At 45.2% G+C, this 48,447-nt stretch carries 43 protein-coding genes and 1 tRNA gene (1 of these 44 cut by a window edge); 22 read left to right on the top strand and 22 right to left on the bottom strand.

The features are described 5' to 3' along the window. Positions 1-187: 187 nt before the first annotated feature. On the bottom strand, positions 188-1,198 hold the full coding sequence (locus tag R7R78_RS19670; protein ID WP_115386467.1) for a putative 2-aminoethylphosphonate ABC transporter substrate-binding protein: 1,011 nt from the start codon (positions 1,196-1,198) through the stop codon (positions 188-190). Between the two features lie 266 nt (positions 1,199-1,464). Between R7R78_RS19670 and phnW the strand changes: the two genes are divergently transcribed. The 3 genes from phnW to phnX all read left to right on the top strand — a co-directional run bounded on the left by phnW (position 1,465) and on the right by phnX (position 4,865). Next, entirely contained in the window at positions 1,465-2,568 is a 1,104-nt protein-coding gene (gene phnW, locus R7R78_RS19665) for a 2-aminoethylphosphonate--pyruvate transaminase (protein WP_115386466.1), read from the top strand. A 26-nt stretch (positions 2,569-2,594) separates the two neighbouring features. Then, positions 2,595-3,974, top strand: a complete 1,380-nt coding sequence (locus R7R78_RS19660) for an aspartate aminotransferase family protein (RefSeq protein ID WP_225474154.1) — start codon at positions 2,595-2,597, stop codon at positions 3,972-3,974. 75 nt (positions 3,975-4,049) lie between these two features. Beyond that, entirely contained in the window at positions 4,050-4,865 is an 816-nt protein-coding gene (phnX, locus tag R7R78_RS19655) for a phosphonoacetaldehyde hydrolase (protein WP_213963617.1), read from the top strand. 84 nt (positions 4,866-4,949) lie between these two features. On the opposite strand, the gene R7R78_RS19650 is transcribed toward phnX, so the two are convergent. Together R7R78_RS19650 and R7R78_RS19645 are read right to left on the bottom strand one after the other, a co-directional pair. Further along, a complete protein-coding gene (locus tag R7R78_RS19650; protein ID WP_149192185.1) occupies positions 4,950-5,312 on the bottom strand; it encodes an ATPase in 363 nt (120 codons plus the stop codon). Positions 5,313-5,321: 9 nt separating this feature from the next. Beyond that, positions 5,322-7,352 carry a S8 family serine peptidase gene (locus R7R78_RS19645; protein WP_025768035.1) on the bottom strand — a complete coding sequence of 677 codons (2,031 nt, stop codon included), beginning with the start codon at positions 7,350-7,352 and terminating at the stop codon, positions 5,322-5,324. A 466-nt stretch (positions 7,353-7,818) separates the two neighbouring features. Between R7R78_RS19645 and R7R78_RS19640 the strand changes: the two genes are divergently transcribed. Continuing rightward, positions 7,819-9,075, top strand: coding sequence for an SGNH/GDSL hydrolase family protein (locus R7R78_RS19640; RefSeq protein ID WP_213893582.1), 1,257 nt, complete (start codon positions 7,819-7,821; stop codon positions 9,073-9,075). 151 nt (positions 9,076-9,226) lie between these two features. On the opposite strand, the gene R7R78_RS19635 is transcribed toward R7R78_RS19640, so the two are convergent. Continuing rightward, complete coding sequence (locus R7R78_RS19635; RefSeq protein ID WP_005384344.1) at positions 9,227-9,829, bottom strand: TetR/AcrR family transcriptional regulator; 603 nt, start codon at positions 9,827-9,829, stop codon at positions 9,227-9,229. 111 nt (positions 9,830-9,940) lie between these two features. Here R7R78_RS19635 and R7R78_RS19630 point away from each other — a divergent pair, with 111 nt between their 5' ends. Then, a complete protein-coding gene (locus tag R7R78_RS19630; RefSeq protein WP_005374097.1) occupies positions 9,941-10,483 on the top strand; it encodes a carboxymuconolactone decarboxylase family protein in 543 nt (180 codons plus the stop codon). Positions 10,484-10,579: 96 nt separating this feature from the next. On the opposite strand, the gene R7R78_RS19625 is transcribed toward R7R78_RS19630, so the two are convergent. From R7R78_RS19625 to R7R78_RS19615, 3 genes are read right to left on the bottom strand one after another with little or no spacing between them, the layout of a single operon-like run. Then, positions 10,580-11,956: an efflux transporter outer membrane subunit gene (locus R7R78_RS19625; protein ID WP_172563703.1), complete on the bottom strand. Its 1,377-nt coding sequence runs from the start codon at positions 11,954-11,956 to the stop codon at positions 10,580-10,582. Positions 11,957-11,970: 14 nt separating this feature from the next. Next, positions 11,971-13,935, bottom strand: a complete 1,965-nt coding sequence (locus R7R78_RS19620; protein WP_225474153.1) for a MacB family efflux pump subunit — start codon at positions 13,933-13,935, stop codon at positions 11,971-11,973. Between the two features lies 1 nt (position 13,936). Next, positions 13,937-15,112, bottom strand: a complete 1,176-nt coding sequence (locus R7R78_RS19615) for an efflux RND transporter periplasmic adaptor subunit (RefSeq protein WP_025627543.1) — start codon at positions 15,110-15,112, stop codon at positions 13,937-13,939. Positions 15,113-15,884: 772 nt separating this feature from the next. Here R7R78_RS19615 and R7R78_RS19610 point away from each other — a divergent pair. From R7R78_RS19610 to R7R78_RS19595, 4 genes are all read left to right on the top strand, one after another. After that, the gene (locus R7R78_RS19610; protein ID WP_005384340.1) at positions 15,885-17,234 is read left to right on the top strand and encodes an OmpP1/FadL family transporter; all 1,350 of its coding nucleotides are present in this window, start codon (positions 15,885-15,887) and stop codon (positions 17,232-17,234) included. A gap of 78 nt (positions 17,235-17,312) precedes the next feature. Continuing rightward, a complete protein-coding gene (locus tag R7R78_RS19605; RefSeq protein WP_005384338.1) occupies positions 17,313-18,032 on the top strand; it encodes a carbonic anhydrase in 720 nt (239 codons plus the stop codon). Positions 18,033-18,110: 78 nt separating this feature from the next. Continuing rightward, positions 18,111-18,662 carry a YtfJ family protein gene (locus R7R78_RS19600; RefSeq protein ID WP_225474152.1) on the top strand — a complete coding sequence of 184 codons (552 nt, stop codon included), beginning with the start codon at positions 18,111-18,113 and terminating at the stop codon, positions 18,660-18,662. 20 nt (positions 18,663-18,682) lie between these two features. Then, a complete protein-coding gene (locus R7R78_RS19595) occupies positions 18,683-19,117 on the top strand; it encodes a hypothetical protein (RefSeq protein WP_005384335.1) in 435 nt (144 codons plus the stop codon). A 79-nt stretch (positions 19,118-19,196) separates the two neighbouring features. On the opposite strand, the gene R7R78_RS19590 is transcribed toward R7R78_RS19595, so the two are convergent. Further along, positions 19,197-19,736, bottom strand: coding sequence for an NUDIX domain-containing protein (locus R7R78_RS19590; protein ID WP_017635078.1), 540 nt, complete (start codon positions 19,734-19,736; stop codon positions 19,197-19,199). A 51-nt stretch (positions 19,737-19,787) separates the two neighbouring features. Then, positions 19,788-20,462, bottom strand: a complete 675-nt coding sequence (yjjG, locus tag R7R78_RS19585; protein ID WP_005374109.1) for a pyrimidine 5'-nucleotidase — start codon at positions 20,460-20,462, stop codon at positions 19,788-19,790. Between the two features lie 138 nt (positions 20,463-20,600). On the opposite strand from yjjG, the gene R7R78_RS19580 reads away from it, so the two are divergent. The 4 genes from R7R78_RS19580 to R7R78_RS19565 all read left to right on the top strand — a co-directional run bounded on the left by R7R78_RS19580 (position 20,601) and on the right by R7R78_RS19565 (position 23,035). Continuing rightward, positions 20,601-21,524, top strand: coding sequence for a LysR family transcriptional regulator (locus R7R78_RS19580; protein ID WP_005384329.1), 924 nt, complete (start codon positions 20,601-20,603; stop codon positions 21,522-21,524). A 115-nt stretch (positions 21,525-21,639) separates the two neighbouring features. Then, on the top strand, positions 21,640-21,954 hold the full coding sequence (locus R7R78_RS19575; RefSeq protein ID WP_005374111.1) for a hypothetical protein: 315 nt from the start codon (positions 21,640-21,642) through the stop codon (positions 21,952-21,954). Between the two features lie 47 nt (positions 21,955-22,001). Next, positions 22,002-22,688, top strand: a complete 687-nt coding sequence (locus R7R78_RS19570; RefSeq protein WP_225474151.1) for a helix-turn-helix transcriptional regulator — start codon at positions 22,002-22,004, stop codon at positions 22,686-22,688. Positions 22,689-22,852: 164 nt separating this feature from the next. After that, entirely contained in the window at positions 22,853-23,035 is a 183-nt protein-coding gene (locus tag R7R78_RS19565; RefSeq protein WP_182015792.1) for a hypothetical protein, read from the top strand. A 70-nt stretch (positions 23,036-23,105) separates the two neighbouring features. Here R7R78_RS19565 and R7R78_RS19560 read toward each other — a convergent pair whose 3' ends face one another. The 5 genes from R7R78_RS19560 to R7R78_RS19540 form a co-directional block, all read right to left on the bottom strand. Beyond that, a complete protein-coding gene (locus tag R7R78_RS19560) occupies positions 23,106-27,224 on the bottom strand; it encodes a M66 family metalloprotease (protein WP_225474150.1) in 4,119 nt (1,372 codons plus the stop codon). Between the two features lie 31 nt (positions 27,225-27,255). Next, positions 27,256-28,125, bottom strand: coding sequence for a hypothetical protein (locus R7R78_RS19555; RefSeq protein ID WP_005479976.1), 870 nt, complete (start codon positions 28,123-28,125; stop codon positions 27,256-27,258). A gap of 1,035 nt (positions 28,126-29,160) precedes the next feature. Then, positions 29,161-29,391 carry a hypothetical protein gene (locus R7R78_RS19550; RefSeq protein ID WP_025535771.1) on the bottom strand — a complete coding sequence of 77 codons (231 nt, stop codon included), beginning with the start codon at positions 29,389-29,391 and terminating at the stop codon, positions 29,161-29,163. A gap of 87 nt (positions 29,392-29,478) precedes the next feature. Next, a complete protein-coding gene (locus R7R78_RS19545) occupies positions 29,479-30,033 on the bottom strand; it encodes a sugar O-acetyltransferase (protein WP_017819734.1) in 555 nt (184 codons plus the stop codon). A 129-nt stretch (positions 30,034-30,162) separates the two neighbouring features. Next, the gene (locus R7R78_RS19540) at positions 30,163-30,561 is read right to left on the bottom strand and encodes an OsmC family protein (protein WP_225474149.1); all 399 of its coding nucleotides are present in this window, start codon (positions 30,559-30,561) and stop codon (positions 30,163-30,165) included. Between the two features lie 202 nt (positions 30,562-30,763). Between R7R78_RS19540 and msrB the strand changes: the two genes are divergently transcribed. Together msrB and R7R78_RS19530 are read left to right on the top strand one after the other, a co-directional pair. Continuing rightward, positions 30,764-31,906, top strand: a complete 1,143-nt coding sequence (gene msrB, locus R7R78_RS19535) for a peptide-methionine (R)-S-oxide reductase MsrB (protein ID WP_005374134.1) — start codon at positions 30,764-30,766, stop codon at positions 31,904-31,906. A gap of 33 nt (positions 31,907-31,939) precedes the next feature. Further along, on the top strand, positions 31,940-32,086 hold the full coding sequence (locus tag R7R78_RS19530; protein ID WP_225474148.1) for a DUF2256 domain-containing protein: 147 nt from the start codon (positions 31,940-31,942) through the stop codon (positions 32,084-32,086). Between the two features lie 61 nt (positions 32,087-32,147). On the opposite strand, the gene R7R78_RS19525 is transcribed toward R7R78_RS19530, so the two are convergent. The 3 genes from R7R78_RS19525 to R7R78_RS19515 are packed head-to-tail and all read right to left on the bottom strand — an operon-like array spanning position 32,148 to position 35,751. After that, positions 32,148-32,855, bottom strand: coding sequence for an SDR family oxidoreductase (locus R7R78_RS19525; protein ID WP_225474156.1), 708 nt, complete (start codon positions 32,853-32,855; stop codon positions 32,148-32,150). Next, on the bottom strand, positions 32,855-34,399 hold the full coding sequence (locus tag R7R78_RS19520) for a cryptochrome/photolyase family protein (RefSeq protein ID WP_225474147.1): 1,545 nt from the start codon (positions 34,397-34,399) through the stop codon (positions 32,855-32,857). Before R7R78_RS19520 ends, R7R78_RS19525 begins: the two co-directional genes overlap by 1 nt. After that, on the bottom strand, positions 34,399-35,751 hold the full coding sequence (locus R7R78_RS19515; RefSeq protein ID WP_206958693.1) for a DASH family cryptochrome: 1,353 nt from the start codon (positions 35,749-35,751) through the stop codon (positions 34,399-34,401). The genes R7R78_RS19520 and R7R78_RS19515 overlap by 1 nt, the downstream gene beginning before the upstream one ends. A gap of 349 nt (positions 35,752-36,100) precedes the next feature. Between R7R78_RS19515 and R7R78_RS19510 the strand changes: the two genes are divergently transcribed. After that, a complete protein-coding gene (locus R7R78_RS19510; protein ID WP_225474146.1) occupies positions 36,101-37,114 on the top strand; it encodes a GGDEF domain-containing protein in 1,014 nt (337 codons plus the stop codon). A gap of 90 nt (positions 37,115-37,204) precedes the next feature. Here R7R78_RS19510 and R7R78_RS19505 read toward each other — a convergent pair whose 3' ends face one another. Further along, complete coding sequence (locus tag R7R78_RS19505) at positions 37,205-37,783, bottom strand: hypothetical protein (RefSeq protein WP_225474145.1); 579 nt, start codon at positions 37,781-37,783, stop codon at positions 37,205-37,207. 174 nt (positions 37,784-37,957) lie between these two features. On the opposite strand from R7R78_RS19505, the gene R7R78_RS19500 reads away from it, so the two are divergent. After that, positions 37,958-39,514, top strand: a complete 1,557-nt coding sequence (locus tag R7R78_RS19500; protein ID WP_080773721.1) for a DUF3612 domain-containing protein — start codon at positions 37,958-37,960, stop codon at positions 39,512-39,514. A gap of 387 nt (positions 39,515-39,901) precedes the next feature. Here R7R78_RS19500 and R7R78_RS19495 read toward each other — a convergent pair whose 3' ends face one another. Beyond that, the gene (locus R7R78_RS19495; protein ID WP_021035911.1) at positions 39,902-41,257 is read right to left on the bottom strand and encodes a diguanylate cyclase; all 1,356 of its coding nucleotides are present in this window, start codon (positions 41,255-41,257) and stop codon (positions 39,902-39,904) included. Between the two features lie 132 nt (positions 41,258-41,389). On the opposite strand from R7R78_RS19495, the gene R7R78_RS19490 reads away from it, so the two are divergent. Together R7R78_RS19490 and R7R78_RS19485 are read left to right on the top strand one after the other, a co-directional pair. Then, positions 41,390-41,995: an alpha-ketoglutarate-dependent dioxygenase AlkB family protein gene (locus tag R7R78_RS19490; protein WP_225474155.1), complete on the top strand. Its 606-nt coding sequence runs from the start codon at positions 41,390-41,392 to the stop codon at positions 41,993-41,995. A 69-nt stretch (positions 41,996-42,064) separates the two neighbouring features. Further along, positions 42,065-43,153: a DUF3541 domain-containing protein gene (locus tag R7R78_RS19485; protein WP_225474144.1), complete on the top strand. Its 1,089-nt coding sequence runs from the start codon at positions 42,065-42,067 to the stop codon at positions 43,151-43,153. Positions 43,154-43,207: 54 nt separating this feature from the next. On the opposite strand, the gene R7R78_RS19480 is transcribed toward R7R78_RS19485, so the two are convergent. Further along, a complete protein-coding gene (locus tag R7R78_RS19480; RefSeq protein ID WP_017635515.1) occupies positions 43,208-44,416 on the bottom strand; it encodes a NupC/NupG family nucleoside CNT transporter in 1,209 nt (402 codons plus the stop codon). 412 nt (positions 44,417-44,828) lie between these two features. Between R7R78_RS19480 and R7R78_RS19475 the strand changes: the two genes are divergently transcribed. The 3 genes from R7R78_RS19475 to R7R78_RS19465 all read left to right on the top strand — a co-directional run bounded on the left by R7R78_RS19475 (position 44,829) and on the right by R7R78_RS19465 (position 45,703). Continuing rightward, positions 44,829-45,011, top strand: coding sequence for a hypothetical protein (locus R7R78_RS19475; protein ID WP_021035910.1), 183 nt, complete (start codon positions 44,829-44,831; stop codon positions 45,009-45,011). Further along, positions 44,976-45,059, top strand: a tRNA-Leu gene (locus R7R78_RS19470). Before R7R78_RS19475 ends, R7R78_RS19470 begins: the two co-directional genes overlap by 36 nt. 32 nt (positions 45,060-45,091) lie before the next feature. Then, a complete protein-coding gene (locus R7R78_RS19465; protein ID WP_137282865.1) occupies positions 45,092-45,703 on the top strand; it encodes a DUF2913 family protein in 612 nt (203 codons plus the stop codon). Positions 45,704-45,781: 78 nt separating this feature from the next. Here R7R78_RS19465 and R7R78_RS19460 read toward each other — a convergent pair whose 3' ends face one another. Both R7R78_RS19460 and R7R78_RS19455 read right to left on the bottom strand, forming a co-directional pair. Further along, positions 45,782-47,182, bottom strand: coding sequence for a tryptophanase (locus tag R7R78_RS19460; protein ID WP_005374168.1), 1,401 nt, complete (start codon positions 47,180-47,182; stop codon positions 45,782-45,784). A 298-nt stretch (positions 47,183-47,480) separates the two neighbouring features. Continuing rightward, positions 47,481-48,447 carry the 3' portion of an NADH:ubiquinone reductase (Na(+)-transporting) subunit B gene (locus tag R7R78_RS19455; RefSeq protein WP_005374169.1) on the bottom strand. The gene runs 278 nt beyond the window's last position, so 967 of the gene's 1,245 nt are visible here — the last part of the coding sequence; its start codon lies beyond the right edge, outside the window — the gene reads right to left on this strand; it ends in the stop codon at positions 47,481-47,483.

Below are 48,447 nucleotides of genomic sequence, written 5' to 3'. Positions count from 1 at the left end.
GTATGGACTCCTTAGATTTAGGCTTTGACACCATAAATTCTAGCTCCCTCCAGAGGGAGGGAGTCCATACATCGCGAACCTAGGTGAGACTAGGAATCTACTTTCAGCAAACTTTGAAATAACAGAGAAAACAAAAAATCCACCTCAACCGAGGTGGATTTCAGTATTCAACTCAAAGCAAATTCAATTAAGACTTTGGCTCTGATTTCGCGTCAAACTTTTCAGACCAAGCCGCTAGAATCTCTGCACGCTTGCTACCCATTTGCGCGAAGTCCATCTTCGCCATGTTCTCTTGAACGTTCGGGAAGTTAGATACGGTCGCTTTCACGTCTTTATGTGCAACCACTGGATACATTTCTACGTAAAGCTCGTTTGCCGTTTTAGAGATTGACCAGTCGACAACACGTTTCGCTGCATCCGATTCTTTTACTAGACCAACGGCTTCTGATTCCCAGCCGATACCTTTTGGTGTGATAACCGCTAGTGGTGCACCTTGTGTTTTCAGCTTCGCGCCGCGGCTCGCCATCGAAATACCGATAGCCACTTCACCCATACCCGCTTGAACACATGGCTTAGAACCAGAGTGCGTGTAGTGTGCAATGTTCTTGTCTAAGTCACGCATGTAGTTCCATGCCTGATCTTCACCCATGTTTTGTAGCCAAGCAGAAACTTGCATATAGCCAGTGCCTGAAGACGCTGGGTTCGGCATTGCAATGTGACCTTTGTAAACCGGCTTCGTTAAGTCTTCCCAAGACGTTGGTTTAGGCAGGTTAAGTTGTTTCGCTACCGCTTCGTTGAAACAAACTGCGTTAAAGAACGCATCGTTACCAAACCAAGCTTGATTTGATTGAGGGTCGTTTAGGTTCGCATGCAGCTCTTCCAAACCTTTTGGTGTGTAAGGCTTAAGAAGACCTTCATCTTTAAGCAGTGCCATTGACGAGCCAGCCAGACCCCAAACCACTTCCGCTTGAGGGTTGTTCTTTTCTGCCAGCAATTTCGCCGTCATGATACCGGTTGAATCGCGAACCCACTTAATCTTGATATCTGGGTTATCTTTCTCAAACGCAGACTTGTATTTCGCAAGAATGTCAGTTTCGAAAGCGGTGTAAACCGTGACTTCCTGTGCTGCCATTGCATTCGTAGCTAGCAGAGAGACAAGTGCAGCCAGCGATCCTTTCATCAAACGGTTTTTCATCATTTTCTCCAGTTAATTTGGCTAAGTTTTAATTTGGTCTGTACCAGTTGACGATATACACCCTACTGAGCCTTTGTGACGAAATCATGACCATTAAATGGCAGTTTTACGAAAATTTGCGCTGAATAATTGTTCAATTGATCCGCCATTTTCTGGATATTAAAGTTTTATGAAATTGGATATTCGCCTATTTACTGCCCTTTTCTTCCTCGCTAGAGTGAGTTTGAAATTTGGTGTAGACCAATTAGACTATTCTGATGGAAATCGAGATGAAAAACGAATACCTACTACTGACTCCAGGTCCTCTATCTACTTCTGAAACAGTACGTGAAGCCATGCTAAAAGACTGGTGTACTTGGGATGATGAATACAACAAAGACATTGTAGAAGTGATCCGCACTAAGCTTGTAAAACTAGCGACGGAGCAAGACGGCTACACCAGCGTACTAATGCAAGGTAGCGGCACCGCATCAGTAGAAGCAACGATTGGCAGCGCCATTGGCAAAGATGGGAAGTTGTTGGTTGTCGACAACGGCGCTTACGGTGCGCGTATCGCTCAGATCGCTGATTACCTAAATATTCCATGCCATGTAGTTTCCCCAGGCGAAACATCACAGCCACACTTGAACGAGGTGGAAACTGCATTGGCATCGGATCCTGCTATCACACACGTGGCAATTGTTCATTGCGAGACAACCACTGGCATGCTGAACCCAATTGAGACATTTGCTTCTGCAGCAAAAGCACACGGTAAAGTGGTGATTCTCGATGCCATGTCGAGCTTTGGTGGCATTCCTATCGATATCGCTGAGCTAGGCATCGATTTTATGATCAGCTCTGCAAACAAATGTATTCAAGGCGTACCGGGTTTTGGCTTTGTGATTGCAAAACAAACAGAGCTCGAAAAGTGCCAAGGTCAGGCACGTTCTTTAAGCCTTGATCTTTACGACCAGTGGAAGTGCATGGAAGTGAACCACGGCAAATGGCGTTTTACGTCTCCAACGCACACGGTTCGCGCTTTCTATCAAGCATTGTTAGAGCTGGAACAAGAAGGCGGCATTGAGGCTCGTCATAACCGCTACCAAACTAACCAGAAAACACTGGTTGCAGGTATGCGTTCTTTGGGTTTCGAACCACTACTGAGTGATGACCTACACTCACCAATCATCACTTCTTTCTACTCTCCAACGCACAGTGATTACCAGTTCAAAGTGTTCTACACACGTTTGAAAGAGCAAGGTTTTGTGATTTATCCGGGTAAGGTATCGAACGCAGATTGCTTCCGTATCGGCAACATTGGCGAAGTTTACCCAGCAGATATCGAGCGCTTAATCGGTGCGATTGAAAAAGCAATGTACTGGCAAGTTGCGTAAAGCAGCCTTCTGATTGAGAGAGCGTTATGACTCAGAATATCAAACCGACCCATTTCCGCAGCGAAGGCGATGTCAACACAACACCAGCGCGCCAAGCTTGGAATGCATCGATGGATGACGAACGCACACAAACATTATTGAAGCGTGACTCGGAAGTCTTTCTTCATCAAGCCATGTCGACGCCTTGCTTAGATACCTTGGAAGCAGCAGAAGGCATCTACATCCAAGATGCCACCGGCAAAAAGTACATGGACTTCCATGGCAATAACGTCCACCAGTTGGGCTACGGTCACCCGCATGTGATGAAACGCGTGCAAGAGCAAATTGCCAAACTGCCGTTTTCACCACGTCGTTTTACCAACGAGACCGCGATTGAATGTGCCGAAAAGCTCACCCAAATCTGTGGCGGTGAATTGAACCGTGTGCTGTTTGCTCCGGGTGGCACATCTGCGGTTGGTATGGCTCTTAAATTAGCACGCCACATCACGGGCAACTACAAGGTGGTGTCTCTGTGGGATTCCTTCCACGGCGCATCATTGGATGCCATCTCAGTAGGTGGCGAAGCGTGTTTCCGACAAGGCATGGGGCCATTAATGGCAGGTGTTGAGCGCATTCCACCAGCCGTATCTTACCGTGGTGCTTTCCCAGTCGCGGACGGCAGCGACGTGCATTACGCCGACTACCTTGAATACGTGATTGAGAAAGAAGGTGGCGTGGGCGCGTTTATCGCAGAAGCGGTTCGTAATACCGACGTACAAGTGCCGAGTAAAGCCTATTGGAAACGCATCCGCGAAATCTGTGACAAACACAATGTCATGCTGATCATCGACGACATCCCTAACGGCATGGGTCGCAGCGGTGAATGGTTTACCTACCAAGCCTATGACATCGAGCCAGATATGCTCTGCATCGGTAAAGGTTTGGGCGGAGGGTTAGTGCCTATCGCTGCCATGGTAACCAAAGACAAATACAACACTGCTGAGCAAATCTCAATGGGTCATTACACTCATGAGAAAAGCCCTATCGGTTGTGCTGCAGCACTGGCAACTATGGAAGCCATTGAACAAGACTGCTTGCTAGATAAAGTCAAAGCCGACAGCCAGTTCATGCGTGAAAAGCTGCTAGAGATGAAAGCCAAATACCCAGTGATTGGTGATGTGCGTGGCATTGGCATGTTGTGGGGTATTGAGTTGGTCACTGACCACGAAAGCAAATCGCGCGCGTATGACGAAGCGGAAGCTGTGCTGTACCAATGCCTCAACAACGGAGTGAGTTTCAAGGTATCGCAAGGTAACGTGATTCAACTCAGCCCACCGCTGATCATCACTCGTGAACAACTAACAGAAGCGTTGGCGATCTTCGAAGAAGCCATCGCCAAAGTGTGTAAAGACTTTAACTACTTCTAACCTCAAAACCAATTTATTCAGAGCGCGGTTCCAATGTGTAGGCAGCGCTCTGGCAAGCAAGAAAAAGGATTGAACATGAGCAACTCACCAATTCAAGCAGTGATCTTTGACTGGGCTGGCACTATCGTCGATTTCGGCTCTTTTGCACCGACCAGTATCTTTGTGGAAGCGTTCAAACAAGGCTTTGATTTCGATATCGATCTTGAGGAAGCGCGCGAACCAATGGGGCTTGGTAAGTGGGATCACATCCAAGCAGTGGGTCGTATTCCTGCAGTTGATAAGCGCTGGAATGAGAAGTTTGGTCGCTCAATGACCAGTGAAGACATCGACGATATCTACGCAGCATTCATGCCTCTGCAAAAAGCAAAAGTGGCTGACCACGCAGACCCAATCCTTAATGCGATTGAAGTTGTGAATGGCCTGAAAGACAAAGGCATCAAGATCGGCTCTTGTTCTGGTTACCCTCGCGAAGTGATGGACGTATTGATTCCAGTGGCTGCGGATTACGGCTACAAACCGGATTACGTAGTAGCAACGGATGACCTGCCGCAAGGTGGTCGCCCAGCACCATTTATGGCACTGAAAAACGTGATTGAGCTGAATGTTACCGACGTTAATGCGTGTATCAAAGTGGATGACGCCGCACCGGGCATCGATGAAGGTCACAACGCAGGTATGTGGACCGTTGGTTTGCTGCTTTCTGGTAACGAAGCAGGTCTAACGTTTGAAGAATACCAAGCCGCGGACGAAGCAAAGCTTGATGCCGCTCGTGAAAAAGCGCGTGCAAAACTGCTCAAGAGCTCGCCGCATTACCTCATCGACACCATTGCTGACTTCCCAGAAGTGGTTGCAGATATCGAACGTCGCCTAGCAGCAGGTGAGCGTCCTTAGTCTTCATCTTCCACAAATAAATGAAACAAACGCCCCTCACGTGAGGGGCGTTTTTCTTTTTGGCACTATCTTAGAAAGTTTGGCTTATTGAAGCGTAGTTCCGTTAGATAGCAGCTTTCTTGTCGGCTCTTGCTCGGTGTATTCGACCGCATCGTGATCCGCGAGCTTATCGACTTCCGCCTGCTCACCCACCACAATCAACACGTGTTGTTTCACCAGAGCGTCGACCACTTCAATGTTGTGCTGACGAAGAAGCGCTCTCACTTCGCTCTCTTTTCCTTCATGATACTTAACAAAGTAACGCGCAGGTTGCTGCTCGGCTTGATCTTGGCGTTCATCCACGAGAGGAAATCCTTGATTGTTTGCCAAGCTGCTTGAGCTCAGTCCGATTGCCAATAGTGCGGTAGCGCCTACCACAGACAAAGAAAGTAAGGTCAACTTCTTCATAGTCACTCCTTATTGAAAGGTCAGAGTCCAACTGTTGATGGTGCCTGTGTCTCTTCTGGCACTGTCTACCGCTTTTAGTTCCCATGTACCTTGCGATTCAAAACCAGAAAAATCCGCTTGGAACGTGTTTTTTATATCGTTAGCGCTGCCGCCGGTATTATTGTGAAGTACAACTTCTCCACCAGTCGGTGACGTTAAAGTCACTCGTAGATCACCGATGTAAGTGTGGCTAATATCAACGTCAATACTTACTGTGCCTGAATCACCAGAGCGATCGACTTCTACTGCACTGATTGCGCCAGAAGATTTATTATCTGGAATCGCAACAGGGCTGGTATTTGAGAAGCTAGAGTCCGAAGAGCTACCACCATCAGGTCCATTACAGCCAGCGTCCAAGAACAGCTTCGCCGCTTCAGCATTAACTAGGCCGTGGCCAGTACGGTTGTCTCGACCAGCAACATCAATATCTGTTGCAGTTTTCACTAGGGCATTACGTACTTGCGCTGCTGTACAGGTTGGGTGGTAACTCCACACCAAGCCAGCTACGCCCGTTACGTGCGGTGTCGCCATTGATGTACCATTGTAGTACTCGTAATCTTCACCAGAGGTTGTTGCAACAGTAATTTCCTGACCAACATACCCCAACAGCTCTTGACCAAATGCACGATCAACCGTTACCGAAACCATACGATAAGCGTTGTTTGTGTCTACCAAGAAAGGGTTTTGTAAACCAGGTAGTTCAGAGTTGCTGTATACGATTGCAGCTCGCGCACCCGCATTGTAACAAGCCTGAACCGCATCTACTTCAGGGTAGTTTCCTGAAGACTGGTTGCCGATACGCTCAGTCAAACAAATTTTGCCCGACATATCACCACAGTTAAAGTTACCGCCAGAGACATCACAGCTATCTAGCGTTGCCGTTACTGAACCCGCGATTGGATCCGGAACATACGAAGAACCGTTATTGATCAAACGATTGTGAGGAACAATCCCACGATCAAACTGACTGACACCATTCAAGGTAATATCAGAAAGTTTACCTTCACCTACCGTAACCGTTGATAAGATCGCCACACCCGGGCCTGAGATCTCAACTTGATTAGTAGATTGTGAGAACGCTGCATGATCATTTTGATTATCAACAGCCGCAACAGACATCACTGAGTCATAAGAAGCTGGATAGCTGTGCGCTGTATTGCCATCATTACCCGCAGCGGCGATCAATAGAACGCCTTGATCGTAAATATTTTGCAGTGCATTTTGCTCAGTTCGGCTTGATTGACTACCACCAAGGCTCATGTTCACAACGTTAGCACCATTATCGGCACAGGTCTGGATTGCTTTAACAAGCCCAGATGAGTAACCCCAACCCGATTCGTTAAATACTTTCACGATGTGCAAATTCACATTCTGGTTTGGCATCACACCCTTTACACCTTCGGTGTTGGCAATCGCAGCAATCGTACCCGCGACGTGAGTACCGTGGGCATTGTTGTTACCCGGATCACTCCATGATCCCGTACCACTATCGTTAGTACCAGCAACGCGGTTACCGCTTAGGTCGTTGTGCGAAATGTCGTACCCTGAATCGATAATACATACAGTGCGATTACCCGCATTGAAGTCAGCTAGCAGTTGAGCATTAACCGCTTCATATCCCCATGGGGTCGTTTCGCTGAGCAAATAGCGAGGTGGATCGACTTCCACGTATTCCACATCACTACGATTGCGAAGCGGCTCTAAGTCATCGCCATCCAATTCAACGCTGTAAATGGCGCGATTGCCCAGTTTTTCCACCTTACGTGCCTTCACCTGTTCTAGAACAGACTCCTGCGCGATTCGTGGCCCCCAGAAAGAGTTACCACCCATTGAAGAACGGCTGACTGCATCTTCTTTGAATTTGACGATGTACTTCGTCGGTAACTTAGATTCATCAAATCCCATTGGTGGAGCCGCAAACGCTGACATCGAAGTGGTCAGTGCTATTGCTACGGCAGACAACGAAAATAAGCCTTGTTTTTTACTTGTTGTGTAGTGCATTTGCCCTATTCCTTATTTGAGCTAATTTTTATTCACTATATTCTCATGAAAAGTCATCATCATGATGTTTGCATGAGAGCTTCAGCTATAGTTTACAGAGCAAAAATGCCAAACAATTTGTTTCATGAATATACAAATTTGTACAAAAGATCATTCAATAAACACTTTAAGTTAACATTAAAAATCATCAACAAAACCTTATAAAGCAATTACTTAATTAACAAAAAGTGAATGTTAAATTAATGTTAGTGAGTAATTATTCTAAATATCACCCATTTAATCGATTGCTATGCTGAATGGATTTTTTGACCGTGGTGCCAAAACTGAAATATTGAATATTTAGTTGTTGACTGTCTTGAGCATTTACTCAGAATTAGAAGGTTTAGTGAGAAAAATTCTCATCTAAATACTGTTATAGCCGAGCGTATTCACGCATTCGGAACAATAACCATTACAAGAAGAGTGAATGATGAAAAAAACAATCACACTATTAACTGCATTACTTCCGCTTGCCTCCGCCATTGCAGAGGAGCCAACTTTATCACCAGCAATGGTTTCTGCGGCTGAAGTGGTTAGCGCGCAAGAAAATCAAACTTATACGTACGTTCGATGCTGGTATCGTACGAGCCACTCCAAGGACGATGCGGCTACCGATTGGAAATGGGCAAAAAACCAAGATGGTAGTGACTTCACTATCGATGGTTATTGGTGGAGCTCTGTTTCATTTAAAAACATGTTCTACACCAATACCTCACAAAACGTAATTCGCCAGCGTTGTGAGGAAACACTAGATCTAGCGAACGAGAACGCAGACATTACATTTTTTGCTGCCGACAATCGTTATTCTTATAACCACACGATCTGGAGCAATGATGTTGCAATGCAACCAGATCAAATCAACAAGGTGGTGGCTTTGGGCGATAGCTTGTCTGATACAGGCAACATCTTTAACGCGTCCCAATGGCGCTTCCCTAACCCTAATAGCTGGTTCTTGGGTCACTTCTCAAACGGTTTTGTTTGGACGGAATACGTTGCTAAAGCCAAAAACTTACCGCTATACAACTGGGCAGTTGGTGGCGCAGCAGGTGAAAACCAATACATCGCGCTAACTGGTGTCGGCGAACAAGTTTCTTCTTACTTAACCTACACAAAGCTGGCGAAGAACTACAACCCTGCTAACACATTGTTTACGTTAGAGTTTGGTTTAAATGATTTCATGAACTACAACCGTAGCGTGCCGGAAGTAAAAGCGGATTACGCTGAAGCTCTGATTCGTTTAACAGACGCTGGCGCGAAGAACTTCATGTTGATGACACTGCCAGATGCAACCAAAGCACCACAGTTCAAATACTCAACACAGGAAGAAATTGAAACGATTCGTGCGAAAGTATTGAAGATGAACGAGTTCATCAAAGCACAAGCGATGTACTACAAAGCCCAAGGCTACAACATCGCATTGTTTGATACACACGCACTGTTTGAGAAGTTAACCTCGGCACCAGAAGAACACGGTTTCGTAAATGCAAGCGACCCTTGCTTAGACATCAACCGTTCATCCTCTGTTGACTACATGTACACTCACTCATTACGTTCTGAATGTGCAGCATCTGGCGCAGATAAGTTCGTGTTCTGGGATGTGACTCACCCAACCACAGCAACGCATCGTTATGTGGCTGAAAAAATGTTAGAAAGCAGCAATAACTTAGAAGAGTTTCGCTTTTAATAAGCCGTTGTTGTTCATTGCAAGTTAATCTGCATAAAAATGACCACGATGCTTCGTGGTCATTTTTTATCGATATCGACCCCCGATAACGGGTTTATTTGAGCTCGCTTACTTCAAGCCGTTGATTTAGAGACGTTGACTTTGAGCAGTCTCATTCAGCGTTCTGTTTTGGTACGTTACCGCGGAAGCTGTTCACCATAATAGAGATCAACGTCTTTAAGGTTTCATCATCACTGCGGTATGAGTAGGCTCGTATACCCGTAAACTGAACCTGGAACAACTGAGCAAGAAGCAATGTATCCTGGGCTTCAATTTCGCCATTCTCGATTGCTCGCTCAAACAGCTTTGCAAGAAAAGATTCAAATTGGTTTGCTAAGCTGTTTGTTTGATTGCGCAGCGCATTAAAATCCTCAGCAAATTCACTTGCTGATTTGACTAACATGCACACCTCACTGGGATTGGAGTCTCGCTGATTGATAACCACATCAATCGCGAAAGCTTCTATTGCATCTAGAACCGTTGTGTTCTGAGCTAAATGCAACTCAAACAGGGCTTGTAAGTTCGCAACGTACATTTTTAGCGCTTCACAATATAGCCCCTCTTTTGACCCAAACGTCGCATAGATACTTCCAGGACGCAGATTAACGCTATCTTGCAAATCACGTGTAGATGTTGCATGAAAACCTTTCTTCCAGAATAGATCCGAGGCGGCTTTCACCACTTCATCACGTTGGAATTTCTTTGTATTCGCCATGAGCAATTATCAATTTTGAACATATGCTCAATTTTATATTGAGCGACCGCTCAAAATCAACTATCCTGTTCTTGCCTAATTCGCTCATATCCAATTACAGGAGATTTAAACATGGCAGAATTTAAACTGTATACCGCAGAAAACGCACCCGAAGGATCAAAGCATCTGATTGAAAATTCAGTCAAAGCGTTTGGCATGCTACCAAATCTTCATGCTGTTATGGCTGAAGCGCCAACCTTGCTTGAGGGTTATCAAGTTGTGCATGAGCTCTTTCAACAAACATCATTTAACGCAGAAGAATTGACCGTCGTATGGCAAACCATCAACGTTGAACATGGTTGTCACTACTGCGTTCCTGCTCATAGTGCGATCGCGGCGTCAATGAAAGTGGATCAGGAGATTGTTGATGCTCTCGTCAACCAAACACCATTGGCAGACGAAAAACTTGAAACACTACGAGAAACAACGCTTCAAATGGTGCGTCAACGTGGTGTAGTGGAAGAGTCTCAGATAGAGAAATTCTTTGCGGCAGGTTACGGACAGCAGCAACTGCTTGAAATTGTTCTTGGTCTAGCGCAAAAAGTGATGAGTAACTACACCAATCACCTAGCTGACACCCCGGTTGATGCACCTTTCAAGAAGTTTGCCAAGTAACTTAAGCTTTTAGTACTGGTCCCATTCATGGGACCAGTAATACCTTCAAAAAAGGCTTTGTTGCATGGCGCTTCGCTAGTGTGCGCTGACCCCTAATTACAACGGCGCAACGTCGGTTCCTCCTAAAGACTGGTAAAGCGTAACCTGAGTGAGAAACTGGTTGTAGCGGTTCTCCAACAAAGAAGCTTGCGCGTTTCTGGTGTCTTCTTGGGCATTCAAATAGTCCATGATCGATGTCGAGCCATACTGATACCGCGCAGCATATATGGACTCAGCGGCACTTGCGGCATCATATTGTTCTTGTAAACGCGCCGCCTGATACTTCAATTTCTCGCGTGCCGACAAGGCATTTTCGACATCTTGGAATGCGGCGTACAACACTTGGCGATAGCTCACAATGGCCGATTGATAGTCTAGATCGGCAATGGCTTGGCTGTTTTTCATCTCATTCCACTGCAAAAACGGTAGCGTCATATCCGCACCTAAACTGCCGATCGGGTTGGAAAGCAGGTCTTTGAGCGCTTGTGACGATCCCCCCAAAGCCCCAGTGAGCGTCAGCTTAGGCAAGTAGTCCAAATCTGCTGCGTCTTTATTTGCTAGCGCGGCTTTGACGTCATAAATCGCGGCTTTAATGTCGGGTCTGCGGATCAATAAATCAGACGGAGCACCAACACTCAACGATGGCATATCGCCTTCAGGCAGCATTTGGATGTTTGCACTGATGCTCTTCGGCGGTTGATTGAACAAAATCGCAAAGGCGTTGTTTGCCTCAAGTAAACTCTGTTCAAACTCACTTTGCTGCGCTTGTAAGCTTGCCAACGTACGTTTGGCTTCAAGCACATCTAACTGATCCACAGCGCCAAGTTGGTACTGTTTTTCAATCAATTGTAGCGTTTGAGCTGCGTCTACCACATTACGCTGGCTGAGGTTTAAGCGCTGTTGCAGATAGCCGATTTGCCAATATAGCGATGCCGTCGTTGCTACCAAACTTTGTGCGGTCGCCTCGCGATCTTGTTGACTTGCCATCGCCGACCACTTGGCTTGGTCAACGTCTGCCGAGATTTTTCCCCATAAATCCAACTCGTAATTGACGGATAAGTTAGTGCTGTAACTATCTGCCGATTCCCCGCTATCAAGAGATTTTTGAACTTGTCCTGATGTGGAAGAACTCAACGTAGGGAAAAGGTCATCTTGCGCTAAACCCAGCTGTAAACGCGCTTTCTTTAGCGTTAGCGTTGCCAGCGTCAAATCGTTATTTTGAGCCAACACCTGAGTAATGTATTGATTAAGAGTTGGGTCGTTAAACGCCAACCACCAAGGATCCATACTGACATCACCCGCAACATGCATCTGTTGCCAATTTGCAGGCACTTGCACCTCAGGAGCTTGATAGTCGCTACGCATAAGCGAACCACAACCTGACAACCACACTGCGCTTAAGGCAGCCGCGACCAATCGAGTTTTGAATTTCATTGTGTTACTCATTTTTAGTCTCTCGCTAGCGCTTCTATCGGATCGAGTTTGGCGGCATTGCGAGCGGGTAAAAAGCCGAAAGCGATGCCAATCAACGTTGAGCAAATAAACGCCCAGATGATCGAGCTCATTGAGTAAATCATTTGGAAGCTGCTGCCAGATGTACTGAATGCAAAACCAATCAAAAACGCCAACCCAATACCAGCAATACCACCACACAAACACACTAGTACCGCTTCAATCAAAAACTGACGCAAAATATCCGCTTGCCGCGCACCCACAGCCATTCGCACACCGATCTCTTTCGTGCGCTCTGTCACCGACACCAACATGATGTTCATTACACCAATTCCGCCGACAATTAGGGAGATCACCGCAATCGCTGAGATCAGTAACGTCATGGTGGCGGTGGTTTTCTCTATGCTCTGACGAATGGTATCAGTGTTAATCGTGAAGAAATCTTCTGTACCGTGGCGCATTTTTAACAAGTTGATGATGCTCTGTTCTACCGCTGCGCTTGGGGCGTTCTCATCAATCCGTACAGTAATGCCGTTGAGGTAACGTTGTCCCATCATGCGCCCAGACATGGTGGTGTATGGCACCCAAATTTTCAGCGCGTCGCTGTTGCCAAACGCGTCTTCTTTTTTCTGCGTGACACCCACAATACGCACTGGCAATGAACCTAGAAAAATCACTTCACCAATCGGATTTCTATCCGCAAACATTTCCTTTCTGGTGTTGTCATCAATCACTGCTTCTTGGGCGAGTGAGTTCACGCTCTCTTCATCCCAAAACTGACCTTTGGCGATCTCATAACCGCGCACACGGAAATAATCTTCCCCAACCCCTTCCACAGACGCGGTTGCATCCTGATTGGCGTAACGCACGGTTAAGCTGTTGGATAAAGACGGCGTGACACTGTCGACAAAAGGCAGACTCTCCAACGATTTAGCATCGTCGGCGGTTAGCGTTTTCACTCGTCCGGAGCGGCGGTCACCAAACCCTTTGCCCGGCCTGACATCAATGGTGTTTGTTCCCATGGATGAAATATTCGACAAAATTTGCTGTTGTGAACCATTACCTAGTGCCACCACGGAAACCACCGAGGCTATACCAATAATGATGCCGAGCATGGTCAAAAACGTACGCATTCTGTGGCTAGACATCGCCAGCAGCGCCATTTTGAGCGCGTCAATAAAACTGTCCCACTTCCACCACTTACTGGCGGCTTGCGCTGGGCGATGAAAAGACGCGTTCGGTCTCTTTGCTGCTTGCTCATTGATTACAACTTGTGCATTTGGCGTATCTGCAATGATTTCACCATCTTTGATTTCAATGATGCGATCCGCAAAGTTCGCCACGTTCATATCATGAGTCACTAAGATGATAGTATGCCCAAGTTGATGCAACTCTTTAAGCAGTGCCATCATCTCTTGCCCACTGTGACTGTCTAATGCGCCAGTGGGCTCATCAGCGAGAATCACCTCACCACCGTTCATCAGTGCACGAGCAACACTCACGCGCTGTTGCTGGCCACCACTCAGTTGGCTGGGCTTGTGAGTGAAACGATCTTCCAGCCCTAAGCGAGCCAATAACGACTGCGCTCGTTCCGTTCTTTGACGATGAGGAACTCCCGCGTAAACCGCAGGTACTTCCACGTTTGCCACCGCGGTTAAATCCCCCAGCAGATGGTAACGCTGGAATATAAAGCCAAAATACTCGCGGCGCAGTTCCGCCAGTTGGTCGGATTCCAACGTCGATACATCTTGCCCATTAATGAAGTATCGACCGCTGGACGGTTTATCCAAACAGCCGAGCACATTCATCAGCGTCGATTTACCTGAGCCTGATGCACCCACGATCGCGACCATTTCACCGCGTTTTATCTCTAAATTAATGTGGTTCAACACGGTAAGCGACTCGTCGCCAGAGACAAATCGTCGAGTTAAATCCTCAACTTTTAAAAGCACGTCACTCATCTTAGAACCTCATTGGAGGTCGACGACGATCACCTCGGCTTGATGATTCTCCATCCATAGCATTGCCAAGAACAACTTGGTCGCCCTCCTTCAAACCTGAGAGAATTTCTGCGTTCACTTTGTTGTTGATACCCACTGTCACGGGCTTTTGCACCACTTGGCCCTGTTCAAGCACTGGCACGGTATAGTTGCCTTTGCCGCCAGATTTTTGCAGCACTTGTGAAGGGACAATCAAGGTATTTTCCGATTGCTCAAGGACAATCGAAACTTGCGCAGTCATGCCGATGCGCAAAATACCTTGCGGGTTCTTCACATCAAATACAGCGTTGTAGTAAATGGCGTCGCTATCTGAAATGCTCAAATCGCTGTCATCGCCATCCATGATTGTTGGCCCCGGCTCAATGGCGCGCAATGTGCCTTTAAACTGCTGATTCGGTTTGCCTAAAATGGTGAACAGCGCCGTTTGGCCGGGGTGAACAAAAATCACATCGGCTTCCGAAATTTCGGCTTTCACTGTCATCGTATCTAACTTAGCTAACTCGATAATAGTTGGCGTGGTTTGATTGGCGTTTACGGTTTGTCCTTCTTCCACCGCGGTGTAGACCACCGTGCCATCCATCGGTGCGTTGATGGTGGTGTAACCGAGATCTAACTGCGCATTGTCGACGTTGATTTTGGCTTTCTCGATTTCGGCATCCAGTTGCGCTAACTCGGCTTTGTAGATGGCGAGCGTCGCTTCGGCATTCTCGTAATCAGCTCGTGAGCTCGCTTTCGCCGCCAACATGCCTTTTTGGCGCACGAATTCATAGCTTGCTTGTTTAATCTGCGCTTGCTTAGCTTGATACTGAGCATTGAGACTATTAAGAGACGCTTGGGCTTCTTTGAGGCTATTTTGCTGAGTCAGGCTGTCAATCTGTGCAATCAAATCTCCCTGTTTGATCTCATCCCCTAAGTTCACAGCGAGGCGTTGAATTTGCCCAGATACTTGCGCACCGACATTCACCAATTTGGACGCTTGCAACATGCCGTTGGCTAATACCGCCTTTTCGATATTGCCTTTACGAACGACTTCTGTCGCGTAAGGAGAAATGGGTTCTGGACGTTGCAGATAATGATAACCACCAGCACCAATAGCAAGTAGGCCACACAAAACGATCCATTTTTTATTGAGTTTCATAGCAGGAGTGAAGTAAATAATCGTTTTGATTTTATACTGCTATTTTTCTTAGCCGTACAGGGTACGAGACGTAAAGATAGGTAAATTAACGTCAAGATACTGAAGGAATAACATCATTAATGTGAAAAATCCGAGATATTATAGTCACTTCAAAACTATATTATTCAATACGTATAGCAAAGACCATTTTTAATATAGAAATTCAAGTTATAAGTATTATAAACAAAATTTTTAAATACCAACAAACCAGTAAAGTCCAAAATTATTCAATATGCCATCAATTTAAATTTCATTATGGCCATTTTTAATTATTGAATTTCAAGAGGAGTTAAGTGACAAGTTAAATAAAAAATACCCACATAACACAGGTAAGACCGAGAGGAGTGTGTCATGTGGGTTTAAAACGATAGTTCTCTTGCTGATTCGAACTACCAACGTTGGGATGCAATGGAAATACAAATGACTCAGAGTTTCCATCACGGACACTTTATCGCTGGATTTGCCTCTGTTTGTTAGGGAACAGTCAGCACAATAAAAATAGAGAAGTAATACCGCAAAAATAAAAATAGAGGCTCTGAGTTTAATTTACACGTAAAATAATCACCACATTCACGACATGAACCATTAATAAATTCATCAATAAATATTTATTAAGTTAAATTTATTTATTGTCAACATACTGTTAGTTTTACTCCTAAATATACTGGTCAGATTTGTTTATTTTACTGCTTTTCGTTGCAATACAATCTCTAATTAATTCATGAGAAAAAACATGCAGCGACAATTCACTCTTTCACCGATTTATTTATTAATCGGTTTAGCCTCATCGACGGCGTATGCCGGTGGTTTTCAAATTAACGAACATTCGGCGACGGGTCTTGGTCGTGCTTTTGCTGGTGATGCCGTCATTGGTGATAATGCGTCTGTAGTCAGCCGCAACGCCGCAGCGATGACGCTGTTTAAACAAAATGCCTTATCGTTCGGTGTCACTTACGTCAAACCTGGCGTTACCGTTAAAAATGCGCAATATCATCGAGCTAATATTAATGCGGATGTCGATGTTAGCATGGGAGGTGGATTGATACCCAACCTTCAACCACCAAGTGTAAGTGTTACCCCATCAGAGACCGTGACCGACATTGATGACGTCGATGGCGTTGGTCAACCAGCCGTTGTACCCAATTTTTACTTTATTCACCCTATCAACGACGACTGGTATCTAGGCTTATCGGCATACTCCAACTTCGGAACCGACATGGAGTTTAAACCAAACTATGGCGCACCTGTTTTTGGCGGTGTCACCAGCGTAGCGAGTGTCAACCTTGGCGCAAGCTTGGCATACAAGGTGAACGATCGTTTTAGTATCGGTGGTGGTATTGATGTGATTTACGGCTCTGGTGAGCTGTACCGCGATATGGACGTGGGTGTTTGCGTTGGTGGGAACATACTTGGAAACGAACTAGACCAACGTTGCGGAGCAGTAAAAGGCAACGCACTTGATGTGGAAGCTGGCGGCATTGGGCTTGGCGCGAACATTGGCATGATGTACGAGTTTAACGAACGTCATCGCTTAGGTTTAAGCTACAAGCACAGCCCTAACATAGATGCCAAGGGCGACATCCACTTTGCTGGCGAATCGTACGACTCGCTTGCTATGCCGCTACCGGATATTGCGGAGTTTTCCGGTTATCACCGCGTCTTACCTAAATTTGCCCTGCACTATTCTGTGCAGTGGATTGGTTGGTCAGCATTTGACAGCTTGAAAGCTGATGATCAGTTGCTAAAAGATTTTCAGTGGCAAGACTCCGCGCACTACTCCATCGGTGCGACTTGGTACGCCAATGAACGTTGGACACTGCGCACGGGTTACATGTTCGACAAAACACCTGTCGATGAGCTGACTTCGCTTTCTATCCCAGATTCGAACCGTCACTGGTTATCTGCGGGTGCCTCTTACCAATGGTCATCAGATACCACGGTTGACATCGGCATGACGTACTTGATTGGTGAAGATGTCAACGTAGAAGAGTACGCGTATGAAGGTGTTCCTGCACCGATGGTAACGGGCGTGACCCATTCAAATGCGTTCCTAATTGGTGCCCAACTCAGCCACCGTTTCTAATTTGTCAGGCAGTGATCAAACCTCTAGGTCATTGCCTTGTAACAACGCTTATCGAAGCGACCGAACAGAGACATTATTATGAACAAAACACTACTTGCTTTTTCACTCTCACTTCTCACTCTAAGCGCAGCTCAGGCTTCGGAATGGGGCTATGGCAATTACAAACACGGGCCAGAACACTGGGGAGAAATCGCCAAAGACTGCGCAACCACGAAAAACCAAAGCCCAATCAACATCGACAACCCAGCCGATGCAAAACTGGAAGCACTGAACCTTTCGTACACTGGTCAGGTCATTGGTTTAACCAACAATGGTCATACGCTGCAAGCGCAAGTGAACGGACGTAACAGCTTCACCATCGATGGCGAGACGTTCGAGCTGCAACAGTTCCATTTCCACACACCTTCAGAAAACCAAATCAAAGGCCGCCAATATCCACTTGAAGCGCACTTTGTACACGCCAACGCAGACGGCGAGTTGGCGGTAATTTCGGTGATGTTTGATGCTGGCGATCAAAACGCAGCGCTGTCTAAACTGATCAACGCAATCCCACAAGAGAATCAAACCACGTTCTTTAAAGATACATTTGAGATTAACGACTTACTGCCAAAAACTGCAAACTACTATCGATTTAACGGCTCTTTAACCACACCACCATGTTCAGAAGGTGTGCGCTGGTTTGTGCTTAAAGACACTCAAACCTTATCCAAAGCTCAAGCCGCGAAACTGATGGAAGTCATGGGACAAAACAATCGTCCGCTGCAACCGTTAAATGCGCGCGTTGTACTTTCTAACTAATCGCCAAATCCGATAAGGGGCATCGTATTTGCCCCTTATTTTGATTCGCTCTAACCTCACTTCGTTACAGGAACCCCAATGAAAACTCCATCTGTTCTGTCACTCTTACTCGCACTCGCCCCGACATTCGCCTTCTCTCATAACCTTTTTGTCGGTCAAACCACCCCTTCCGTCAGCATTGATACCTATGGCGAAATGACGCTGCAAGGAGACGATGTGGCTTATCAACCTTGGGCAACTCAGCAGATGTTAGGCAAAGTCCGTGTGATACAAGCCATTGCAGGTCGTAGTAAAGCCAAAGAGATGAACGCACCGCTGATGTCAGCAATCACTGCCGCTCACTTTCCTGAAGATCAGTATCAGACCACGACCGTGATCAACCAAGAAGACGCCATATGGGGAACCGGTACATTTGTAAAATCGTCGGCAGAGGACAGCAAAAAGACATTCTCTTGGTCTTCCATGGTGTTGGACAAAAATGGCGTATTAGCAACAACTTGGGGTCTGCAGCAAGAAAGTTCTGCGATTATCGTACAAAATAAACAAGGTGAAATTTTATTCGTGAAAGAAGGGGCTTTAACTCAAGACGAAGTCACACACGTCATCGAACTGATTAAACAGAATATCTAAACCTAAGGTAAGGAAAAGCTATGAAACTGTTCAACACCATCGCACTCTGTCTTTTAGCGGCTGTAGCCTCTTTCCAATCGGTTGCAGGAGACAACGATTGGGATAAGATTGCAGATAAGACCGTCAGTTTTAAATCGGAAACCGACACAGTCAATCCACTGTCACCATTTGCTAACGCTCGTTTCAGCCACATAAAAATCAAATGTACGCAAGGTACGGTCGATCTGAAAAGCGTTAAAGTAATCATGAAAGATGGTCAGGAAAAGACGTTCGACAGTTTAGGGGTTCTGACTAAAGGCATGTCATCAAGAAGCTTAAGCCTACCAACAAAAGATAACGCGAAATTAGACAAGATCGAGTTGAACTATGAATCGGTTGGCAGCGCAGCGCTGCAAGTCGCGGGGGTGACCAAAAAAGCGCAAGTGGAAATCTTAGGTAAGAAAATCGACGAGTAAGCAATGGCTCAACGAGCTCACCCAAACTAAAAACAGCGGCACTAGGCCGCTGTTTTCATTAAAAAATCGTCATGGATAACTAAATGAATTTCTTCAGCTTCGCCAAACCATAAGCGGCGATGGTGACACAATCTTTGATCGTGCCGTCGATCATCATCTGTTCGAACTCCTCAACAGAAAAAGCGCGAGTGATCAAATCCTCTTCTTCACTGTCGAGTTGATTGCCCACGTCCGTTAAATCAGTGGCGAAGTAGACGTGACATGTCTGATTCAAAAAGCCGTATGCGATAAACTGCGCGCCGACATACGCCATAGCGCTCGCCTGCATGCCCGTTTCTTCACGCAGCTCGCCTTTGGCAAGCTCAAGATGATCCGCATCTGGGTTTGATTCCCACGCCCCTTGTGGGATCTCCCAACAACGTTGACCTACGGTGTAACGGTACTGCTGAACCAAGTGAATCATCCCGTTATCGATAGCCAGAATCGCAGCACAATCAGGTTTGTCGACCACACCATAGATGCCCTCTGCGCCGCTCGGACGTAAAATTTTGTCCTCACGCACCGTCATCCACTTATTCTGGTAAACGACTTTGCTGTCTAGCTGTTTGATATCTGACATGATTATTCCTTGATTTTTCTGAGGGTTACTGCGGAATAATACCCGATTCGGTTACGCCACCAAAATGTTCTTTAGTTCACTCAAAGACTCAACGGTGTAATTTGGTGCGATACGCTCATCAACGCTTGCGCCTGTGGTATTTAACCAGCAAGTTTCAATACCAAAATTATTACCACCCAGAATATCGGAATGCAGGTTGTCACCCACCATCAGTACGCGCGTTTTGCATGGGTTGCCCATTTGCTGCATCGCGTATTCAAAAATACCTAAGTCCGGTTTTGCTACGCCCACTTGTTCAGAGATCACTACTTTATCGAAGTACTCAGTCATCCCTGTGCGCTCAAGGCGAATTGCTTGCAACTCTGTAAAACCGTTGGTGATGATGCCCATTTTAGCTTTGCCTTGCAGCGCTTCCATCAGCTCTTTTGCACCTGGCAACAAGCTGCAAATATCGGCCATTGCTTCTAAAAATGCGCTATTGAGATCTGCTGTTGTGGTATTCAACTTCTCAGCCCACTCGGTAAAACGCTTATGTTTTAGCTCATCTGCCGTTACTTTGCCGTCTTGGTAATCCACCCACAGCGGTTTGTTTACGGTTTGGTAATGAGCAAAATCTTGTTCAGTAAAATCTACGCCTTTGCGAGAAAACATAAGCTGCAAACCTTTGAAAGCATCAAAGTGGAATAAGGTTTCGTCAGCGTCAAACAGGATCCAATCGTACTTCATTTTCTTCTTCCCAAAATCAAGGTCGTAATACTGGTGCATAGTCTAGATTGTTTTCTTCTTGAAGATAATCTCTATAATTGGAAATTAATTGTATCCTTGTGCTCAACAATAAATGCTTCACGATAATAGGAGATTGATGTGAACGCGATTGCCTCCCTGCCCGTTTTTGTTGCTGTTGTCGAATGCGGCAGCTTTTCCCTTGCGGCCAAACAGCTGAATCTGACGAAATCGGCGATCAGCAAACGCATCAACCAACTAGAAGACGATTTGGGCATTCGTCTCCTTAATCGAACTACGCGTAAGCTGAGCCTGACCGAAGCAGGAGAACGCTATTTTGAGTACGCTTCTCAAGCGCTCAATCTGGCCCAACAAGGCGTGGACGCGGTATCGGAGCTGCAAGGATCTCCACAAGGTCGGCTCAAAATTACCGTGCCGATGTCTTTCGGTGTGCTGCATATCGCGCCTTTGATCAGCGAGTTTCTCGCTCGTTACCCGAAAATTGAAGTGGATTTAAACCTCGAAGACAAAATGGTCGATTTGGTTAAAGACGGTTTTGATTTGGGGATCCGTATTGGTGAACTCACCTCTTCCAATCTAATCGCAAAACGTCTCGCCCCTTGTAAAAGTGTGCTTTGTGCCTCGCCAGATTACTTAGCGGAGTTCGGCACACCACAAAAACCAAGTGATTTAGTCAGTCACAACTGCCTGCGCTACTCCTATTTCCGTGGCGGCGTCGAATGGATGTTCATCAACAACGGCAGCGAATACAAGGTACTTCCAAAAGGAAACTTTATCGTCAATAACAGCGAAGCCATTCGCCAGTTGCTGTTAAGAGGTTCGGGCATTGCGCAACTGCCAACATTTATTGCAGGAAGAGACTTTGCCGCAGGAAATCTAAAACCGGTGATGGAAGAGTACTCTCTACCAGAACACGCCATTTATGCGGTGTTCCCTGAGCGCAAGCACATGCCGTTGAAAGTAAGAGCCTTTATCGATTTTATCAGCGAAAAGCTCGGCACAGATTTACCTTACTGGGATCGTTACAATAGCCCAGAAAAATAACCATATTGATGATAAGTGAGTCAGATTTCACTACTGACACGTTCTGACATTCCATCCGCGTAACCTTATTTGGAACTCAACAGGCAATCCGCCAAAACCAATAAGGAATCACAATATGGAAACCGTTATCGAAACTGTGCAATTTCGTCTAACCGCAGGCACAACAGAGCAAGACGTGATCGCCGCTGCCAAACAGTCACAAACGTTTGTGAAGAATCTGCCGGGCTTTTTGTATCGCTCACTCAGTCACGAAGCGACTGACGGTGTGTGGACAGACACCATTTACTGGCGTTCAATGGATGATGCAAAACAGGCGGGAAAACAGATTAAGCAAGCCGTTGAATTTCAGCCTCTGTTATCAATGATTGACTGCGAAAGCTTCGAGCTTAAACATCACAACTTAAAAATGTGCAGTGAGCTAGAGAAGTAATCAGCCACACTACCACTAACAACCAGTAGGTCTAGATAAGGAACATCATGAGCAAATCAGAACGACTGTTTGAGCTACTGACGCTTCTGCGCGCAAAGCGTTACGCCGTGACAGCGAAAGAGCTCGCAGAAAGAATGGAAGTTAGCGAACGTACGATTTATCGCGATATTCAGTCGTTGCTTAGTTCTGGTGTTCCGATTCAAGGTGAAGCAGGTGTTGGCTACCTGTTGCAAGCTGGCTCTCATCTGCCGCCTTTGATGTTCTCAGAAAAAGAGATGATGGCGCTTGAACTGGGTATGCGGATGGTTCGAGCCTGGTCGGATGTTGAACTCGCCGAAGCGTCTCACTCTGCGTCCACCAAAATACTTTCGGTATTGCCCGATAAGCTCAAACAACAAGTGGAAGATTGTCCGCTGATTGTGCCCGATTATCACACCCAATCCGAGACTGCCAAACGAGGGCAGCTTCTGCGCCACGCGATTGATCATCAGTTTAAGGTCCGTTTGGATTACCAAGATGAAAGCGGACAAGTGACCGAAAGAAAAATCCAACCGTTAGGCCAGTTCTTTTGGGGCAAAGTCTGGACGCTGGTCGCCTGGTGCGAATTGCGCGATGATTACCGCCAGTTCCGCCTCGACCGTATCCAAGCACTGCGTATGCACGATGAAGAGTTTCAGAGTGCGGAAACCAAATCTCTCAAACATTATATTGCGCAGTATGAATCGAAAGATTGAGTGTTCTTCATCCTTCCATCACAAGGATTCTAAATTGCTCTGCTCAATGCGAGATATTTGGAAAGGCACATTTAGTTAAACTAATGTTTCATTTTTAACAGATGCGCAACCAACCTAAGATCGTTAACTTAAGTAGCACGTCAACCACACCGGAGCGTGAAGCTATGAAAGTACTGATTCAATACACCCAAGCAGGGAAATATCGAGATCAAGCGTGGGAGTCTTTAACTCTTCGATCTAAAGGTGATATGCAGGCAGTTACCCCTTCTTATGCTGCGCAACTTATCGAACAAAGCAAAGCGACACTTGTGATGACAGAAGACGGACAGATCATCCTTCACTCCTAAATTCCATCATTCCTATGACGAAAAAGGCCTGCATTGCTGCAGGCCTTTGTATGAGTGAATTAAGAGTTATTTACTGGAAACTCACTGCCGTTGGTAGGCGATCAAGCATCTTGTAGTAATCACCAGCCACAGCGCCGATATCACCACGCAAATACGCTTGGATCATATTGAGATCTTTCAGCCAAAGTTCTTTGTCAGCATCTGAAGACGCCATGTACCCTGCGTACACATTGTCGACCGCGAACATCATGTCTTCGGCGTGATCGTTGTAAATCAAAAGCATCGCATCAGTGTAAGCTTCGAACGCTTTCAGCTCATCGTGCGCTTTACCACCTTTGTAGCTCAATGTGCCCGAAGTTGCATCGATGACCAAATCACCCGAAGTCACATTCGCTGTCGTAAAGTTGATGAAAGACTGGCTAAACGACAGCACACCTGCCGCGATATCCGCATCAATGGTTCGCTTCATTGCGTTGACCATTGGCGCATCCAGCAGCAATACAGGATCGTGGAACGCTGGGACAATCGCTGTTCGGAATGGCCCCCAAGCGCTATCGATGCTCTCTGCGACCTTGTTTAGTGTTGCAGGCTCATAGCTATCTAGGTACGTTTTTAGATCGTAACCTTTGGACGTCACCAGTTGATTTGCGTAGTCGTAAGCCAGCTTGTTTGCTTTTGTTGCCACAAACTTCTCGCCGTCGATAACAAACTCAACCTTGTCACCCGCAATAATACCGTAGCGGTCTTGCTGCTTCGTAAACGTATCAAACTGAGATTGACCACGAGTCTTCACTGTGTAGTCGTAAGACTTCATTTGGCGCACACCCATTCTCAAGATGACATCGCCAACACGTCCGCGGCCTTCTGCACCAATATCAAGGAATCTTGCAATACCACGAGGCATTGGTGGTAGGGACTCCATTTGCTCAGTGATGTGTAGGTTCACGGTAACACCTTTTAGATTGGTGTATTCCTTACCGTCTTTACCCACCAATTTAACTGGCGTATTTAACGCATCATTTGCCACGATGTTGCCCATGATGTCTTCGTATTCAGCTTGCACCCCAGGGATATCAAGCAGCGATGCAAAGCTCACCTCATCGGTAAAACGGTTCGAGAATCGACGTGCTAAGAAGTGGCTCGCAAGCGCTTTGTCTGGCCAGTTACCCAACACAGACACCGCATTTGACCAAGGGTAATCCGGGTCAAAGCTACCAATTGAGTTTAGGAAGCGTCCATTCGCAGTTTCCGCAACAGCTATATAGCCCTCATCTGAATCTTCGATAAAGCGTGCTGCCAAATCATCAAAACAGCTGGCTGTTGAAAGATCGTAATCAGCCGGAATTTGGTGTGAGTTGTTGTCTAACAGTTGACCAAAAGAAATCACTTTTTGGTTGCCTGCCGCATTTTCTATCACACATTGATGCTCTGGTGTGCGCAAGATATCAAGGAAGAACGCCGCGGATTTTTTCGCCCCATTCGCGTAATCACAGAACCATGAGTTATCGGCTTTGCCTTCGCTACAGTATTGAGGGTTTGAAGCAATGCGCAATAAGAAATCACCCGGCTTATCCGTTGACGAAGTGTAACCCAGATTGGTGTACAGGTTATCGATGCGCTCAAGATCTTCCATCTTGTCACGGATAGCGCTCATTTCCATATAACGACGCACTAAGTAACCAGGATAATCGGACGAGAATAATCCCGTCGTCCCATATAACTCCAAGTTGCGTCGATCATAGCTATCGAGATAGTTCTGCCACTCGTAAGAAACAATTTCTTCTAGGTTTGTACCTTCGTCAAAACGGTTACAGTCGCTGTTTAGAGAAACGTTCCCATCGGTACAGAAATCGTAAGACTTACGCTCAATTTCATTCACTTTATCTAGGTAGTAAAGTGCGCCATAACGAGTTTTCGCATTCAGTTCTGGATCATCAGACAACGCGGCGGTATCGAATCGGCTGAAGTCACAGTTGTAGAGTGATTTGCCTTTCTCGTTCCCCGTTAGTGCCTTCACTTCAGAACACACCATCAGCGATGTGTTGTCTGGATTGTTGCCAAACTTGTATGCAAAGCTTTGTTGGTAGGCTTGCTGATCAGCGAGGTAACGAGCGTATGCCGCTTTGTCTTCATCGCTCGCACTGTCTGCCGGTTTCGCAATAGGCGCAGGAGCTGAACCTGAAGAACCTTGAATCGTCTCGACTTTACGACCGTAACCAAACTTAAACGCCGCAATATCGTACAGACCCCAAGTTGGCGTTTCATCCAACATGCTTGGTGCGTAGTCCATTGTCGAACTGTAAGCAGGAATGTTGTTCAAACCAAGTTGATGCGCTTGCTCGAGCGTGTAGTAGTTCGCTTTGTCATTTGAGCCTTTAAAGTTATGGCGCAGACCCATGTTATGACCAAGCTCGTGAACAAGCGTATTGCTGTAAGTCGCAACCGTAATCGCATCTGCTGCTTTCACTTGCAACTCTTTTGGCAGGTATTTCCAACGCTTAAGCTGACGCGATACTTCGTGACCGGCGTCATCGAGTTTGATCTCAAAGTAACGCTCGTCATCCAACTTCAAGTTGTCCAACATGGCCTTGTTGGTTGAAGAAACCCACGACGCTTCGATTGGATAGACGTTGTTCTCTGCCCAGAAAGACAAACGGTTCTCTTCAGCTTCAACCACCTTTTCAAACTCCATGTCATCATTGAAGTTTTTCATTAGCTGAGTTGGGCTCTTCGTCGCTGCTTTTCCAGAAACGATGTCTTCTTTTGAAACGAGCGGCGCATGAATGTTTTCATCCGATTTCAGGCTCGCCATCGCCGCCATTGTAGAAAGCGCTTCAATTCTATCCGCGACTTCTGTTTTCACAGATTCGCTGCTGGTTGGCAATGGTTCTAAGCCATCTAAGTCCAGTTGATTACGATTATAGAAACGTGCCAAGTTATCCCAATAGAAAGGCACACCCGTTCTTGCAACACCTGCGTATTGGTTCACGTGGCCTTTGATGATTTCCCCCGTCATCGGGTTAGAAACCGACGGGCCATAGCCAAGCAGACCATTCGCTAAAGGCTCGTCAATCAGGTTAATCACGTTGTAACGCAGATCACCTGGGTGAATACCAGCCGCTTTGGTTTTGTTCACAATCTCGATTTCAGGCTTGCCTGCATCCGCCCCAAATACATTCAGAGCTTGGTTCATCTTTTCGATCGATTGCAGCGTTGCATCCAAGAACAACTTGTTCTTCTCTTCAAAAAAGTTATCGCTCAAGTAGTATTTGATAGAGCCTTGATCTGGGTTGAAACGATTGAGGTAAACCACATCACGGTCGTATTTATTCGTGACTGGGTTAAGCTTTTTCGTCGACGTGGTGAAGAAACCAATGTCGTTCTCATCACCCACTGGGTACAAGATCGGTTGGTAACCTTCGGTTGCCACTTCACTTTCGTGCACTAACGAATAGTAGAACCGAGATTTAAACGCGCCATCCACAAGCGCTTCATCCAAGCTCGCTTTCGTTGCAAAGTTGATGTAGTCAGAAATATTATCTAAATCGATACGGAACGTGCGCTCTAGTTCGAAATTGAGAAGACCGTTTTTAGGGTCAAAGTCCCACGAGATCAATCGTGGTGCGCCAATTTCATCAATGCCCTCGGTAATGCCATACAGATCTTCCATATTGAATTCTGCAATTTCGAGATCTTCAGGGCGAGGAGTGAAGTGGGTTTTCTTCTTGTAGTTTAGGCTTGCGTCTTCGTTGGTTTCTTCTTTGTTGGTGCAATCACCATGCGCGTCTTCTTGACAGCGATACGCCGCAAAGTCACCCGGAATCGTCAGCACTTGCGCGAAGTTAACGCCGTCGTCGTCTGCGACAAATTTCTCTTCACCGCAGTAGTTATTAGCATCTTTGCTTAGATGCGCGTCTGGGTAGTTTTTATCGTAACTGCGAACTTCCAGACCTTCTTTGGTAAAACAAAGCTCAACGTAACGAGGTGAGCCTTGCAAGAATGGGAATTGGTTCAGAGCAAAGCGTGGCGCGGCACCAGTCGTCGGAACGTAAAACCAACGACCGTCTTTAAGGTCTTTTACTGCGACTTCTTTTGCATCTCTTTCGACATAGTCATACGCCTGATCATCTGCGCCACAGCCTGCAAGTGCGGCCGTTATTGCTGACACCAGAGTCAATTTTTTAAACATTATTTGGATATCCTTAATTGTTGTTATTTTCCTAGAAGGAGTAAGTCACTGTCGCGATGTAAGATGCTTTCTCTTGGTCCAACAAATCGATGTTGCCCAAGGTGCCTCGCTCTGCATCTTGATAGAAACCCGTTGATGACGCCGCGAGTAGCAATGACCAGCTTTCATCAAACTCGTATGTGCCGTACAACGCCCCCTCATACTGCCAACTGCTTCTGCGCGTACCTTGATAACTGATGCTGTTACCACCTAACGCCGTGATCCCCACTGCGAACGATTCCCACGACTTTTCCGCAACAGCAAACAACGAGTAAGTCCACTCAGTCAGCGAGCGTCCACCCATGGTTTTGTATTCGTGGAAATTTTTTCTCAGTCTCGGCGAAACCGAAAAATCGACGCTCCAAGCTGAAAAAGAGATCGGCACATCTAAACGAACCGCGGTGTGCAGTTCATCTTTACGAGATGTTTCTGAAGTTGGAATGGTGAGCTGACCCGCAACGCCGATTTTCCCTGTATCTCCAAAGCGATATAGGTTCGTGTATTGCAAGCCCAACACCGAATCTGTCGCGTAGGTGCCGACTTCATCTTCTAGGGCACGATAGCCCCCCGTAGAAAAATAGGCTTTTGTGTCGCTCGAAAAGGAATAAACGAGATCGCCTCCCCACGAGAAATTGCGGACAGAACGGTAGTCGTCTTTATCGTAAATGTTTGTATCGTAAGATAGGTAAACGGCCCCACTAAACTTACAAACAATACAGGACGTATCTCCTTCATTTTGTGTAGATTCAGGCGTGCTAGTGCTATCAATTACACTCGTTTCCACCGCGAATGATGGCGCTGAAAACAGCGTACCCAACAACATTGCAAGCGGCGTCATCATCCACTTTGTTGTGTGCTGCATGTTTTGAAACTTCCATGAGAATTAAGTTCATTAGAATAAACTTAAAGACAAACAGATTATTGGGATGAAATTCCATAAAAATTCAGATAATCAACCCCAATAAACCTATCAACCATAAAATTACTCTTATGGTTAAATCCTTATTTAATTTTTTAATACTATTTATCTTAGTATTGTCACGTTCTACTTTGCTTAAAAACGTACTTTAAAATGACTTTTTATAAATAAAGCCACACACCACAACATTAAAGAAGCAGCAAAGCAACGCCATTAAAATAAAAGTTAAAAGACAATTATTATCAACAACTTAAAACAAACAAAAACAGTTAAAATGAATGAGTCAAAATGTATAAGTTAAAATAAAATAAAAATATAAGAACATCATTCCGTTTAATTTTAGTCGTTATTGTATTGAGAAAGTTTAATTTTCAATTTCTAAAATTGGTGGGATACACATAAGAGAAATCATCAAAACCATCCGTTGTTAATAATGAATTTCGCATTTAAAACAAAAGATAGAAACAAGATCAAATTCATGTTTTCTAATATATCGATTCAACCTTTCACAAGTTTGAATAGAAAATCAAACTTTCAGTCAATCTAAAAACAACAAAACATTCACCAAGTGAATATTCAAAAGATAAGTCAAAACTAAATAGCACATACAGTCAGCATATTTGTGAATTACTATTCATTAATTATTTTTTCATAAATTAAACATTAATGTGAGCAATTTCACACAATTGCACCGCGTACAACATAAAGTAAACGAAATTTAAGTGTTTACTGACTCAAAACGTGTCGATAGAACAGAGTTTAAACATCGAGCTGAAACACGTATTTCCCACCAAAATTTATTATATATAGCAGTGAGTTATCTGTACCCAAGCGATTAAAATGCGTACTGATGTGACTCATTTTTGAGAGAGGAACACAAGAAGAGCAAAAACACTAAAAGAGGATGATGCGATTTGAATAACCAGTGCTTCAAACCGCACTTATGAACTTATGCAGAGAAAGAAAGACTATCAGTTACTATTGAATGGTTTTATGACCACAGTTTTCGCAGATCAAGTGACGTTCAAATTCATCCATAGAAGCAAGGAAGGCGCCGAACACTACACTTTTGAGAAAGCCAGCGATGAACTCTTTCTTGTTGCGATTTTTATCGCCTTCAAAGCCACTTTTTTTTCTAACTAACACCACGACATGATGCGTTTCTACCCCACATGTAGGGCACATGAGGACTTCTGTCTTGTTCGACATCTTAGACTCCTTGACGAATTATCCCTTTCTGATGGCATGATTCTCATACGCCTGTAAAGCGAGTCATCATGCCATCACTATCGATTCTTACTCTTCTTCGTTGAGACGGCGAATCAACTTAGCTGGCGTGCCTCCGTATAGACAATCTGGCGGCACATCATGGTTGACTACCGAGTTCGCCGCAATAACCGAACGAGCACCAATCGTTACACCTTGGTTAATGACGGAGTTACCGCCAATCCACACATCATCTTCAATCGTGATGGGTTTACAAAACGTTTCCCAACGTCGGCGACTTCGGTAATCCACAGAATGAGAAGCGGTATAGAATTGCACGCTCGGTCCAATGAGCACGTGGTTCCCGATGGTAATTTTGGCACCATCGAGCATGACCACGTTCATGTTGATAAAGGTTTCTTCACCTATTTCGATGGTCTTACCAAATTCACAATGAAAAGGGGACTGGACAATACAACGGCCTACCTTGCCAAATAGCTGCTTTTGCAATTCGTCGCGCTGACTTTCGTCGGTGTTATTATTAAGTGCTCTAAGTGCTTGAAGAGCATGGCTTCTAATGGCGTCAATTTCTTTGTCCATGCCATCAAAGACCTGGCCAGACATCATTTTTTCTAGTTCTGTCACTGGAAGACTCCTACAACCTGCAATTACTGCTTTCAGATTCTTCACAAGGTACGTGAACTGCGAAATAAAAAAAGAGAAAAGCCCGGACTTTTCTCTTTCCTGTTTTTATATTTTGTGGAGTCTGTCAACTTACACAATTTCCCAACTGTGGGTCATCTCAACACCTCCGCCTAGCATTAAGCAAACCGAGCAGTATTTTTCTAGCGAGTCAGCCGCCACTTTTGCTACGACTTCTGGGTCAAGCTCGTCACCTGACACTTCAAAGTGGATATTCACTTGCGTAAAGATACGCGGTGCGGTTTCACGACGCTCTGTGGTTAGCTTGGCATTAACTGACGAAACCTTTTGGCCTTCTGTTTTCAAACCATCAACAACATCGACAGAGCTACAGCCACCAGCAGCCATTAGTACCATTTCCATTGGGCTTGGTGCGGTTGCACCGCCATTGCCATCCATCACTACGGAGTGGCCCGACTGAGATTGCCCAAGAAATTTAAAATCTTCTATCCATTTAACTTCAGCTTGCATGATTTACCTCATTTAGCATCGCTCATTCAAGGCATCGTTGCCCTTACTAGCGGTATGTTTCTTGTCGATACTTTAGCTCTATCGCATAAAAGGGCAACGGAATTTTCAACATTACTGTAATTTTTTCGCTCGGTTACCTTTCTCTATACGTAACACTTTTTATTCAAGTAACACTTTCTACAAAAATAACGATGAGGTAGCTATGAAGAATATGTCTAAGTTATTGGCCGGTTTCTCCTTCGCACTTCCAGTCTTGTTTCTACTATTGAGTAAAACAGGTACCGCCGATACGATGGATAAGCTGAAGGCTTCAGAGAATACAAGAATCGCAACGCTAGCTGGCGGTTGTTTCTGGTGTACAGAATCGGATTTAGAGCAACTGCCCGGCGTAATCGATGTTGTATCAGGTTATTCAGGTGGTCATATTGAAAACCCGACTTACCGCCAAGTCTCTTCTGGTAAATCTGGTCATATTGAAGTGATTGAGGTGAAGTACGATCCTGCTGTTGTGAACTACGAACAAGTGCTGGATTACTTCTTCCGTCATATCGACCCTACCGACGATAAAGGTTCATTTGTTGACCGTGGTCCTCAATACCGTCCGGCGATCTTCTATCATAATGCGGAGCAAAAGCAGATTGCTAAGCAGTTTATGATGGAAATCGACAAGGCGATGATCTATCCAAAACCGTTGAAAACAGAGCTGATCGAGTTTGAAAAGTTTTACCCTGCGGAGTCTTACCATCAGGATTACTACAAAAAGAGTAGTCTGAAATACAAATACTACCGCTACGCATCAGGTCGCGATAAATACCTCGACGAAGTGTTTGGTGAAGATCGAAAAGAAAGCCCTAAAACACTTCGACAGTTGATTGAAGAAAAAAAGCTGCTTTCGAAAGTGAAAGCGTACAGTAAACCTGCTCAGTCTGAAATCAAATCAAACTTAACAGAGCTACAGTATTACGTGACGCAAGAAGAAGGCACGGAGCGTCCGTTTGATAATGAATACTGGGACAACAAAGAAGCGGGAATTTATGTTGATATTGTGACCGGTGAGCCGCTATTTTCTTCTACTGATAAATACAAATCTGGCACAGGTTGGCCAAGCTTTACTCGACCAATTAACCCGGGTTACATCGTGGAGAAAACCGATTATAAACTGCTCTACCCTAGAACGGAGATCCGCAGTAAGTTTGGTGATTCACACCTAGGTCACGTGTTTAAAGATGGTCCTAAGCCGACGGGATTACGCTATTGCATGAACTCTGCTGCGATGAAATTTGTACCTGTGAACAAGATGGCGAGTTTAGGCTACGGCGATTACCTGTACCTATTTGATAAGTAATTTTAACCAAATTAGGAGTGAACATTCAGCGCGATGAAAGGTTTTAAATCCAACCTTCCCATGAAAGTCTGTCCGGTCTGTCAGCGCCCGTTTTCTTGGAGAAATAAGTGGGCGCGAAATTGGGAGGAAATCGTTTATTGTTCTGAGCGTTGCCGAAGAAATAAATCAACGAAAACGTAGGTCACTCCGACCCTCTCTGGAGTATGTTATTTCATTTGTATTAACGTTTGTACGCGTTCTCTTACCAAGGTAATAACGTCCCATCATAAGCCCAAAACGCCCCGCTATCTTGCGGGGTTGCTTTTTCTATCAAGCCTAATAAATCCTTAGCAACTCGCTCTGGCGTGAACAACTTTCCCTCTGGGACATTGGTTTGAAAAGGTGCCGACAAAGCGGTATCTGTGGTTCCAGGGTGAAGTGAAAGCACCGTGCCATGTTTGACCATTCTTTGCCATTCGATCGACATGGTTTTGAGGAACATGTTTAATGCGGCTTTTGATGCTCGATAGCTGTACCAACCACCTAACTGATTATCGCTAATGCTGCCAACTTTGGCCGAAATGGTCGCAAACTTAGGTGCAGTACTGCGTTTTAGCTTGGGCGTGAAGTATTTCGCCAACAGTAAACTTGGCAAAGTATTAACCGTGATGGTTTGCTGAAAAAAGTCAGTGTCGAGCGAGCTAAGGTTCTTCTCAGGGCCTTTCTCTTGGGTGTGCAACATACCAACGCAGTTCACCAACCAATCGACGTGTTCAATCTGCTCACTGAACGCTTTTACCTCCCCTTCTTGCGATACATCCACTTGATGCCAAAAGACATTTGGGTGTTGCCAATCTGGTTGCTGCTTACGATAAGTGGCATGCACGCGAGCTTGAGGGAACCGAACTGCGGCTTCTTGTACCACCGCCAAACCAATTCCACCATTGCCACCGATGATGAGAATTTCCATCACAAGTTCTCCACGTTTTCTATGTAATGCTCTGCGGTATCGAGTATCGCTTGGCGCTGCTGTTCTTCCATGTTGTCCCAAGAGCGGAAAATCATCCCGATTCGTGGATTGGTTGCGAGACGCTTGTCGTGCTTGTTCATAAAGCGCCAATAAAGACTGTTAAACGGACAAGAGCCTTCTCCACTGCGCGATTTGTTGTCGTAATGGCAGCCCTTGCAGTAGTCGCTCATCTTGTTGATGTAAGAGCCACTCGCTGCGTAAGGTTTGGTGCCAACAATGCCGCCATCTGCAAACAATGCCATACCACGAGTGTTCGGCATTTCTACCCACTCAATTGCATCCACATAGATACCGAGATACCACTCATCCACTTGATCTGGGTCGATCTCGGTTAACAAGCAAAAATTACCAGTCACCATTAAACGTTGGATGTGGTGTGCGTAGGCATAATCGAGAGACTGACTAATCGCATTGCGCATACAGGCCATTTTGGTTTCGCCATTCCAAAAGAAGTCTGGCAACTTTCTTTCTGCGCCCAACTCGTTCTTTTTCGGGTAATGAGGCATATTCGCCCAGTAGACGCCTCGGATATACTCTCGCCATCCTAAGATTTGGCGAATAAACCCCTCTACTTGAGAAATGTCGATGTCCGCGTTGGAATGAAATGCCTTGAGTGATGCATCTATGACTTCTCTCGGGTGCAGCATTTTGCTGTTCAGCGAGAATGAAATTCGGCTGTGATACAAGCTCCACTTAGCATCGTGCTGACCTGTCATGGCGTCTTGAAAACGACCGAACAGCGGTAGACAGACTTGGCAGAAATGCGCGAGTAAAGACAAGCTCTGCGCGCGATTGTTCGGCCACAACAAGTCTCCTTCAAGATTTCCGATGGTTTCGATGTCATGTTTTGCCAACCGCTCAACAATGCCACGCACGTCGGTACTGAACATCAAAGGTTGTGGCAGTTGTTCAATGTCTTTGGCTTTGAGCTTGTTACGGTTGTTGGCATCGTAATTCCATTTCCCGCCTACAGGCTTTCCGTCTTGCATCAAGATGTCGAAGCGCTTGCGCATGCGGCGATAAAAGTGCTCCATCATGATGTGTTTGCCTTGAGGAAACTGCAATTCTATTTCTTCAAACGGCAACAAAAAGTGTTCCGAATCGACACAACGTGCCACGACCCCATCAAGCTTTAGTTTGGCTAACTGTTCTAGTAAACGGTATTCATCGGGGCGTTGATATTCAAACTTACTTGCACCAACTTCGCTTACGTAGTGTTGCAAGACTTGCTCAAGATCGTCGAAGGTTTGTGTGTCATCCAATGTGAGGTGCAGAACTTGGTGACCCTCGCTCTGACGCTCTTTCGCAAACTGTTCCATTGCAGAAAAGAACGCACACACTTTCTGAATATGGTGCGTGACGTAAGTATTCTCTTGCTTGAGTTCTGCAATCAGGTAAAGCACTTGCTCATCCGGTTGCTGAAACCAAGAGTGCTCACTGTTAAGTTGATCGCCCAAGATCAATCGTACGGTTTCAAATCGCATTACGGTTTCTCCGATGACGAAGCTTTATCACTGCTGCCCATTACGATAGGCCAATCGACCATGTCTACACTATCCAAATGTGCACCAGCACAACGACCTTGCCACTTATCGATGAACTCCATGTGCGGATCGTACATTTCGGTTTGCTTTTCGAGGTTGAATTGTCGTGAACCACGCGGATCAGCACCAACGCCTGCTAAGTATTGCCAGTTTCCCCAGTTCGATGCCACATCGTAATCAACCAGTTGTGACTCAAAGTATGCCGCGCCATAACGCCAATCGAGGCCAAGCTCATGCACTAAACAACTGGCGACTAACTGTCTGCCACGATTCGACATATAACCGGTTTCATTAAGTTGGTGCATACACGCATTGACGATAGGAAATGGCGTTTCACCTTTCTTCCATTGTTGGAAACGGTGCGCGTAAAAGCTGGTGAGTGGTGCTCGATTTTGGATGCCACCGAATCGGAAGAGCTGTCGCTTGTATCGACGGGCATACCAATAAAAGTATTCACGCCAAAGCAGTTCGAAGTAAATCCAGTAGGTTGAATCATTTGCGCCATTCTCCGCTTCATAACGTTTCAACATGGCATAAACAGTTCTCGGAGAAAGGCACCCATTAGCTAACCAAGGAGAGAACTTGGTAGAGTAATCCATGCCATCTAAACCGTTGCGTGTTTGTTTGTATTCACTGGCTAGTGTGGAAGCAAAATACTGGCGACAATGTTCAAGCCCGCGGCTTTCTCCACCATGAAACGCAGCTTTTGTGTCAAAGTAATATGCAGTAACGGAAGGAAGATTCACACCTAAAGGAATTGGAGGTAACGAACGGATACTCTCGTGGGGCCGAGAGATGTCTAAACCTTCAACTTGCTTTCTAAACTGCGTGAAAGTCGTAGGCAGATTGCTCAAGTCAAATGGCAGTTGTTCTTCCCTTAACAGGGTCCGGATTGCTTGCTGTTTTATTTTTACATGAGACGCGCCTTCAACTGCGCGATCTAACGCTTGTTGCTCATCCGAACCGGGAAAGGCGTCAGCATATATATGTGTGACGCCGAAGCGATTAACAGCATACTTGATTGCTTGATCGGGCGTTAGTTCAACCGCCCATAATCGCTGACCAAGATGATTCAAAGATTGATTGAGTTCACTAAGCGATGCGTCGAGAAACTGCAATTTCGCACGCCCGAAAGAGGCTTCCTGCGCAAAGTGATGCAAGTAAGGCGTCATTGAAGGGTAGCAATACAAGCAAATTAACTCGTCCATTTCTACACTGGCGCTTTTCAACAGTGGGTTGTCGTGCAATCGCAAGTCGTTCGTGAACCAATAAAGTCCTATTTTCTTTTTCAATTCGCACCCTCAGATGTTAATTCTTCGTCTACGAGTTCTTTTCACGGAGACCCTGACGTTAAGCCTTTTGATTTACTTGCTTTTATACGAAAACGAGAGTTTGACGATCATTAGGTTACTAACGTTCACACGGAATCCATTTGCTGGATATCTCAAAACACGCAATACCACCAAATGCCTGTACATGTTTCATACTGATATTTTATAAAATTTGAATCCAACGGTATTGATCACGATCTTAATCACTCATTTTCTATATAAACCATGCAAAAGTGATAAAAATTAAAGCGACATTAGTTAATATCCGTTAATCTAAGCCCAATCCCATTTTGCTAGTACCATCGCAGAAATGACCGACGAGTTTAAGAAATCAACCGCTAATTTAAAAAAAGCGGTCCCACTGATGATCAAAAACCATGTTGCTGCCACGCCAGCCAACTACGCGCTTTGGTATACCTACGTTGACAAGACCATTCCAGAACTCAACTTTGAGTTAGACACGGTGTTAGAAAACTACGGTATTTGCCCGCCAGCAACCAATAAACAGCTTTACAACAACTATGTGGCCAGCAAAGCAGAAACCAGCCTTGAAGATCTTAGAACCAATGTAGAAGTTCTGCTACATGAAGTATCCAGTTCAATGAGCGATACGATTTCAGATACTTCCTCCTTTTCTGAGATGGTAGACAAAAGCTTTAATAAACTGGAAAAAGTTGAGGACAATAGCCTAAGCATTGAAGAAGTGATGGTGGTGATTCGTCAACTTGTCGCAGAGTCACACGAAATTCGTCACTCAACAAAGTTTTTGAATAGCCAATTGACTAACGCGAGTGAAGAAATTTCTCGCCTCAAAAATCAACTGGCTGAAGTACAGCAAGATGCGTTGTTCGATGGTTTGTCAAACCTATACAACCGCCGAGCATTTGACAAAGATCTCTCTTCACTTATCGCATCAAATCAGGCAATGACCTTAATCATGCTTGATATCGATCATTTCAAATCATTTAACGACAATTACGGGCACCTTTTTGGCGATACAGTATTAAAAGCCATTGCCCGCCGGCTACAACAAAGCTGTCGAGATGGGATATGTGCGTACCGTTTTGGTGGTGAAGAATTCGCGTTAATTGTACCTAACAAATCTCTGCGAATTGCTCGCCAATATGCAGACACACTACGCCGGATGATAGAAAAACTGCGTATCAAAGATAAGCGCTCAGGCACACAAGTTCACAGCATTACCGCTTCTTTTGGGGTAGCAGAATTTGAGCCGGGTGATACGCCTGAAGCCTTAATCAATAAAGCCGATAAACAGCTTTATGAAGCAAAACAACTCGGTCGTAACCGCGTGATGCCAATTTAAATAAACTGGCTAAGAGAAAACGACTTTTATGATGAAAAAGAAAACCCCGCGCTGTAAAGTGCGGGGTTTTTGTATCTAATCATGAGTATCTTAATCGACGCTGTAACAGTAACTTAGAATGTAGTCGTCACCATTTTTTGCGGTATATTCTTTATCTTCACTGCATGCCATCGGCTTACCTTTTTTGTCGCCTTTGATTAGACTTATCCAATGGCGCATCGCGGTTGGTGCATTGCAAGTTAGTTCAGGATGAAACGTCGTGCGAGTTTCCAATTGAATATCATCAATGTCCACTAATTCCACGCAACCAGTGCCTTTATGACAGCCAAACAGCACTTCTACATGATTGCCCGAATCATCTTTAAACAAAATCGATTTTGGATCTTCCTTTTCACCAGTGTACGCCACGAAGTGTTTTGGGCTTTTCAGGCCGCTGTGTGTACCGTCTTTGAAATAAGCCAAAACATGGCGGTAATCAATCACGTAACTTGATACATCTTGGTGCGACCCGTTCTCCAATGGGAACATGCGGTCAAGCAGTTGCTTCGCTTTTACTTGTTTCTCACTCTGCTGCTCAGCACTTACCGCTTCGACGGCAAATACGGCTTCAGCGATAAATGGGCGTTGTTGTTGTTGCATCTCTTTTTTATCGAAGTTCAGCATATTCATCGTCATATCCTCGCACTTAAAAACTCGTCCTAGAGTAAAAACTTAAATCCTTTATTTAAGTTTCAGGCAATTCTGTGAAGTGGATGGTTAATTTCCTTGCCTGCTCATTATGTAGACTAGCGAAATATTGACTACAATTTCACAACAAAAATTTTACAATGTGAATTTTACAAAATGTCTGTGTCAAAAAGCCTTATTCGTCAGTCTCATTTTCTTGGTACGAAAATTCGTAACCTAAGAAAAAACAACCATTTAACGATGGAAGATTTGTCTGCCCGTTGTGTAAGAATTAATCCAGAGTACGCTCCTTCGGTTTCTTACCTTTCGATGATTGAGCGCGGAAAACGCGTACCGAGTATCGATATGCTCGAAGTGATCGCGGAAGTTTTTCAAAAAGATCCGGCGTGGTTTTTAGATGATGAACCCGAATTAGAAGCCATCACACCCAACAAAGGAAATCGTGGCGGGATTAGTGGCATGGCGTTGGAGCCGAGCTTCCTGTTTTCCAATGATATTCTTCAAATCGCGATACCAGAAATGCTCTCCCAAACAGGTATCACGGGGCGTCAATTCGCCCACTTACTGATCCGCGCACACCAAGAAAACCATCAAAACCATTTTCCTGATTTAGAGCGCGCCGCCGAAGAGGTCGGCTTGAAGCGGTTGAATCTATCTGTAGAAGATCTCGTAGACATTGCAAAGAGTATGGGATTGGATATCCGCTGGGTAGATCGAGCGCCACAAGATGTGATTGATGAACTGGGCGTCAGCGCCAAACAGTTGATTACGTCTTTCATGGAGCCACCTGGGACTATTTATCTCAATAAACGAATGCGTGACTATCCAACCCGATTGAAGTATGACTTGGCGGTATATATCGGCCATCGAGTGCTCCATAGCAGCGATGCAATGAATAACGTTTTATCTATCGGGCATCAAAACAATTGGGAGCAAATGGACAGCCCTGTGTCTAACTCTGAACTCAATTCGCAAGATATCCTGCAAGCTTGGCGTGATTTTGAGTCCAGCTTCTTTGCCGGTGCCCTACTCTGCCCCAAAGTACCCTTTCGTCAGTTGCTTGACCGTTCTGGTTACGAGATTGATGTTCACAAAAAGGCGGGGGTTTCTCCTTCTGTTGCAATGCGTCGCATGACGGTGGTCTCGCCTTACCCTCATTGGCACTATTTTGATGCCTATGGCCCTGGCAAGTTAAAAGCCGTGTATCGCGGAAATGGTATTCCATTGCCTTGGGGTAACATGCGCAAAGTGAACGACCCTTGCCAGCACTGGGCGGTATTCCGACGCCTTTCCCAGCCTTTGGATACCAGTTCAGCGCAAATTTCGATTTTAAATGTTGGCGACGAGCCACGTATCTACTGCTGCGAATCGGTCAACGTATTTGATCCTGCGGGGAATAATCGCGTGCTATGTGCCGGTATTGATCTTAACCCTGCCATTTCTGCACAAGGTGGCGATGCCGTTTCCATAGCGGAAGAACTTAAGTCCCTTTGTGTCGCTTCCGGCGGAAGTAGTGTTATTCCTCCCCACATCAAAAAAGACTTAACGACTATCGCTAAGATATTAAACATCAACTGGATAGAGCGCGGGATTCAAACCCAAGCAAGGTTGATCTGCTCCAGAGGGGCGGTTTGTCCAAGACAACCTAGTTGTTACAGCAAGTGCGGAGAAGCTGATGAGACGGGCAGCGACGTGAATATCATCGGGCTTTAGAAAGAAAAAACGCCAATCACAATAAACGTGATTGGCGGTATATACTTGTGAACAATTTGTATTCACTAACAACGTCAGTTGGCTAGGTGACCCTCGGCTTAATAAGGGTCACTCTAAGTAATGCACGATGCGTGCCAACTTTAAAAAAGCCGTTTTTTAGTAGATCCAGATGCATATCGTTGCTTTATTAACCATTAATTTCGCAAACTGCATTTGCAAAATGCAACATTATGCAAATATGCCACTGAATGCACTGCTAATAACGACTCTCTCAGCAAAGTGTCTGTGAACATATGAAGTCACATATTCTTGCACCTCAATGATGATGAGATTTCGGGCTCCCAACTTTACCATTCTTCTAACCCCTTATTGAAACTGGGTTCAGGCTCATCCGCCATGCTTTTGTTGATACATTCTCTCATCGGCTATTTTCATCATTTGCTCAGGAGATGACATTTTCGGGTCAAATATCGCGTACCCAATACTGGCTTTCAAATAGATAAGTGTTTCATCGTAAATGACGGGCGTCGAGCATAGCGCTAATCGAAGTTTTTGTAGAAGGGACTGAACATTTTCTTCCGTTCCAGGGTGATGGACTACAACTAAAAACTCATCACCGCCCATTCTGGCCACGATGTCTGATTTACGCAGAGAGCTTTTTACCCTTTCAGCCGTAGCGATTAAAACTTTGTCACCTGCGTCGTGACCATAGGTATCGTTAATGTGTTTAAACCTGTCTAGGTCAATATTAATTAAGGCGAAGCTATAACGCTTTTTATAACGTTTCGCTATTTCGAACTGCTGCTTGTAAAACTTCATAAAATAGCGACGGTTTGGTAAATTCGTGAGTTCATCGTGTAAAGCTCTGTCATCTGCAATGGTATACAGTCGATAAATGGCGAACAGCGCGAGGCTAAGTGCGAATATAATGGGATAGCCGATTACTCTAGCTAAATGCAACTGATGCCAAGAGATTTGGCGATCAGCTTTGCCTCCAGAGAAAACCACCATACTCCACCCACCATAAGGAAAATGAACCATCTCTTTTGCATATACCATGCTATTTACACTTTGCGCGCCAAAGAAAGCATCACCAAATGAGCCACCGCTATCGTAACCACGGATCATTAAAGGGTAACGATACGAGAAATCAATTACGCCGGTTTCTCTCATCAGAGCATCGAAATCAATCACCGCACTGATCACTCCCCAGTAGTCCTGATTCATTGGAGGATCAAGAAAAACAGGCACACGCACGATCAAACCTCGGCCACCTTGGATCAATGTAACGGGCCCTGCGATGAAAATTTCTTGTACATCCTTGGCTTTTTGCACCTGTACCCACTGCTGTGGCACTGCGCGGTAATCAAGGCCGATTAGGCGCTCATTACCTTGGCGTGGAAATACATGACTAATTACATCATTTTTCGCGATACCGATGATTGTAATATGTTTACTTTTATTTAGGATTCGGTGAGCGGCGATACTCAATTCTTCTTCTTGATTTTTAGGAAGTAACGTAATGAGTGTCGCTAAAGTACTGGCTTTGTAGATATCCGCCATAAGTACCGCTTCCAAATTGGAACGGAGAATGGAAAGTTGTTCTTTGGCCTCAACTTGAACTCGCTCTTTGTGAAGCTCTTGCTGGTTTCGATTTAACAGCTCAATAACCCCAATACACAAAGCGAAAAAGGTGAGGAAGAACAATGCAAAATAGCATCGTTTTCTGGGTAAATAACGCATTTTCTCCCCACAACTCGTATACAACTACGAGATTTTTTATTTATTGTTAAAATTCTTATTATCACAAGAATAACCAATCATAATCAGAAAGGTAACAGTGATTGACAACTTTTATGTTTTAGGTGTGAGATGATGCATCAACAAGGCGATTTATTTGGCGGCGATCTATGGCAAGAAGTAGAAAGAGGAAAACTTTATTATGATCCTCAATTTCTTAACCATCTTGAGGCGGATAATTACTTTGACCAACTTCGAAAGACACTGCCATGGTACCAAGAACACATTACTATGTTCGGCAAGTCAGTACTTCAACCTCGCTTACAAGCGTGGCACGGTGATGCAGCATATACTTACTCAGGCTTAACCATGCAGCCTCACCCTTGGACTCCTGAGTTAACTCAGCTCAAAGTGCGTTGTGAATCAGTTGCTGATGTCACTTTTAATTCTGTTCTCGCTAACTTATATCGACACGGCCAAGACTCAATGGGCTGGCACCAAGATAATGAACCAGAGTTAGGGAGAAACCCTGTTATCGCATCTTTGAACTTAGGTGAAACACGTCGATTTTTGCTTAGAAATTTACATTGTAAAACTGAGATTGAATACGAGCTTTCTCATGGCTCCTTACTGATTATGGCTGGCGAGCTTCAGCATCACTGGAAGCACTGCGTACCAAAAACCGCGAAAACCAAAGATGAACGTATCAACCTGACTTTTAGGCAAATTTTCAACTATTGACTCAGCTTTTACATTCTCAATTAATATTGATGGTAGGTTTAGGTTCAGGACTTCATAGGGAATGGATTTATGCGTATTAAACCTCTTAGCTTAGCGGTCTTACTCTCTTGCTCACTTACCTTTGCTGCTCAGGCATCACAGGAAGACGTACCGCTTCTCGATAATACTCAATCAGCGCAGTTGATTCGTAGTACCTACGAACAGGAACTGTTCACTTTCCCGGCGTTTAAAGAGGGCCATTTTGGCTTACGCATGTACCGCCAAACATTAGATGAGAAATATCACGCTGCCATTTGGACCGACATGGCACAAGTAGCCAGCCGGTTAAACCAATTTGCTAATGAAGTTGTTGAACCAGAAGACATCATTCTCTATTCATCTCAAAGGCTGACCACGTATCAAGAAAAAGAAACCGAACGAGGGCAGCGACGCTATACCGTGACTAAACACCATCCTGAGTACCTTTATCTTGGTGTGGATTTGCTTGGCGCAATGGCAAGAGCAAACGAATACGGCCTACAACATAAACAAGACAAAACGCTGAGAAAAATTATTAGGCGCTACGATTTCTCGCGTTACGTTACGGACAAAGAGATGATAGAGGCATGGGCAGCTCAGCTTGCAAACCAAGTCTACTGGCTTCGTCAGCTAGGAGAGCAAGATGTGGTCGAGGAATTCACTCAAACCTTCCGTGACACCTACCCCGACGATAACGATAAGATGCTTTCAGCTCAGCAGTATTGGAACAAACTCTATGGTATGACGCACATCATCTTTGCCGATTCACAGTATTATCAGGAGCGAGTAAGCGAGAAGAAACACCAATGGATTTATGATTACTTTCGCAACAACATCGACACTATCCTACTGCGCGCCAAAGAAGACGTGATTGCGGAAGTCGGCATTTCGTTTTTGTTAGCAGGCTTGGACCATGATCCGGTCGTAAAGAAGACCCGCCAAGCCATTCGTCATGCAATCAACGCAGAAAAAGGGATGATTCCGTCGGTCGACGGTAACTTTGATCTCAAGTACGGCGAACACCGTAACGTGCTAGCCATCATGCTGCTCGATTGGAAAGGGGTACATAAAGCGCCAACTTATCAAGAGCACCCAGAGGCTTTTAAATCGATACCTTACGGCTTAATGCCCAAGCCTTAGAAATAACAAAACCCGCCATTTAGGCGGGTTTTGAGTGTGGATCTTCAATCTAAATTAGAGAGAGATAAAAATGCCCGCTAAGCAAGCACTCATCAGGTTAGCGAGTGTACCAGCAGCAACCGCTTTTAGGCCTAGACTTGCAACATCTTTGCGGCGCTCAGGTGCCATCACGCCGATAGAGCCCAACTGAATCGCAATTGAGCCAATGTTCGCAAAACCACACAACGCAAAAGTGATAATAATTTGAGTATGCTCAGACAGTGTCGCTTTGTGCTGCACAAAATCGATAAACGCAACAAACTCATTCATCACCACTTTCTGACCAATGTATGAACCCGCAGCTAGAATTTCGTGGCTTGGCACACCAATCAACCACGCTAGAGGTGCAAACAAATAACCAAAAATCGCTTGTAGCGTTACGCCAGAGAAACCAAGTATCTCACCCAAGTTTTCTAGCCCCGTGTTCACCATCGCGATAACACTCACGAAAGCGATAAGCATGGTACCAACAGCAACGGCAACTTTCATACCGCCCATGGCACCGCTTGCTAGCGCATCAATTACGTTGCTTTCTTCTGATTTATCTAGCTCAATATTGTTGTAATCGCTTGGCGTTTGACGCTCAGGAACGATGATTTTTGCCATCATCAAACTACCTGGTGCTGCCATAAAGCTTGCCGCGATCAAGTATTTGAGGTCGACCCCTAAACCAGCATAACCACCAAGCACACTGCCCGCCACTGAAGCCATACCACCAGCCATCACAGCAAACAGTTCAGAGCGAGTCATGTTAGAAAGAAATGGACGAATAAGAAGTGGTGACTCGCCTTGAGATAAGAAGATGTTCCCTGTTGCAACCAAAGACTCTGCTTTACTCGTACCCAAGAACTTCTGGATAGCGCCGCCAATAAATTGAATCACTTTTTGCATAATGCCCAAATAGTAAAGGGCGGAGATAAGAGCACTGAAGAAGATGATGATAGGAAGGACACGGATAGCGAAGATAAAGCCAGAAGAAGCGAGGTCACCAAAGAGGAATTTAATCCCCTCATCAGCAAAGCTGAGTAGCCCCGCGACACCATTACTTAAACTCGCCAGCGCCGCTTGACCCAACGGGAAATAGAGCACCAAAGCAGCAAACCCCATTTGTAGCATCAAGGCGCGAGATACAGTTTTCCAATTGATGGAAGAACGACCCTCAGAAAGTAGGAAAGCACAACCTAGCAGTGCAACAATACCAAATAGACTAAATAGAACACTCATGAGCTGGACCTACTAAACGTTGAAAAAGAAAAAAGAGCCAAAGGAATTGGCAGAAGAAAGGGACAACGCAGTGAGTGATAACTCACTTTTAGATCCAGAATGTAGACAGAACGAATAGTTCGACATCTTATTTTTACCTTATACAAGCAATTGAACGTAGCTGGTCCGGTCCGTGGGGTCATTCACTGCTGGCGAGCATGTTGCTTGGCCTGCTCCATGTGACGGCTTGTATGGGTAAGGGTCCTGAACAACTAAACCCTAATTCCCGCTTAAACGGGACGCAAGTATAGCCAACAAAAAGAGATATTCATCACATTTATTTACGCAAACGTTCAAGCGTTCAAAATTTAGGCAAAAGCACTCTTTTATCGTCATACCATTAATAAAAGTAAGGAAATAAGGATAGGCGTTGATGGTAAAAAACATAAAAGTGACCAATAAATATGCAATCAAACTCGAAAGAGCCAAAATTCGTCATTTTGCTCTCGCCAACAGGTGGATTTTGGTTATAATTCGCGTTGCTTCTTTCGAGGCCTCTGAGTATTCAGAGCATCATGATGCCGAGATGGTGAAATTGGTAGACACGCTAGCATGAGGTGCTAGTGCCTTTGGTGTGAGGGTTCGAGTCCCTCTCTCGGCACCATTATCCTTCTTCCCTAATTTTGTTCGAGTGTAATGCAAAGTTCTAAGCAGGCAAGACAGTCTACAGATGCTAATCAACTTCTGAGTGAGCTTGCGGTTCACGCTTTATTACACCTGCACTTTAAAATTCACGCATCCTCGCATGGCCTCTCCCTTAAAGAACGTAATGACTTACTTCAGAAATGGCTGAAACCAAAACTGAAGAGTAATCGCTATAAGCTGATTAAAAAGCCGTTAAAATCTTTGACTCAGCAGGCAAAAGGTGAGAACGGAAATCTGGAAGCATTACTCGAGCGCTGCGTCGGTGCAGACAAATCCAGCAACCCTCAACCCGATCTAGATAGCTACTTGCTGCTGATCAACGAGATTGAGAAGAAACTGGGGACTACCGTGTTATTATCTCGACCGGAAGACGTCGACTTATCTCACGACCAACACGGCTGTTTGCTGTGTGTGCTTTCTGAGAACTTAAATCAGCACTTCGATGATAATAACGCCCTAATCGCTCCTATTTCGATGCTGTTCCGCGGACCAATGAGTCAACGTTCACTTTTCCTTGGCAGCATTTACGCCAGTGGTACCTTCAATTATGAAGTGCAGTATCAAGACGACCAGTTCGTTCGCATCACATTAGAGTTAGCGTAACTGTAACGCTAAGAAATAAACGAATCGAAAAAGGCTGCGAAACTCGCGGCCTTTTGCTTATCTAGATTTAAACTTGAGTTAATCGATCTCTTTAAATCGAGCAGTAAAGTGGCGCAGCACTGGTGGCTCGTACACGAAAGTGAGCCCTTTTAACTCATATGCACGATTTTTCAGTTCGATAATCGCATCCGCAATGTAATCCATATGATCGTTTGTGTAGACACGACGTGGAATGGTCAAACGCATCAACTCAAGCTCTGACGCTTTTTGTTTACCCGTTTCCGGATCTCGACCAAGCAGCAACGATCCTATCTCTACTGCTCGAATACCCGCTTCCAAGTACAAAGCATTACACAATACCTGCGCAGGAAACTGATCCGCTGGAATATGTGGCAAAATCTTAGCGGCATCCACAAACACCGCATGACCACCCGTTGGGTATTGAATCGGAATACCGCCTTCACGTAAGCGCTCACCTAAGTATTGAACTTGGCTAATTCTATAGTGAAGAAAATCCTCATCCGCGGCTTCATACAAACCGCGAGCGAGCGCTTCCATATCACGCCCAGCCATGCCGCCGTATGTCACAAATCCTTCCATGGGTACGCAGCGCGTCTGCACCGCCTGGAACAACTCCTTATGATCACGAATACAACACATGCCACCAATGTTTACCATCGGGTCTTTCTTAGCTGACATGGTGAGCATATCACCGTACTGGTACATCTCACGGATGATTTCCAGAATCGATTTATTCTCGTAACCCGCTTCACGCTGCTTGATAAAGTAAGCGTTCTCACAGTAACGAGCCGAGTCAATCACCACTGGAATATCGTACTTGGTTGCAATCTCGTACACACTGCGCATGTTTTCCATCGACACAGGCTGACCACCGGAGCTATTACAAGTAATCGTGGTGATAATTGCACAGATGTTATGCGAACCGTGCGCTTCAATTGTTGCCACCAGCTTATCGATATCAAAATTGCCCTTCCAATCATAAGGCGTAGTGGTGTCGAATGCTTCTTCCGTTACCACGTTAATCGCTTTACCGCCATTGAGTTCAATGTGACCCGCTGTGGTATCAAAATGGTAGTTCGAGATAAATACTGGCGTTTCGCCACCACGCACCTGACGCATACGCTCAATCAAAGCGGGGAACAAAATTTGCTCGGCACCACGCCCTTGGTGTGCAGGCACGGTGAGCTTATAACCGAAGAAGTACTCCACTGCATCACACAGGTTGTAGTAATTTCGACTCCCCGCATAGGATTCATCCCCCATCATGATGCCAGCCCACTGATTATCACTCATGGCACCAGTGCCTGAGTCAGTCAGCAAATCGATATAAACATCATCACTACGAAGAAGAAATGGATTATAGCCCGCTTCTTTTAACGCGACTTCACGGTCTGCCAAAGTCGTCATTTTGATTGGCTCAACCATTTTGATACGGAAAGGTTCTGGAATACGTTTCATTGTTAATTTCCTTATACGCATTGCCCTACGCAGTTTCACGTAAGACTAAAAAACAAATAGATAGAATGCTTTTCAATGCGATTGCATTGAGGAAATCAACGAGAAGAGATTTTACTAAGAAGAGACAAGCAGTAGTCTAGGTTATACCAGAACGACAGCACCAAACGGCTATCGAGAATATCCTTTATTCTCATCGTCTTCGTCCTCCTGATAAAAATAAAAAGTCAGAAACCCCATGTCTCTGACCTTTTCAATATAGTGCAGTTTTCAATCAATTTTCAGTGAGGTCACCCTCATTTTAAGAAGGTCTCGCCCTTTTCATTCTGCGTTTGATATTACTTTCTTTGACTAGGTAATCGAAAAGTGGCGCGAATAAGTTAGCAAATAGAATCGCTAACATGATGCCTTCTGGATAAGCCGGGTTCAGCACTCGGATAAAAATCGTCATCACGCCGATTAATAGTCCGTATGCCCATTTCCCGTTATTGGTAAAAGCTGCCGAGACAGGGTCTGTCGCCATAAAGAAGGTACCAAACGCAACCCCACCAATCACGAAGTGCCAGTAGAACGGCATGGAGAACATGGGGTTAGAGTCTGAACCGATCGCATTCAATAGTAATGAAGCTCCGATTAAACCGACCAACACGCCCGCAACAATTCTCCACGATGCAATCTTCATAAAGATGAGAACCAAGCCTGTTAGTGCGATCAACAACGTGGAGACTTCACCCATCGAGCCTGGTAAATTACCAACAAAAGCATCTCCCCATGAAATTGTTTGTCCTGTCATATTATTTATCAAAGCACTTTGCCCGCCTTCATACCATTGACTAAGTGGAGTAGCGCCAGAGTAACCATCAGCCGCGACCCACACGGCACCACCGGACATGTTGGCAGGATAGGCAAAGTATAAGAACGCGCGCCCTGCTAAAGCTGGATTTAGGAAGTTTCGTCCAGTACCACCGAAAATCTCCTTCGCCACAACAATACCGAAAGTGATACCTAAAGCCGCTTGCCATAGTGGAATTGTCGGGGGAAGGATCAGCGCAAAGAGTATAGAGCTGACAAAAAAACCTTCATTTACCTCATGCTTTCGCACAATAGCAAACAGAACTTCCCAGAAACCACCAACGATAAACACCGTCGCATAAACCGGGAGAAAGTAAGTAGCACCAAGCCACATTTTACTTCCCCACCCCGCTTGTGAAACCGCATCTAACGAGCCCCATACCCAACTCAGTTGCCATGAAGAAACAAGCGCTTGC

It is taken from the genome of Vibrio sp. 2134-1, from assembly GCF_033339495.1.
Note: the sequence above shows the minus strand (reverse complement) of the source record. Positions and strands in the feature narration are given on the sequence as shown.

Coding starts and splice junctions, on each gene's coding strand:
- R7R78_RS19670 (WP_115386467.1), bottom strand. CDS start 1,198: ATGATGAAAAACCGTTTGATGAAAGGATCGCTGGCTGCACTTGTCTCT.
- phnW (WP_115386466.1), top strand. CDS start 1,465: ATGAAAAACGAATACCTACTACTGACTCCAGGTCCTCTATCTACTTCT.
- R7R78_RS19660 (WP_225474154.1), top strand. CDS start 2,595: ATGACTCAGAATATCAAACCGACCCATTTCCGCAGCGAAGGCGATGTC.
- phnX (WP_213963617.1), top strand. CDS start 4,050: ATGAGCAACTCACCAATTCAAGCAGTGATCTTTGACTGGGCTGGCACT.
- R7R78_RS19650 (WP_149192185.1), bottom strand. CDS start 5,312: ATGAAGAAGTTGACCTTACTTTCTTTGTCTGTGGTAGGCGCTACCGCA.
- R7R78_RS19645 (WP_025768035.1), bottom strand. CDS start 7,352: ATGCACTACACAACAAGTAAAAAACAAGGCTTATTTTCGTTGTCTGCC.
- R7R78_RS19640 (WP_213893582.1), top strand. CDS start 7,819: ATGATGAAAAAAACAATCACACTATTAACTGCATTACTTCCGCTTGCC.
- R7R78_RS19635 (WP_005384344.1), bottom strand. CDS start 9,829: ATGGCGAATACAAAGAAATTCCAACGTGATGAAGTGGTGAAAGCCGCC.
- R7R78_RS19630 (WP_005374097.1), top strand. CDS start 9,941: ATGGCAGAATTTAAACTGTATACCGCAGAAAACGCACCCGAAGGATCA.
- R7R78_RS19625 (WP_172563703.1), bottom strand. CDS start 11,956: ATGAAATTCAAAACTCGATTGGTCGCGGCTGCCTTAAGCGCAGTGTGG.
- R7R78_RS19620 (WP_225474153.1), bottom strand. CDS start 13,935: ATGAGTGACGTGCTTTTAAAAGTTGAGGATTTAACTCGACGATTTGTC.
- R7R78_RS19615 (WP_025627543.1), bottom strand. CDS start 15,112: ATGAAACTCAATAAAAAATGGATCGTTTTGTGTGGCCTACTTGCTATT.
- R7R78_RS19610 (WP_005384340.1), top strand. CDS start 15,885: ATGCAGCGACAATTCACTCTTTCACCGATTTATTTATTAATCGGTTTA.
- R7R78_RS19605 (WP_005384338.1), top strand. CDS start 17,313: ATGAACAAAACACTACTTGCTTTTTCACTCTCACTTCTCACTCTAAGC.
- R7R78_RS19600 (WP_225474152.1), top strand. CDS start 18,111: ATGAAAACTCCATCTGTTCTGTCACTCTTACTCGCACTCGCCCCGACA.
- R7R78_RS19595 (WP_005384335.1), top strand. CDS start 18,683: ATGAAACTGTTCAACACCATCGCACTCTGTCTTTTAGCGGCTGTAGCC.
- R7R78_RS19590 (WP_017635078.1), bottom strand. CDS start 19,736: ATGTCAGATATCAAACAGCTAGACAGCAAAGTCGTTTACCAGAATAAG.
- yjjG (WP_005374109.1), bottom strand. CDS start 20,462: ATGAAGTACGATTGGATCCTGTTTGACGCTGACGAAACCTTATTCCAC.
- R7R78_RS19575 (WP_005374111.1), top strand. CDS start 21,640: ATGGAAACCGTTATCGAAACTGTGCAATTTCGTCTAACCGCAGGCACA.
- R7R78_RS19570 (WP_225474151.1), top strand. CDS start 22,002: ATGAGCAAATCAGAACGACTGTTTGAGCTACTGACGCTTCTGCGCGCA.
- R7R78_RS19565 (WP_182015792.1), top strand. CDS start 22,853: ATGAAAGTACTGATTCAATACACCCAAGCAGGGAAATATCGAGATCAA.
- R7R78_RS19560 (WP_225474150.1), bottom strand. CDS start 27,224: ATGTTTAAAAAATTGACTCTGGTGTCAGCAATAACGGCCGCACTTGCA.
- R7R78_RS19555 (WP_005479976.1), bottom strand. CDS start 28,125: ATGCAGCACACAACAAAGTGGATGATGACGCCGCTTGCAATGTTGTTG.
- R7R78_RS19550 (WP_025535771.1), bottom strand. CDS start 29,391: ATGTCGAACAAGACAGAAGTCCTCATGTGCCCTACATGTGGGGTAGAA.
- R7R78_RS19540 (WP_225474149.1), bottom strand. CDS start 30,561: ATGCAAGCTGAAGTTAAATGGATAGAAGATTTTAAATTTCTTGGGCAA.
- msrB (WP_005374134.1), top strand. CDS start 30,764: ATGAAGAATATGTCTAAGTTATTGGCCGGTTTCTCCTTCGCACTTCCA.
- R7R78_RS19530 (WP_225474148.1), top strand. CDS start 31,940: ATGAAAGGTTTTAAATCCAACCTTCCCATGAAAGTCTGTCCGGTCTGT.
- R7R78_RS19525 (WP_225474156.1), bottom strand. CDS start 32,855: ATGGAAATTCTCATCATCGGTGGCAATGGTGGAATTGGTTTGGCGGTG.
- R7R78_RS19520 (WP_225474147.1), bottom strand. CDS start 34,399: ATGCGATTTGAAACCGTACGATTGATCTTGGGCGATCAACTTAACAGT.
- R7R78_RS19510 (WP_225474146.1), top strand. CDS start 36,101: ATGACCGACGAGTTTAAGAAATCAACCGCTAATTTAAAAAAAGCGGTC.
- R7R78_RS19505 (WP_225474145.1), bottom strand. CDS start 37,783: ATGAATATGCTGAACTTCGATAAAAAAGAGATGCAACAACAACAACGC.
- R7R78_RS19500 (WP_080773721.1), top strand. CDS start 37,958: ATGTCTGTGTCAAAAAGCCTTATTCGTCAGTCTCATTTTCTTGGTACG.
- R7R78_RS19495 (WP_021035911.1), bottom strand. CDS start 41,257: ATGCGTTATTTACCCAGAAAACGATGCTATTTTGCATTGTTCTTCCTC.
- R7R78_RS19490 (WP_225474155.1), top strand. CDS start 41,390: ATGCATCAACAAGGCGATTTATTTGGCGGCGATCTATGGCAAGAAGTA.
- R7R78_RS19485 (WP_225474144.1), top strand. CDS start 42,065: ATGCGTATTAAACCTCTTAGCTTAGCGGTCTTACTCTCTTGCTCACTT.
- R7R78_RS19480 (WP_017635515.1), bottom strand. CDS start 44,416: ATGAGTGTTCTATTTAGTCTATTTGGTATTGTTGCACTGCTAGGTTGT.
- R7R78_RS19475 (WP_021035910.1), top strand. CDS start 44,829: ATGGTAAAAAACATAAAAGTGACCAATAAATATGCAATCAAACTCGAA.
- R7R78_RS19465 (WP_137282865.1), top strand. CDS start 45,092: ATGCAAAGTTCTAAGCAGGCAAGACAGTCTACAGATGCTAATCAACTT.
- R7R78_RS19460 (WP_005374168.1), bottom strand. CDS start 47,182: ATGAAACGTATTCCAGAACCTTTCCGTATCAAAATGGTTGAGCCAATC.